The organism is Streptomyces sp. NPDC059002 (genome assembly GCF_042740435.1).
In the GTDB taxonomy this organism is placed as follows: Bacteria; Actinomycetota; Actinomycetes; order Streptomycetales; family Streptomycetaceae; genus Streptomyces.
Genome location: NZ_JBHYJI010000063.1, coordinates 1 through 56623, shown reverse-complemented (window position 1 = coordinate 56623; position 56623 = coordinate 1). Strand labels below are relative to the sequence as shown.

The following is a 56623-nucleotide window of genomic DNA, read 5'->3' as shown; positions in this document are numbered from 1 at the left end:
CCCGTAAGGGGCGCGGGGAACTGCGCGACAAGCCACGATGTGCCCGCGGCCGGGCGACGAGCGCAACCCGGCCGGGCAGGAGAGCGGCTCCCCCGCCCGGCCAGGAGGGTGGCTAAACGTCCGCCGCGCGGGCCCGCAGCGCCCTCTCCACCCCCGCACGGGACTCCGTGACCAACCGCTGAAGGGCCGCGGACGGCTCCGCGGAGGCGAGCCACGCGTCCGTGGCGTCCAGGGTCGCCTGGGACACCTGGAGCGACGGGTAGAGCCCGGTGGCGATCTGCTGCGCCATCTCGTGGGAACGGGAGTCCCACGCACCCTTGACCGCGGCGAAGAACTTCTCGGTGTAGGGGGCGAGAAGCTCCCGCTGGTCGGTCTGGACGAAGCCGCCGATCACGGCTTCCTGGATGGCGTTGGGGAGCGTGTCGGACTCCACGACGGAGGCCCAGGCGGCCGCCTTCGCCTCCTCGGTGGGCCGCGCCGCCCGCGCGTACGCCGCGTGCCGCTCGCCCGCCGCGGTCTTGTCGCGTGCGAGTTCCGCGTCGATGCCGGCCTCGTCGAGGCGTCCGGTCGCCGCGAGCCGTGCGACGAAGGCCCAGCGCAGTTCCGTGTCGACGGCGAGGCCTTCGATGGACTCGGTGCCGTCCAACAGGGCTTCGAGGAGGGCGAGTTCGGCGTCCGTGCGGGCCGTCGCCGCGAACGCCCGTGCCCACGCGAGCTGGTGGTCGCTGCCCGGCTCCGCGGCCCGCAGGTGCTCCAGGGTGGCCTCGGTCCAGCGGGCGAGCGCGGCGTCCCGGCCCGCCGGTGCCGCGTACAGGTCGAGGGCCAGCTTCACCTGGCGGTGCAGGGACTGCACGACGCCGATGTCGGATTCCTTGGCGATGCCGGAGAGGACGAGGGAGAGGTAGTCGCGCGTCGGGAGTTCCGCGTCGCGCGTCATGTCCCACGCCGAAGCCCAGGACAGGGCCCGCGGCAGCGACGCCTCGAAGTCGCCGATGTGCTCGGTGACGAAGGCGAGGGACTCGCTGTCGAGGCGGACCTTGGCGTACGACAGGTCGTCGTCGTTGAGCAGGATGACCGCGGGGCGGCGCTTGCCCACCAGGGCGTCCACGGCGGTCAGTTCGCCGTCGACGTCCAGCTCGACGCGGTCGGTGCGCAGCAGCTTGCCGGACTCGTCGTCCAGGTCGTAGAGGCCGATCGCGATCCGGTGCGGCCGCAGCGTCCCACGCGGCGGAGCCGCATCATCGGACACAGCGCCCTTCGCGCCCTCGGGCAGCGCGGGGGCCTCCTGCTTGACGGCGAAGGACGTGATGACGCCCTGCGTGTCGACGTCCACGACGGGGCGCAGGACGTTGATGCCCGCGGTCTCCAGCCACTTCTTCGACCAGGTCTTCAGGTCGCGGCCGCTGGTCTCCTCCAGGGCGCCGAGCAGGTCGGACAGGCGCGTGTTGCCGAACGCGTGGCGCTTGAAGTACGCCTGCACGCCCTGGAAGAACTCGTCCTCGCCGACGTAGGCGACGAGCTGCTTCAGTACGCTCGCCCCCTTCGCGTACGTGATGCCGTCGAAGTTGACCAGGACGTCGTCCAGGTCACGGATGTCCGCCATGATCGGGTGCGTGGAGGGCAGCTGGTCCTGGCGGTAGGCCCACGTCTTCATGGAGTTGGCGAAGGTGGTCCACGAGTGCGGCCACTTCGACTCCGGCGCGTACGCCTGGCAGGCGGCCTCGGCGTAGGTGGCGAACGACTCGTTCAGCCACAGGTCGTTCCACCACTCCATGGTGACCAGGTCGCCGAACCACATGTGGGCCAGCTCGTGCAGGATCGTGGCGGCGCGCACCTCGTAGGCGGCGTCGGTCACCTTGGAGCGGAACACGTACTGGTCGCGGATGGTGACCGCGCCCGCGTTCTCCATCGCGCCCGCGTTGAACTCGGGGACGAAGAGCTGGTCGTACTTCGGGAAGGGGTACGCGTAGTCGAACTTCTCCTGGAACCAGTCGAAGCCCTGCCGGGTGACCTCGAAGATCGCGTCCGAGTCGAGGAATTCGGCGAGCGAGGGGCGGCAGTAGATGCCGAGCGGCACGGACTGGCCGTTCGGGCCCTCGTACGACGAGTGCACCGAGTGGTAGGGGCCGACGATCAGGGCCGTGACGTACGTCGACATGCGCTGCGTCGGCTCGAAGTGCCAGACGTCGTCCTTCGGCTCCGGCGTCGGCGAGTTGGAGATCACCGTCCAGCCGCTCGGCGCCTTCACGGTGAACTGGAAGGTGGCCTTGAGGTCCGGCTGCTCGAAGGAGGCGAAGACGCGGCGCGCGTCCGGCACCTCGAACTGCGTGTACAGGTACGCCTGCTGGTCGACCGGGTCGACGAAGCGGTGCAGGCCCTCACCGGTGTTGGTGTAGTCGCAGTCGGCGACGACCTTCAGCTCGTTGGGGCCCGCCTCCAGGTGCCTCAGCGCGATGCGCGAGTCGCGGAACACCGCGGCCACGTCGAGCGCGTGGCCGTTCAGGACGACCTCGTGGACCGCGGGGGCCACCAGGTCGATGAAGGTCTCGGCGTTCGCCTCCGCGGAGTCGAAGCGCACCGTGGTCACGGACCGGTAGGTGCCGCCCTCCTGCGCGCCGGAGAGGTCGAGTTCGATCTCGTACGAGTCAACGGTGAGCAGCTTTGCCCGCTGCTGTGCCTCTTCGCGGGTCAGATTGGTGCCGGGCACGCGGTCATCTCCTCGGGTACGACTTGTGGCGTTTCCGGCCATCCTTCCATGCGGTCCCGCGCGGCCGCCCGCCCCATTGTCCTCCCGCTGTCGTGCGGTTACGCTCCGCGCGTCGACTCATGCCCCACGACCGCCGCGACCGACCGCGCGACGGCCGTGCCGACGCCCGGGGGGAACCGGAATGCTGGGGACGAACGGGCCGCGGCGCGGCCGGCCGCGGGACCGGGCGGTGCGGCGGCCGTGATCGACGTACTGGTGGCCGGAGCCGGCATCGGCGGGCTCACCACGGCCCTCAGCCTGCACGCGGCGGGCATCGGCGTCCGCGTGGTCGACGCCGTCGAGCAGCTGCGGCCCGTCGGCGTGGGCATCAACCTGCTGCCGTACGCGGTGCGCGAGCTCACGGAGCTGGGGCTCGGCGCGGAGCTGGCCGCGACCGCCGTCGCGCCCGACGAGATGGTCCACTTCGACCGGCACGGCAACCGCATCTGGGGCGAACCGCGCGGCCTCGCGCTCGGCTACCACTGGCCGCAGTACTCGATCCACCGCGGCGCCCTCCAACTGCTGCTGCTCGACGCGGTCCGCGACCGGCTCGGCGACAACGCGGTGCGCACCGGCACCGCGTTCGTGCGCATGGCCGAGCGGGAGGGCTCCGCGCTGCGGGTCGTCCTGCGGGACATGGCGCGGGCCAGGGAGTACTCGGTGCGGGTGCGGGCCCTGGTGGGGGCGGACGGGCTGCACTCGGTGGTGCGGGCCCTGCTGCACCCCGGTGAGCGGCCGCCGGTGTGGAACGGCATCCGGATGTGGCGCGGCACCGCCGACTGGCATCCCGTCCTCGGCGGGCGGACCGTCGCGGTGGCCGGATCCAACGCCGCCGCGAAACTCGTCTTCTACCCCATCTCGCGGCACGCGGAGGAACGCGGCCGCGCGCTGCTCAACTGGGTGGCGGAGGTGCGGTTCCCGGTGGAGCACCACCTGGGGCTCACCGGGCCCGCCGACTGGAACCGCTCGGGGCGGCTCTCGGACGTCCTGCCGCACTACGCGGGGTGGCGCATCGGCGACCTGGACGTCCCCGCGCTGCTCGCCGCGACCCGGCACATCCTGGAGTACCCCATGGTCGACAGGGACCCGCTGCCCTTCTGGGGCCGGGGCCCGGTGACCCTGCTCGGCGACGCCGCGCACCCGATGTACCCGGTGGGGTCGAACGGCGGCTCCCAGGCGATCCTCGACGCCCGCGTCCTGGCCCGCTGCCTCGCGCACGCCTCGCCCGACCGGGAGGGCGGCCTGCGGGCGTACGAGTCGGTGCGCCGCGAGTCGGTGAACGCGGTGGTCCTCGCCAACCGCGACATGCCCGCGGACCGCGTCCTGCAGACCGTCGCCGAGCGGGCCCCCGACGGCTTCACGCACGTCGAGGACGTCCTGACCGCGGACGAACTGGCCGCCATCGACGCGGCGTACCGCAGCACGACCGGCATGGACGTCGCCGAGCTGAACGCGCGGGGGTCGTGGGGAGTGGGGTGAACTCCCGGGGAGGGGCGAACTCCCGGGATGGGGTGAACTCCCGGGGTGCGGTGAACTCCCCGTCCGAATCCCGCCAGCGACCGCCCCGCGCACGCGCGAGGCTCGGCTCATGAACACCACGTACACGCCCCGCCCCATCGCCCCCGACACCCTTGAGCAGCTCCGCGTCACCGACGACGCGGGCCGCCCGTGCGTCCCGTACGTCGACGCGGAGGGCGGCTCCCCGCTGCGCTGCTGTCTGCGTCCCGTCGCGCCCGGCGAGCGCATCGCCCTCGTCTCGTACGCCCCGCTGCGCCGCTGGGCCGCCGAGACCGGCGCGGCCCCCGGCGCCTACGACGAGCAGGGGCCCGTCTTCATCCACGCCGACCCCTGCGCGGGCCCGGCGGCGGAGCGCGACGGCTACCCCTTCGCCAGGGCGGGGGCCCTGCGGACGCTGCGCCGCTACGACACCGAAGGGCACATCGTCGGCGGCCGGCTCCTGGAGATCCCCGAGGACGCGGAGCAGGGCTTCGACGGGGCGCTCGCCGAGGCGTTCGCCGACCCGGAGGTCGCCCTCGTGCACGTCCGCGCGGTCGAGTACGGCTGCTTCCACTTCGAGGTGCGCAGGGACACCTGATCACTCGGCGCCGGGGGTGACACCGGCGACCGCCCGCGCGAACTCCCGCACCCGCGCCGTCTCCCCGTCCCGGTGCCACACCATGCCGAGGACCGAGTCGGGCAGCCCGTCGACCGGCACGAAGACCACGTCCTTGCGGCCGTGGTACTCCGCCGTCGGACGGCACAGCAGCATCGCGCCCCGGTCCGCGGCGACCATCGTCAGGCCCTCCTGGAGCGTGCGGACCGAGGGCGCGGGGACGCCGGAGGGCGCGTGCGCCTCGCGCCAGTACGCGGGGGCGGGCGCGGTCGCCGCGATCAGCGGGGTCCCGGTCAGCTCCGCCGCCGTGAGCGAGGACCGCCCCGCGAAGGCGTGCCGCACCGAGACGGCCACGGTTTGCCGCTCGCTGGAGAAGACGGGCCCGAGCACCAGATCCGGCTCGGCGACGGGCAGCAGCACGATCGCCGCGTCCACGTCGCCATGCCGCACCGCGCCGAACGGATCGGCGAAGGGGACCTCCACGATCTCCGTCACACAGGCCGGATGCCGCTCCTGGAAGGCGGCGATCGCCCCCATGAGCCGGGCGTCGGCGGTCCCCTGGAAACCGAGCCGCAAGGTGCCGTCGACGCCCCGCGCGGCCGCCCGCGCCCGCTGCACCGTCGCCGCCAACTCGTCGTAGGAGGGCCGCAGTTCGGCCAGGAAGCGCTCACCGAGCGTGGTCAGCCGTACCCGGCGGCTGGTACGTTCCACGAGCCGGGCGCCGATGCGCTGCTCCAGGGCGGCGAGCAGCTGACTGACCCGGCTCTGCGAGACGTAGAGCCGTTCGCCCGCCCGCCCGAAGTGCAGCTCCTCGGCAAGCACGAGGAAGCACTCCAGCTCCCGGATCTCCAGTCCGCTCATGGTGCGCTGTTCCCTCTTGCCGTCATCGATCAGTCCAGCTCATACAAGGATGAGATCTTCCATGTTGTTCCCCGCACGGTCGCGGCGGAGGGTGGACGTCATGTCACAGAGCACTCAGAGCATCCAACTCCCCGCTGCCCAGGGCGAGTTGAAACGGCCGGGCGTCCTGCTCCCCGTCATCGCGGTCGCCACCGCCACCTTCTCCGTCGTCACCACGGAGATGCTCCCCGTCGGACTCCTCACCTCGATCGGCTCGGGCCTGCACGTCTCGGACGGCTCCGCGGGCCTCGCCGTCACCGTGCCGGGCCTGGTCGCGGCGCTCGCCGCGCTGCTGCTCCCGGTCGCCGTGCGCCGCGCGGACCGGCGCACCGTCCTGTGCACGCTGATGGCGCTGCTCGCCGCCGCCAACCTGGCCTCCGCGCTCGCGCCCTCCTTCGCCGTCCTGCTCGTCGCGCGCGTCCTGGTGGGCGTGTGCATCGGCGGCGTCTGGGCGATAGCCGCCGGACTCGGTGTCCGCCTCGTCGGCGCGAAGGCCGCGGGACGGGCCACCGCGGTGATCTTCAGCGGCATCGCGGTGGCGTCCGTGCTCGGCGTGCCCGCGGGCACGCTCCTGGGCGAACTGGCGGGCTGGCGCTGGGGGTTCGCGGCCCTCGCGGTGCTCGCGCTCGGCGTCGCGGGGCTGCTCGCCGCGGTCCTGCCCCGGCTGCCCGCCCACGAGGGGATCAGGCTCGGCGTGTTCGCGGGACTGCTGCGGATCGCCCGGCTGCGCACCGGCCTGATAGCCGTCACCCTCCTGGTCACCGGACACTTCGCCGCGTACACCTACGTACGCCCCGTCCTGGAACGCGTGCCCGGCATCGGCGCGGGCCTGATCAGCGGGCTGCTCCTCGCCTACGGCACCGCGGGCATCGTCGGCAACTTCGCGGGCGGCGCCGTCGCGGCCCGCGACCCGCGCAGGGCCCTGCTCGCGATCAGCGCGGCACTCACCGCCGTGGTGTTCCTGATGGTCCCCGCGGGCGGCTCGCTCGCCGCGTCGGTGGCGCTGCTCGTGGCCTGGGGCCTGGCCTACGGCGGGGTCTCGGTCTCCTCCCAGAACTGGGTGATGGACGCGGCCCCGCACGCCCGCGAGTCGGCGTCGGCGCTCTTCGCGGGCGTGTTCAACGTGGCGATCGCGCTCGGCGCCTTCGTCGGCGGCCGGGTCGCGGACGGGCACGGGGCGGGCGGCGTGCTCTGGCTCGGCGGGGCGCTCGCGCTGCTCTCGCTGCTCGTCGTGGCCTGCGTGCGGTCCGTGGGGCACGCGAAGGGGACGGCCACCGCGGAGCAGTGACCGTCCCCTGGGGCGTACGACGTGGACGTACGGCCCCCGCGTACGACGGGAGCGTCAGCCCTTGAGCTCCGCGGCGACCAGCTCCGCGATCTGGACGGCGTTCAGCGCGGCGCCCTTGCGGAGGTTGTCGTCGGAGATGAAGAACGCGAGGCCGTTCTCGACGGTCTCGTCGTTCCGGATGCGGCCCACGAACGAGTCGTCCTTGCCCGCGGCGACCAGCGGCGTCGGGACGTCCGTGACGACGACGCCCTCGGCCGAGGAGAGGATCTCGGTGGCCCGCGCGGGGCTCAGCGGACGCGCGAAGCGGGCGTTGACCTGGAGGGAGTGGCCGGTGAAGACCGGGACGCGCACACAGGTGCCGGAGACCTTGAGCTCGGGGATCTCCAGGATCTTGCGGGACTCGTGGCGGAGCTTCTGCTCCTCGTCGGTCTCGTTCAGGCCGTCGTCGACGACGGAGCCCGCCATCGGGAGGACGTTGTACGCGATGGGCGCGACGTACTTGTCCGGCTCGGGGAACTCGACCGCGGAACCGTCGTGGGTGAGCTTCGGGGCGTCCTCGCCGACCTTCTTGACCTGCTCGAAGAGCTCGTCCACACCGGCGAGGCCGGAGCCGGAGACCGCCTGGTAGGTGGCGACGACCAGGGCTTCGAGGCCCGCCTCGGCGTGCAGCGGCTTGAGGACCGGCATCGCGGCCATCGTGGTGCAGTTCGGGTTGGCGATGATGCCCTTGGGGCGGTTCTTGATCGCGTGCGGGTTCACCTCGGAGACGACGAGGGGGACCTCGGGGTCGCGGCGCCAGGCCGAGGAGTTGTCGATCACGACGGCGCCCTGCGACGCGACCTTCTCGGCGAGGGCCTTGGAGGTGGCGCCACCGGCGGAGAAGAGCACGATGTCCAGGCCCGTGTAGTCGGCCGTGGACGCGTCCTCGACGGTCACGCCGTCCACGACCGTCCCGGCGCTGCGGGCGGAGGCGAACAGGCGCAGCTGGTCGGCGGGGCCAAGGGAATTAAATGCCGCCCGCTCGGCGAGGATCTTGCGCATGACCGTGCCGACCTGACCGGTGGCTCCGACGATTCCGACCTTCACAGGTACTTCCTCCGTATGTGCGTGCGGCCCGGTGACCCCGGCCTGGGCTTGCTCCATGATGCGTCTGTCCAGGGCCGCGTTGTCCAATCCATTGTCCGAGGTGCGGGACGCCACATTCGTCCGAACGTTTCGGGCGGCCCCGGCGTCGTAGGGGAAACGCGGGGGCGAAGGGGGTGCCCCCTGCTCCTTAAGAGCTTGGGGGAGGGCGGATTGCTGCGCAGAAAGACGCGCCGCGCGCAGGCGGGGACCGGGGGAGCGGACCCGCTGGACGCGGCCCAGGAGGACCGGGTGCGGGCCGTGCTCGCGCTCGGCGGCGTGCCGCACGCGGACCTGCCGGACGGGGTGCAGCAGGTCAGGCTGAAGCTCCTGGAGCGGGCCGCCGACGGGCGCGAGGCCCCGCGCGACGTGTCCGCCTGGGCCGCCGTCGTCGCCTCCAACCTGGCCATGGACTGGCACCGGGCCCGGCGCAGGCAGGAGCGGCTCGGCGAGCGCCTCGCGGTGCTGTGGCGGGAGTCCACCGACGAGGACGGGGCTGAGGCGCGGGCCACCTCGCTCGCCGTCGCCCAGGGCCTCGGCGAGCTGCCGGACGCCCAGCGCCAGGTGGTGGTCCTGCGCTTCTACGCGGATCTGCCGGTGCGGGCGATCGCGGACGAGCTGGGCATACCGGAGGGCACGGTCAAGAGCAGGCTGCACACGGCGGTACGTCTCCTGCGGGCGCGGCTGCACGAAGGGGAGGTGGTGTGACGTGCCCGGTCAGGACGGGGACTTCGACGCGCTGATGCTTGCCATCACGGACGAGCCGGTGCCGGAGGAGGCGCTGTGCGACCCCGACTTCGCCGCGGCCGTGGCGGACGTGACGTTGCTGCGGGAGCGGCTCGGCGCCGTGGGCGACGCGCTGGCGGCCGCGCCCGCGCCACCGGAGGAACGGGCCGCCGTCCCGCTGCGGGCCCCGCGCCCGGCGGGCGGGCGCCGTCGCGGCGTCGTCCTCGGCGCGCTCGCCGCGACGGTGGCGGCGCTCGTGGTCGGCGGCCTCGGCTGGCTCGCGGTGGACGCCGGGCAGGGCATGGGCGGCGACGCGGACTCGGCGAAGGGGGCCGCGTCCGACAAGCAGGGCGATGCGGGCGGCGGGGCGGCCGATCTGACCCCGGAGGGTTTCGTCGCGTGCTCGCGGCTGATCGTGGAGGGCACGGTCACGGCGGTCGATCCGGTGCCGGGCGACGTGCAGGACCGCATCACGCTCGACGTGACGCGCTATCTGAAGCCGGGGTCCGGGGCGCGGACGGTCAGGTTCCCCATGGACCGCGACGTGGACCCGCGCCTGAAGAAGGGCGACGACGTCCTGATCAGCATCCCCAAGGACGCGGCGGAGCCGGACAACTGGGCCACGGGCAAGAAGGACAGGGACCGCCTGCGCGCGATGATCCTCAAGGCCATCCCGAGGTCGGAGAAGATCCGGTGCGACGGGGGACCTGGCCCGGGGGACTGAGCCGGGGCGGACGGCGAAAAGCGCTGGACAGCGAAGAGCGCCGGACAGGCTCGACCGAGCCCGTCCGGCGCTTGAGGACACCGTTACGGAGTGACCTTCTCCACCTTCACGCTGCCGCTGCCCGCGACCGTGCCGCGCGCGTTCAGCAGGGACACCTCGCCGAACAGCTCACGGCCCGCGGCGGCCGGGGCCTTCGCCTCGACCTTGGCGTCGACCTTCGCGGACTCGCCGTTGCCGAGCTTCACCTGCTTCGACTCGTCGACGGTGACCTGGCCGAGCGCGCCCGAGAAGAACACGTCGCGGTAGTCGTACGCGGTCGACCCGGTCGGCACCGAGTAGCCCGCCACCTCGATCGTGTACGTGCCGGCGGCCGGCTTGATCAGGCTGACCGACTCCTCCGAGTCGCCCTCCGCCGACGAGCCGACGACCACGCCGTCCTTCTTCACGGCGAGGTCCAGGTCGGCCGCGACGTCCGCGGGGGAGCCGATGGCGACGTCGAGCCGCTCGGCGCCCTCGGGGACGACGACCTCGGTGGTCTGCGTCTCACCCTGCTTGATGGTGGGCCGCGCCGACTTGGCCGAGCCGAGCGGGCCGCCCTTCAGCTTCCCGTCGACGGCCGCGAAGTTGTTCGTGACGTTCCAGGAGACGGGGGCGGGGGTGCCGACCTTCGCCTCGGGGACCGTCTGCACGGCCGGGTCGAAGGCGACGCCGAGCGCGGCGACCTTCAGCTCGTACGGGTTGTCGAGCAGCGGCGACGTACGGCGCGACTCGACCTCGATCTCCCAGACACCGGCCTGCGGCTCCGCGTACGCACGCAGGTCCGGGCGGCAGGTGTTGGCGGGGTTCTCGTAGTTCGGGTAGCAGACGGTCGACGAGGTGGAGTCGACCGGGACGCCGTACGGGTGCACCGCGATGAAGCGGGTCTGGCTCTTGCCCTGGAGGCCGCCGAGGGCGACTTCGAGGGACTTGGCGCCCTTGGGGACCGTCACGAAGTACGACCGCGTGCTGTTGCGCTGCGTCGAGTCCGCCGCGGTGAAGGTGTACGACGGCTTGGCCAGCGGCGCCGAGACGACGACCGTCGACATGATCTGCTGGTCGACGCCCTCGGTGCGCTCGTCGTCGACGGTGAGGATCGCGCTGTGCAGGCCTGCCGACTTGGCCTTCGCCTGCACCTTGACGGTGACCGGCTTGTTCAGCGGCAGCGTCACGTCGCCGTCACTGCCCTTGCCGAGCAGCTTGAACGTGCCCTCGTGGTTGTTGACCAGGTCGAGCTCGTGGCGGATGCCGCGGTCCGGGCCCGAGGTGCGGGTGATCGTCACGTCGTACGTCCGCTGCTGGCCGGTCTTCAGGCCGCCCTCACGGTCGTAGATGCCGGTGCCGGGCTTCTTCAGCTCCTGCTCGAGCGCGGTGTCGACCGGGGCCTTCACCGTGTACGTGTGCGCCTTCGCGTCGTCCTCGATGGCGTCCCAGGCGTCGACCACGTTGATCAGGCCGGTGCCCTGCGCGTACGCCTGCTCGCCGCGGATGCGGTGCGCGGTCGAGGTCAGCGCGGTGCGCAGCTTGGCCGGGGTGAGGTCGACCTTCGCCCGCTTCGCGGCGGAGAGCAGCAGCGCCGAGGCGCCCGCGGCCTGCGGGGACGCCATCGACGTGCCCTGCAGCATCGAGTAACCGGCGGGCAGCTTGTAGCCCGCCTCGGCGACCGGGGCGCCCGGCAGCCAGGTCTGGGTGGTGTTGATGGCCGAGCCCGGCGCCGAGATGATCGGCGCGAAGCCGCCGTCCTCACGCGGGCCGCGCGAGGAGAACGGCATCATCGCGTACGAACGGTCCACCTGGGAGCCGTAGTTGGCGGCCCAGGTCTCCTTGGAGATGGCGGCGCCGACCGAGATGACGTGGTCGGCGAGGCCGGGGTCGCCGATGGTGTTCGCGCCGGGGCCGCTGTTGCCCGCGGAGATCACCAGCTGGACGCCGTACTCGTCGATGAGGCGCTTGTAGAGCTCGGCGCGCGCGTTGTTGCCGTCGTTCAGGGCCGGGAGGCCGCCGATCGACATGTTCACGATGTCGACGCCGCGCTTGGTGACGAGGTCGATCATGCCCTCGGTGAGCGCGACGTTCGTGCAGCCGCCGGTCCAGGTGCAGGCGCGCGAGGAGACCAGCTTGGCGCCGGGCGCCGCCCCGTTCATCCTGCCGCCGAACAGGCCGTTGGCCGCGGTGATGCCCGCGACGTGCGTGCCGTGCTCGGACTCGATGACGCCGATGTTGACGAAGTCGGCCTTCTTGCCGACCCAGTCGCCGCCGTACGGGTCGGTCGGCACGTCCTTGCGGATCTCGACGACGAAGGGGACGCGCTCGACGACGTCGGTGTCCGGGTTGTCCTTGCCGAAGTAGGCGACCTGGTGGTCCTCCTTGTACGGCTTGAGGACCTCGTCGTCGGTGAAGTCGTTGTTGTCGTTCAGGTCGACGCGGACGGTGCCCGCTGCCGGGTCGTAGAGCACGCCCCAGCTGTCGGTGGTGTCGCCGTCGCGGTTGATGTCGCCCTTGGCGTCGCCGCCGGTGGTGGCCGACTCACGGAAGCGGTTGACCTGGAAGGAGCCCGCGGGGGCCTGCCACGTCTTGCCGTCCCAGGTGAAGACGGGGCCGGTGACGGGGTTGGTCATGCGGCGCCAGGTGCCGTCCGCGTCCACGATCGGGTCGGTCGCGGTCACCCAGTCGGTGATCTTGCGCTCGCCGGTGGTGGTCTTCTGGAGCGCCGGGTGCCCGAGGTCGATGCCGGAGTCCAGGATGCCGATGGTGATGCCGCGGCCGTCCGCCTTCGGGTGCTTCTTCACGAAGTCGACGGCGCCCGTCTCGGCGGACGGGTTGTACGGGTTCTTCGCCGGGGTGTTCTTGTCCGGGCCCGGGTACGTGCCCCTGGCCCCGGGCTGCGCGCCCTTGGCGCGGTCGGCGGCGGGCGTCGGGTCGTCGAGCTCGATCTCGTGGCGCAGATCGATGCCGTGCACGGACGACAACTTGGCCGCCGACTTGATCGCGGCGTCGGCCTTGGCCGTCGGCACGGTCGCGCGGACATAGCCGAGCTTGTCGTCGGTGCGGCCCACCGAGCCGCCCTTGACGCCGTCGAGCTGGTCGGCGACCTGCTCGGTGGCGCCGGGCGCGGTGGCCACCATCAGGGTGACGGTCTTCTCGCCGTCCGCCTTGGCGTCGGCGAGCAGTGCGGCGTCGGCCGAACCGAGCTTGGCGCCGGTCGACTTGGGGGCGGCGGCGCTGTCGGCGGGGCCGCCGCCGTCCGCCGCGAAGGCGAGGGGGACGGCCCCGGTCGCGCAGAGCGCGGCGGTGAGACCGACGGCTATCGCGAGACGGGGCGCGCGTCTGGCGCTGGATCTGGAACTGGGCATCGGCATCCCTGTGCGTGAAGGTCGGGAAGGAGGGTCGGTCGGTCCGTGCTCCCGGAAGTTCCGGAATTCGGGGCCGGATGACCGCTCAGCCTTACGCAAGTGACAGCTGTTTGGGGAGAGTTGTCCGAGCTGTGATCGGGGCATGACGCAATTCCGCCATGCGCCATGGCGGACAAGGCGGTGTATAGGGGGACTTGGGCCGGGAACTGTTCCCGGCCCTGTCACGTCTCGCGCGAGCGCGCGTAGTGCCGCGACGCCTTCGCGCGGTTGCCGCAGGCGGCCATCGAGCACCAGCGGCGCGTGCCGTTGCGCGAGGTGTCGAAGAAGTGCAGCACGCACGCCTCGTGGGCGCAGCCGCGGATCCGGTCGGGCGCGGTGGCCAGCAGATGCAGATAGTCGCGCGCCGCGAGCCAGCCGGGACCCCACGCCGGATCCTCGAACTCGGGCTCCTCGCCGGGCCCTTCGCCGGTCAGCCGCGCGCGGATCCGGCCGTGCGCGAGGACCTCGTCGACGCGTGCGGTGCCCGCCGGGTCGCCGGGCGCGTCCACGGCGGCGGCGAGCGCGTCGCGGGCGCGCAGGACGTTCTCCAGGGTCGGCCCGTCGGCGGCGAAGCGCGCGCCGAGCCCGTTCGCCGCGAGCCAGACCGCGAGCCCCTCGGTGTCCGTGAGCAGGTCCTGGCGTGCGCCGTCGTGCATCCAGACGGTGTTGAGCAGATCGAGGGAGAGCGGCTCGCCGACGAGCGGGCGGGGATCGTGCGGGGCCTGGGCGGCGGGCATGGGGGCTCCCTTCGGTGCGATGCCGACTAACCGGTCAAGGGTACGTGACCGGTTGACGCGCGCGACACCTAACCCCTAACCTCCATTTCAACGGTTAGTGAGTCCGCGGGCCAATCCTCCGCAGACCAATTCCGCAGACCAAGGGGAGAGTCATGACCACGTCCACCGCTCCGCGCACCGGCCACATCGGCCTCAACGTCACCGACCTGGAACGCTCGCTCGCCTTCTACCGCGACGTCATCGGCTACGGCGTCATCGGCGAGGGCAAGGAAGAGGGCCGCCGCTTCGCCTTCCTCGGAGAGGGCGGCCGCCCCGTGCTCACGCTCTGGCAGCAGGCCGACACCGCGTACTCCGCGGGCAACGCGGGCCTGCACCACCTCGCGATCGAGGTCGACACGGTCGAACGGGTCAAGGAGTACGAGAGCGCACTGCGGGCGTACGGCGTGGAGTTCGCGTACGAGGGCGTCGTACCGCACGGCGAGGGCGCGGCGTCCGGCGGCATCTTCTTCCACGACCCGGACGGCATGCGCCTGGAGATCTACGCCCCGTCCGGCGCGGAGTCGTCGACGCCCCCGGTCGAGTCGGCCCCGACCTGCGGCTTCTTCTAGGGGCGCCCCGCAAGGGGCGCGGGGAACTGCGCGACAAGCCACAACGAACCCGCAGACAGGAGCTCACCGATGACGTCGCAAGCCGCAGTGCAGACCCCGTACCGCCAGGGCTCCCGCGCCATACAGGACAAACTCGGCGTACGTGAACTCGCCGACCACGTAGGCCGCTCCATGGCTCAAGGCCTACGGCCAGTCAGCGCCGCCTTCCTGGAGATCCAGCCCATGCTGGTGCTGGCCGGCGCCGATGAGGCGGGCGCCGTCTGGGCCTCCCCGCTCACCGGCGCCCCCGGCTTCGTACGGGCCACGGGCCCCCGCCAGATCTCGGTCGCGGGCGGGGTGCCCGCGGCCGACCCCCTCGCCACGGCCCTGGCCCGCGAGGGGACCCCCGTCGGCTCCATCGCCCTGGACCCCCGCACCCGGCGCCGTATGCGCCTGAACGGCACGTCGAGGCCCACGCCCCGCGGCCTGGCCATCGAGGCCGACCAGGTCTTCTCCAACTGCCCCAAGTACATCCAGAAAAGGGAGCTGCACGAGGGGCGGCGCCCGGAGACCCCCGGAGAGCCCCGGCGCGGCACGCGGCTCACGGACGGGCAGCGCGCGTTCATCGGCGCGGCCGACACGTTCTTCCTCGCCACGGCCCACGCGCACGGCGCCGACGCGAGCCACCGGGGCGGCGACCCCGGCTTCGTCCGCGTCACCTCGCCGTACGCACTGGAGTGGGACGACTTCCCGGGCAACTCCATGTTCCTGTCCCTGGGCAACCTCGCCGAGAACCCCCGGGCGGGCCTCCTCTTCCTGGACTGGACGACGGGCACGACCCTCCAGCTCACCGGCACGGCCGGGACGGCCTACGCCCCCGACGGCTCCCGCACGGTCCACTTCACCCTCACCGAGGCGACCGAGACCCCGCACGCGAGCCCCTGGCGGTGGTCCGCAGGTTCCTCCCCGAAACCCCAGCGGAGCGCCTAGCGTCACCCGTGTGCACAAAGAGCTACGGGTGGCGGCCTACGCCGTATGCGTACGCGACCGGCAGGTCCTCCTGGCCCGCTGGGTCGCAGCCGATGGCAGCAAACGCTGGACGCTGCCCGGTGGCGGCATGGACCACGGCGAGGACCCCTACGACACCGTGATCCGCGAGGCCGACGAGGAGACCGGATATGTGATCGAGCCGGTCACGCTCCTCGGCATCGACTCGCTGCGCCGCCGCTACCCCCGCAGGCTCGGCGCCGTCGCCGACTTCCACGGGCTGCGCATCGTGTACGAGGGCCGGATCACCGGCGGCGAACTGCGCCACGAGACCGAGGGATCCACGGACCTCGCCGCCTGGCACCCCCTGGAGTCCGTGCCGGACCTCGACCGCGTCGGGCTCGTCGACATCGGCCTGGAGCTGTGGCGCGCCCGCCCGGCCGACGGGCACGGCCGCGCCGCGGGGACGTCGCACTGAGTGGCCGTACCGCCTTCCCTTCCCCGAAAGGTGAACGTGGAGTGACCGGCTCCTCTCCGCCCGGAGAGGGCCTCATGACCGCACAGGGTGCCGGATGATCCACGTACGGTGATCGGCGCTGCACGTTGCGGTCTCGTTCACGCGCAGGTCACCCCCGCTGCCAACGATCCAGTACGAGCGGGGAGTTCGCAGGCCGCACGCAGGCCCGGGCCCCCCGCGACCACTGCCGACGCGTTCGCACTCGGGGAGACCGCGCCATGCCGCGCACACGCTCTGTCGCCACCGTAACCGCCACGGTCATAGCCGGCGCCGCCACCGCGACGGCCGACGCCGCCTCCGCCGTGGCCGACGCCGCGGCCCGGCTCGACCGCCGCGCGTTCCTGGCCGCCACCGGGGCGGTCACCCTCTCCGCGGGCATCGGCTACGCGCTCGGCCCCGGCGCGGGCTCGGGCAACGCCGCCCCCGCGGGGCACGCCACCGTGCCCCGCTCCCGGCAGGCGCCCGCCGCGCCCCTCATGCCCTACAAGGGCGGCACCACCCTGCTCACCGCGGCCGCGGCGCGCGGCACCTCCGGCTACCGGCGGCTCGGCGACGGGCCCGCCTGGGGCCGCGTGGTCCGCGGCGACCTGGCGGCCGCGAAGTCCGGGCGCGCGGGGCGGCGGACCGCGCTCGCCGCGTTCGTCCAGTTCACCGACCTGCATCTGGTCGACGTCCAACACCCTTTGCGGTACGAGTACTTGCGCGCGCAGACCGCGAGCGCCTGGCGGCCGCAGGAGACCCTCTCGGTGGCCGGCGCCGTCTCCCTCGTCGAGCGGGTCAACGCGCTGCGCGGCGCACCCGCCACCGGTGCGCCCCTGCACTGCGTCGTCACCACCGGCGACAACACCGACAACAACTCCCGTACCGAACTCGACTGGTTCCTCAAGGTGATGAACGGCGGCCGCATCACCCCCAACACCGGCGACCCGCGCCACTACGAAGGCGTCCAGGACAGCGGCCTCCCGCTCTACTGGCACCCGGACGACGCCCTGCGCGACGCCGACAAACGCCTCGGCTTCCCGCGCCTGCACGGCTTCCTCGACGCCGCGATACGCGAGGTCAACAGCCCCGGACTCGGCCTGCCCTGGTACTCCACGGTCGGCAACCACGACGCGCTGCCCGGCGGCTGCTGGGCGCCCAAGGACTCGTACTTCACCGAATTCGCCGTCGGCGGGCGCAAGTTGATGTCCCTGGACGAGCCGCGCGGCGCCGCCCTGTGGAAAGCCGTCAAGAAGGGCCGCGACCCCAAGGGCGACCACTTCAAGGAGCTGCTCAAGAGCGAGGCGCGGCGCATGCGGTCCATCACACCCGACGAGTCCCGGGCACCCTTCACCCCCGGCGAGTACGTCCAGGCGCACCTGGCCCCCGCCCACGCGGGCCCCGGCCCCTTCGGCCACGGCTACACCCAGGAGAACCTCGCCTCCGCCACCCAGTACTACTCCTTCCGCATCAGCGACGACGTGCTCGGCATCAGCCTGGACACCACCGACCCCGGCGGCCACTACGAAGGCTCCCTCGGCACCGCCCAACTGCGCTGGCTGGAAAGGGAACTGGCGGCCAACGAACGGCGCGGCGGCGGACCCTCGTACGTCGTCGTCTTCAGCCACCACACCAGCAGGACCATGCGGAATCTCCGGCACGACCCCGCGAGGCCCGGCGAGGCCCGGCACGGCGGCGACGAGATCGTCTCGCTGCTCGGCCGCCACCGCTCCGTACTCGCCTGGGTCAACGGCCACAGCCACAAGAACCAGATCACCCCGCACCACACCCCGCGCGGTTCCTTCTGGGAGGTCTCCACGGCCTCGCACATCGACTTCCCGCAGCTCGCCAGGGTGGTGGAGATCAGCGACAACCACGACGGCACGGTCTCCCTGTTCACCACGCTCATCGAATCCGCCGCCCCGCACCGCACGGATTTCGCCGACCTCTCGCAGACCGGACTCGCCGCGCTCTACCGGGAACTCTCCTTCAACGCGCCTGGTGCGAAGCCCGCGCTGGGCGGCGAAGCGGGCGACCGGAACACGGAACTGATCCTTCGCAAGGGCTGAGACGCCCCACCACGCCCCGGCGATCGGCCGAAATCCGCTCAACCCTCGCATCGCTGGCAACCTTCGCACCGGGGCGTCAAGTCCCCTCTGTCGACCGCGAACGATGACGGAGGGGACACGACATGACGGTGCGCAGCAGGCTGGTGAGTGCGGCCACGGTGCTGACCGTGACGACGCTGGCGGCGGGGGCCCTCGCGGCTCCGGCCCTCGCGGACTCGCCGGGCGACCGGCACGAGGCCACCCGGCAGGCACTCGACGGCCTGATCAAGGAGGGGGTGCCCGGCGTCACCGCCCAGGCGAGGGACGGGCACGGGCCCTGGGACGCCGCCGCGGGCGTCGGCGACATGCGGCGCGGCACCCCGCGCGGCGAGCACGACCGCTTCCGCGTCGGCAGCATCACCAAGACGTTCGTGGCGACGGTGCTGCTGCAACTGCAGGGCGAGGGCCGCATCGACCTCGACGACCCGGTCGGGAAGTGGCTGCCGGGCGTCGTCGAGGGACACGGTCACGACGGGGACCGCATCACGGTCCGGCAGCTCCTCAACCACACCAGCGGGATCTTCGACTACGCCGGGGACGAGGAGTTCGGGCAGAAGGTGTTCACCAAGGGCTTCTTCAAGCACCGCTACGACACCTGGACGCCCGAGCACCTGGTGAAGCTCGCCATGCGCCACAAGCCGACCTTCGAGCCCGGCACGGACTGGAGCTACTCCAACACCAACTACATCCTCGCCGGGATGATCATCCAGAAGGTCACGGGCAACACGTACGCCGACGAGATCGACCGGCGCGTCATCGAACCGCTCCACCTGAAGTCCACCCTCGTCCCCGGCACCCGCGCCACCGTGCCCGGGCCCAGCTCGCGCGGCTACGGAAAGCTGCCCGGCGACCCCGAGGCCAAGGTCTACGACCTGACCGAACTCAACCCGTCCATGGGCGGCTCGGCGGGCGAGATCATCTCCGACTCGGCGGACCTGAACCGCTTCTACTCGGCACTCCTCGGCGGCCGCCTGCTGCCCAAGGAGCAGCTCGCCGAGATGAAGACGGTGGTCCCCACGGGCGGCAGGGGCGGCGGGTACGGGCTCGGCATCTCCGTGATGAAACTGCCCTGCAAGGGGAAGATCTGGGGTCACGACGGGGGCATCCACGGCTCGTCGTCCCTGGCGGTGACGACCCCGGACGGCCGCCACTCGCTGGCGCTCAACATGAACGGCGACTGGGTGGGCGATCTCGACCCGGTGGTGAAGGCGGAGTTCTGCGGCAAGTAGCGGCAGGTGGCAGTCAGCAGCGGGGAACAGCGGGAACAGCGGGAACAGCGGGAACAGCGGGGATCCGAGAGGAAGTACGAAGTACATGGACATGCGCAGATGCCTGACGGGTACGGCCGCGGTGCTGACCGTGACGGCACTGGCGGCGGGAGCCCTCGCCGCCCCGGCCCTCGCGGCCCCGCCGGGGGACCGGCACGAAGCCACCCAGCGGGCGTTCGACGGGGCCGTCAAGCAGGGAGTGCCCGGCGTCACCGGTGAGGCGAGGGACAAGTACGGGACGTGGCGCGGCGCTTCGGGCCTCGGCGACCTGGAGCGGGGGACGCCGCGCGGTGAGCGGGACCACTTCCGCGTCGCCAGCGTCACCAAGACGTTCGTGGCGACGGTGCTGCTGCAGTTGCAGGCCGAGGACCGGATCGACCTCGACGACCCGGTCGGGAAGTGGCTGCCGGGCGTCGTCGAGGGACACGGTCACGACGGGGACCGCATCACGGTCCGGCAGCTCCTCAACCACACCAGCGGGATCTTCGACGTGGTGGCGGACGAGGAGTACCAACGGAAGGTGTACTCACCGGAGTTCCTCAAACACCGCTACGACACGTGGACGCCGCGGCAACTGGTCAGGATGGCCATGCGCAACAAGCCCTACTTCGCACCGGGCGAGGGCTGGCGGTACTCCAACACCAACTACATCCTCGCCGGAATGATCATCAAGAAGGTCACGGGCAACGGATACGGCGACGAGATCAAGCGGCGCGTCATCGAACCGCTCCACCTGAAGTCCACCCGGGTCCCCACGACCGACCCCACGCTGCCGCGCCCGCACAGCAGGGCGTACTCGAAGCTGGGCGGGGAACCGAAGGACACGACGTACGACGTCACGGAGTTCAACCCCACCGTGGCGGGCTCATCGGGCGGGATGATCTCCGACGCCGCCGACCTGAACCACTTCTACACGGCCCTGCTCCGCGGCAAGCTCCTGCCGCCCGAGCAGCTCGCCGAGATGAAGACCGGCGTCCCCACGGACGAGAGCCACCCGCCGGGGTCGCGCTACGGACTCGGCCTGGAGAGCCTCAAGTTGCCCTGCGGCGGGGTGATCTGGGGCCACGGCGGCGACTTCCACGGCACCACGACCTTCGCGGCGGCCACCCCGGACGGCAGCCATGCGCTGGCGTACAACTTCAACGCGGACTGGGCGGGGGAACACGGCCCGATCATGACGGCGGAATTCTGCGGCACATGACGCGCGAGGGACGCGCATGCCGCCGGACCTGATGGCATGCGAAGGGGCGGAACCCTATCCTCCGGGGTTCCGCCCCTTCACTCCCCTCCTGCGCATGCGGTCCTGCGCCCGCGCTATCTGGGCAGCACCACCACATACGCCGCGGGATCCCGGTCGGTCGACGCCATCAGCGCCGTCCGCACGATCGCGGCCTGCTGCTCCATCGCGTCCCTCAGCTTCTTCGGGGTGATGTGGACGACGGTGATGCCGAGCCGCTCCAGGTGCTCGCGCTTGCGGACGTACTCGGACCACAGGGCGTCCTCGTCCTGGCGCGGCGCCCGCGTGTCCAGCTCCACGGCGACGGCCTGGTCGGGCCAGTAGGCGTCCACGCCGCCGAGGTGCGGGCCGCCGGGCAGCCGCAGGTCGACGTTCCACAGCGGGTCGGGGAGGCCGTACTCGGCGACCATCCGGTACAGCCGGTCCTCGGCGATGGCGCGTCCTTCCGCGAGCAGGGAATCCACGGCGTCCACGACGTGGGGCCGGGTGAGGAGCCGCGCGTGGTTCAACTCCCGCACGATCGCGGCCGGTTCGCAGTGCCCGCCGCGCACCGCCTCGGTGAGCAGCCGCCGCACGGCACCCGCCTCGGCGAGCTGCGCCACCGCGTCGGCGAGCGCGCGCGGCACGGGGGCCACCGGAACTCCCGTGATCTGCTGGGGAGTCGGCATCGCGTGGCTGCGCACGAGCCGGGTGAACCCGATGGAGCGCAGCCGCCGGGTGCGGGGCACCAGGACGTCGATGCGGTCCAGGGAGAGCAGCGGGGGAGCGGACGAGAAACGGTGCAGGGCGAGCGCCGCGAGACCCGTGATCATCGCGTCGGCGTACGCGGCGTGCGGCTCGCCCGCGCCGGGCTGGGCGGGCACGGCCCTGGTCGTACGGGCCGGCGGGCGTCCCGCGTACAACAGGGCGCCGTGCAGCCGCTCTTCGCTGGTGGGCGGGCCCGGGTGCAGCAGGCAGACCCCCGGGAGGAGCTGCTGCCACGGGCCGCCGGGGCGGCAGTGGGTGCCGGCGTCGGCGGAGGAGATGCCGTGCTCGCTGAGCTGGGCGGTGCTCATGACGCGGAGCTGGTTGTCGGCGAGGTGCTGGAGGGGGAGGGGCGAGAGCGGGGTGTTGTGGTTCATGAACCGGTCGTTCCCGCGGCCGGTCGTCCCCCTAACCGCTGTTACACGCCCGTCGACAAACCCGGACAAGCTCGCCCTAAAGCACGGGCGTTCGACTGCCGATGACACGCAGCCCACGGCGGCGCCTCGACACCGCCCACTCCCACCCGCACCACAGGACCAGCCCCACCCACGGATCCCCCGGCACCGAACGGCACGCCAGCCCCACCGCTCCGCGGCGGACACTCCACCCACCCACCCGATTGCCCCGCATCGAGCGGCGCGCCTGCCCGCACCGTCCGACCTGCCCCACCGCTCCGCGGCGGACGTCTCCCGCCCACCCGCCCGATTGCCCCGCACCGAGCAGCGGCCTGCCCCACCGCTCCGCGGCGGACACCCCACCCGCCCACCCGATTACCCGGCACCGAGCGGCGCGCCTGCCGGCACCGTCCGACCTGCCCCACCGCTCCGCGGCGGACGTCTCCCACCTGCCCGCCCGATTGCTCCCCACCGAGCAGTGGCTGGCTCCAGTCGTGCGTCGCCGGGTAAACGGGTGGGCGGGTGGGGGATATCCGCCGCGAAGCGGCGGGTCAGTCCCGCGACGGTCGGAGGGCGTGATGCCTCCGGGGCCGAAGGGGCGGGCCGGTCCGGCGACGGCCGGCGGGCGCGATGCCTTCGGGGCCGGAGCGCGGGTCAGTTGGGTGATGGCCGGGGGAGCCGCGTATCTGCCGGGCTGAAGAGGCGGGGCAGTTCCGCAACGGGCGAGGGGAAGCGCGACGCCCCCCGGGCCGAAGCGGTGGCCCAGGGGAACCCGCGAGCGCCGGGGCCGAAGCCGCGGTCCCGTGCAGGGCGGCGGCCCGGGGGCACAGCGCGCCCCCGGGGCACCGTCAAACCCCGTTCAAGCTAAGCCGCAGCGCCATCGCAGGACTGTGCCCGCAGGGCGCGGGACAGGTCGTCGCGGGCCTCGAGGACGAGGCGGCGGAGGGCGGGGGCGGCGGATTCGTGGGTGGTGAGCCAGGCGTCGGCGGCGGAGAGGGTCGCCGCGTCGCCGACCAGGTGGGGGAAGAGGCCCTTGACCACGTCCATGCCGATCTGGATGGACCGCTCGGCCCAGACCCGCTCGATGGCGTCGAAGTACTTGGCGACGTACGGCGCGGCCAGCTCCCGCTGGGAGGGCTGGGCGAATCCGGCGATCGTCGCCTCGACCAGCGCGTTGGAGAGTGCGTCCGACTCCACGACGGAGGCCCACGCCTGGGCCTTGACCGCGGCGGACGGCCGCGAGGCCAGGCACCGGACCTGGTGCCGCTTGCCGGACGCCGTGTCGTCACGGGCCAGTTCGGTGGCGAGGGTCTTCTCGTCGGCGGCGCCGTGCGCGGCCAGCGGGCCGAGGAACGCCCAGCGCAGCTCCTGGTCGACGTCGAGCCCGTCGATCTTGGCCGTGCCGTCCAACAGGCCCTGCAGCAGCTGGAGATCAGCCTCCGACGACGCCACGGCGGCGAAGAACCGCGCCCACGTCAGCTGGTGCTGGCTGCCCGGCTCGGCGATGCGCAGCTCCCGCAGCGCGCCCTCGGCGAGCGCCCGCCCGCCCTCGTCGCGCCACTGCGGCGCGGCGTAGTGCGTGAGGGCGGAGTTGGCCCACGCGTGCAGCATCTGCAGCACGCCGATGTCGCTCTCGCGCCCGGCGAAGCGGAGCACCAGATCGATGAAGTCCCGCGCGGGCATCAGCGCGTCGCGCGTGAGGCTCCACAGGGCGGACCAGCACAGCGCGCGGGCGAGCGGGTCGGAGATGTCGCCGAGGTGGTCCCGGAGCGTGGCGAGGGAGTTCTCGTCGAAGCGGATCTTGCAGTAGGTCAGGTCGTCGTCGTTGACCAGGACCAGCTCGGGGGCTTCCTCACCGGCCAGTTCGGCCACCACGGAGCGGGGTCCCTCGACGTCGGTCTCGGCGCGCGCGTACCGCTCGAGGGCCCCGCCAGCCGTCCGGCGGTACAGGCCCACCGCGACGCGGTGCGGCCGTAGTTCGGGGTGCGACTCGGCGGCCTCCTGGAGCACGGAGAGCTCGGTGATGCGGCCCTCCGCGTTCAGGATGACCTGCGGGGTCAGGGAGTTGACGCCCGCGGTCTGCAGCCAGGACCGCGACCAGGAGGCCATGTCGCGCCCGGAGGTCTCCTCCAGGACGGAGAGCAGGTCGCCGAGGACGGTGTTGCCGTACGCGTGGCGCTTGAAGTAGCGCCGGGCGCCTTCGAGGAACGCGTCGCGCCCGACGTAGGCGACGAGCTGTTTCAGGACGCTCGCGCCCTTCGCGTACGTGATCCCGTCGAAGTTGAGCTTGGCGTCCTCCAGGTCGCGGATGTCGGCCGTGACCGGGTGGGTGGAGGGCAGCTGGTCGGCGCGGTAGGCCCATGCCTTGCGGTTGTTGGCGAAGGTGATCCAGCCGTTGGTGAAGCGGGTCGCCTCGACCATGGAGAAGGAGCCCATGAAGTCGGCGAAGGACTCCTTGAGCCACAGGTCGTCCCACCAGCGCATGGTGACGAGGTCGCCGAACCACATGTGGGCCATCTCGTGGAGGATCACGTTGGCCCGGCGTTCGTACGACGCAGCGGTCACCTTGCCGCGGAAGATGAACTCCTCGCGGAAGGTCACCAGGCCCGGGTTCTCCATCGCGCCGAGGTTGTACTCAGGCACGAACGCCTGGTCGTACTTCCCGAAGGGGTACGGGTAGTCGAAGTTGTCGTGGAAGAAGTCCAGGCCCTGCTTGGTGACCAGGAAGACGTCGTCGGCGTCGAAGTGCGGGGCGAGGCCCTTGCGGCACATCGCGCCGAGCGGGATCTCCAGGCGGGTGCCGTCATCGAGGACGCGCTCGTAGGAGTCCGTGACGTAGTGGTAGGGCCCGGCCACGATCGCCGTGATGTACGTCGAGATGGGCTTGGTCTCGGCGAACTTCCAGACGCCGTCGGTGAGTTCGCCGACGCCGTTGGACCAGGCGGTCCATCCCTCGGGGGCCTGCACCTCGAAGCGGTAGGGCGCCTTCAGGTCGGGCTGCTCGAAGTTGGCGAAGACGCGGCGCGCGTCAGCGGGCTCGTACTGCGTGTAGAGATAGACCTCGCCGTCCTCCGGGTCGACGAAGCGGTGCATGCCTTCACCGGTGCGGCTGTAGGCGCACTGGGCGTCCACCACCAGTTCGTTCTCCTCGGCGAGGTCCTCCAGCGCGATCCGGGTGCCGTCGAAGACTTCGGAGGGGTCCAGGTCCTTGCCGTTGAGCGAGACCGCGGTGACGCTCGGCGCGACCAGGTCCGCGAAGGTCGCGGCGCCCGGCTCGGCGGAGCGGAAGCGGATCGTCGTCACCGACCGGAACGTGCGCGGCTCCTGACCGCTCTCGCCCACCGCCGAGCGCAGGTCCAGAAAGACCTCGTAGCCGTCGACGGACAGCAGCGCGGCCCTCTCGTGGGCCTCGTCGCGGGACAGATTCTCACCGGGCACGGGCGGCACTCCCTTGTGACTCGCATGACTCGTACGAATGTCTACGATCCTCGCATGTGCCGTCCGCGGCCGACATCCGGGAATGCCCTGGTGCGCCCCCGACGTTTTCCTGGCCAGATGCGAACGGATTCCCTAGGGAGAGACATGTCCGAGAACGGCAGCAAGACCCCCGTCGACTTCTGGTTCGACCCGCTGTGCCCCTGGGCGTGGATGACCTCGCGCTGGATGCTCGAGGTGGAGAAGGTCCGCGATGTCGAGGTCCGCTGGCATGTGATGAGCCTTGGCGTGCTGAACGAGAACAAGCTCGACGAGCTGCCCGAGGAGTACCGCGAGAACATGCGCCCCGGCGGCAAGTCCTGGGGTCCGGTCCGCGTCGCGATCGCCGCGCAGCAGCTGCACGGGGACGAGGTCCTCGGCGAGCTGTACACCGCGCTCGGCACCCGCATCCACAACCGCGGTCAGGGCGTGAACGACGAGAGCATCGCCGGCGCCCTCGCGGACGTGGGCCTGCCGGCCGACCTCATCCAGTACGCGGGCAAGGACACCTACGACACCGAGCTGCGCGCCTCCCACAAGGAGGGCATCGACAAGGTCGGCCAGGACGTCGGCACGCCCGTCATCGCGGTGCCCGGCGCCGACGGCGAGCAGATCGCCTTCTTCGGCCCGGTCGTCACCCCCGCCCCCAAGGGCGAGGCCGCGGCGAAGCTGTGGGACGGCACGCTGCTGGTGGCGGCCACGCCGGGCTTCTACGAGATCAAGCGGACGCGGACCGAGGGTCCCAACTTCGAGTGACCCCGCGGTTCCGCTGAACCCCCACACCGGTGGGGGGCGCCGCATCGGCCACTGCCCGTGTCGGCGCATACCGAAAGGCCCCCGTGAGTCACGTCCTCACGGGGGCCTTTCCTTTATCCGCCTGCCTCGGTGAAGGTTGAGAAGACGATCACGAGGCGGGGCGTCGATCGGCTGTCACCGGGGGAGCGGACGACAGCCGTGGCTCACGGGGCCAGCAGGAGGCTGTTGACGCGCTGCTTGGCGGCCTCGTACCGCTTCGCGACGTCCTGCCAGTTGACGACCTGCCACATGGCCTCGATGAAGTCGACCTTCTGGTTCTTGTACTGCAGGTAGAAGGCGTGCTCCCAGGCGTCGAAGACCAGGATCGGCGTCGAGCCCTGGCCGATGTTGCCCTGGTGGTCGTAGACCTGCTCGACGATGAGGCGGTTGCTGAGCGGCTCGTAGGCGAGCACGCCCCAGCCGGAACCCTGCGTGGTCGCCGAGGCCTTGGTCAGCTGGGCCTTGAACTTGGCGAAGGAGCCGAAGGACTCGGTGATCGCGTCCGCCAGCTCGCCGACGCCGTCGGCGGCCAGCGGCTCGCCGCCGCCACCGTCCTTGGGGCTGTTCATGTTGTGCCAGTAGATGCTGTGCAGGATGTGGCCGGAGAGGTGGAAGGCCAGGTTCTTCTCCAGGCCGTTGATGGCGCCCCACGTCTCCTTGTCGCGCGCCTCCTCCAGCTGCTCAAGAGTGTCGTTCGCGCCCTTCACGTACGCCGCGTGGTGCTTGTCGTGGTGCAGCTCGATGATCTGCGGGTTGATGACGGGTTCGAGCGCCGCGTAGTCGTACGGAAGTTCAGGAAGCGTGTAAATGGCCATGGTCCGAGCCCTCCGGCTGCTGCTCTGCTGTGGTGCGCTGCGTTGCTCCGCTTATTGCAACTTGTTCGCAAGTGCAGGCTAGCAGCAGCAAGTCTACGAAGTTGATCAGCCCTTTGTCCTAGGTCCGCGCGGGAATATCCACGAACACGAAGGAGCCCCGGACCAATTGGTCCGGGGCTCCCGCGCGTTCTGGTGAGAGGCGGAGGCTAGGAGACCGCCTGCTTCTCGGCCATCTTCTGCCGCACGATGCCGACCACGGCGAGCGCCAGCGTCAGCGCGCCGGTGGCGAGGAGTTGCTTGCGGGTGTCCGGCTGTTCCGTCATCAAGTAGAAGACGTACGCCATCGCGGCCAGCGCCACCCAGGTCAGGAAGGGGTACGCCCACATCTTCACGACGAGCTTCTCCGGCTCCTCCCGCTCCATCCTGCGGCGCAGGATCAGCTGCGAGGCGGCGATGAAGATCCAGACGACCAGGATCATCGCGCCGATCATGTTGAGCAGCCAGGGGAAGACGTCGTCGGGGCGCCAGTAGCTGAGCAGCACGCAGACGAAGCCGAAGACCGAGGAGGCGAGCACCGCGAGGCGCGGCACGCCGCCGGAGACCTTGCCGAGCGCCTTGGGGCCGAGGCCCCGGTCGATCAGCGAGTACGACATGCGCGACGCCCCGTAGATGTTGGCGTTCATCGCGGAGAGCAGGGCGATCAGGACGATGACGTTCATGATCTCGCCGGCGCCGGGGATGCCGAGGTGGTCGAGCGTGGCGACGTAGGGGCCCTTGGCGACGACTTCCTCGTTGTCCCAGGGGAGCAGCGTGACGACGACGAGCATCGAGCCGACGTAGAAGAGGGCGATGCGCCACATCGCGGTGCGCACGGCCTTGGCGACGGACTGGACCGGGTTCTCGGACTCGGCGGCGGCGATCGTGACGGTCTCCAGACCGCCGTACGCGAAGACGGAGGCGAGGAGGCCGATGATCAGGCCGTCCGTGCCGTTCGGCATGAAGCCGCCCTCGCCGGTGAGGTTGTCCAGGCCGGGGGCGGAGGTGTCCGAGCCGGGCAGGATGCCGAGGATCGCGAGGACGCCGATGCCGAGGAAGAGCGTGATGGCGCCGACCTTGAGGGCGGCGAACCAGAACTCGAATTCGCCGAAGTTCTTCACGGCGGTCAGGTTCGCGCCGCAGAACACCAGCATGAAGAGGGCGACCCAGGCCCACTCGGGGCTGTCCGGGAACCAGCCCACCATGATCTTCGCGGCGCCGATGCCTTCGAGGCCGACGGCGACGCAGAGCAGGAACCAGAAGCCCCAGCCCGCGGTGAAGCCCGCCCAGGGGCCGATGGCCCGCTCGGCGTGCACGGAGAAGGATCCTGAGGCCGGGTTCGCGGCCGACATCTCGCCCAGCATGCGCATCACGAGCATGACGAGCGCGCCGGATATCGCGTAGGCGAGGACGATCGAGGGTCCGGCGGCGGCGATGCCCGCCCCGGAGCCCACGAAGAGGCCCGCTCCGATCACGCCACCGAGGGCGATCATGGAGAGATGCCGCTGCTTGAGGCCGTGCACGAGCGGGGAGTCGGCCTTGGGTGTGTCGGGTGCTGCGTCCTGCGGGGTGGACGTCCGAGACATGGGCGTGCCCTGTTCAGTAGCTGAGACGGGGGAGCGAGCGGCCCACAGTCTGAAGTCCGCCACCGCTGACAGGGAACAGCTGACCGCTATACGGACACGACGCTCACACGTTGTGAAGAAATGGGCACGTCAAGTTCACATGCTCTTCACGCGTGCCTGGCGCCACTCCCGCACGCCCGCGACCACCAGGACGAGCCCCGTGGCCCCCGCCGACCACAGCAGCTGCGGCCGCGCCCCGTCGTCCGTCACCATCAGCCCGAGCACGGCGGCCATCGCGGCCAGCGCCGCCCACGTCAGATACGGGAACGCCCACATCCGCAGCACCAGACGTTCCGGCGCCTCCCGCTCGATGCGCCGGCGAAGGCGCAGCTGCGAGATGGCGATCAGTGCCCAGACGAACAGGAGCACCGCGCCGACCGAGTTGAGCATGTAGAGGAAGACGGAGTCGGGCCACTTCAGATTGAGCACGACCGACACGAAGCCGAAGGCCACGGACGCGAGCACCGCGCGGCGCGGCACACCGCCGCCCGACACCTTGAGCAGGGACTTGGGGGCCTCGCCGCGCTCGGCGAGCGAGAAGACCATCCGCGACGAGCCGTAGAGGTTGGCGTTCAGCGCCGAGAGCAGCGCCACGAACACCACGATGTTCATGATCGTCCCGGCGGACGGCACCCCGACCGAGTCGAGCACGGTGACGTACGGACTGATGCCGGCCCGCTGCGCCGTCCACGGCAGCACCGTCACGATGACCAGCATCGAGCCGACGTAGAAGAAGAGGATGCGGTAGACGGCGCTGCGCACCGCGCGGGCGACCGAGCGCACCGGGTCGTCGGACTCGGCGGCCGCGATCGTGACGACCTCCAGGCCGCCGAAGGCGAAGACGACGGCGAGCACGCCCGAGGTCACGCCCTCCCAGCCGTGCGGCAGGAAGCCGCCGTGGCCGGTGAGGTTGGTGAGGCCGACGGGGTCCGTGTCCGGCAGCACCCCGAAGATCGCGAGCAGTCCGAGTACGAGGAACGCGACGATCGCGAAGACCTTCAGGGCCGCGAACCAGAACTCGAACTCGCCGAAGTTCTTCACCGAGGCGAGGTTGGCGGCGGTGAAGACCACCATGAAGATCAGCACCCAGGCCCACTGGGGCACCGCGGGCGCCCACCCGTTGGCGATCTGGGCGGCGCCGGTCGCCTCCACGGCCAGCACGACCACCAGCAGGAACCAGTAGAGCCAGCCGACGCTGAACCCGGCCCAGCGGCCCAGCGCGCGCTCCGCGTGCACGGAGAAGGACCCCGACGCGGGCATCGCGGCCGACATCTCGCCGAGCATCCGCATCACGCACATCGCGAGCGCGCCCGCGATCAGATACGACACGACGATGCCGGGACCCGCGACGGCGATCCCGGCGCCCGAGCCGACGAAGAGCCCGGCTCCGATGACACCGCCGAGCCCGAGCATGGTGAGGTGCCGCTGCTTGAGGCCGCCGGCGAGCGGTTCGTTCTCTTCCCCGAGGGGCGTGGCCGTGGCGGCCGCGACGGTTCCGGGCTCGTGCATGGTGCTCAGTGCTGCTCTCGGGATCAGCAAAGCTCCGGCGGAGCTTTGGCAGGAACCTACAGTCTCCCCGGGCGGCCGCCCCTGGTGCAAAACGAGGCACCCACCCGCCCACCTCCGTGACGAGCGTCACGCCGCCCCAGGTGTAATCGATGCCCTTTGTGTGGAGCCCACCAAGCCGCCGCGCCCGGGTTGTCGCCCGGAGACCGTGTCGCGCCGCACCCGCCTGGGATAGCGTCGACAGGTCCCAACCTGCCCTAGTCCCCCGCGGAGTCCCGATGAGCATCGCCGCCGCCACCACCCGCCCCGGCCAGGTCCTCGCCGACCTGCTCCCGTCGTCCCGCGTGAAGGACGCCGTCCTCGTGCTGGGCGGCGCCGCGCTCACCGGGATCGCCGCCCAGATCGCGGTGCCCGTGCCGGGCTCCCCGGTGCCGGTGACCGGGCAGACCTTCGCCGCGCTGCTCGTGGGCACCTCGCTCGGCGCCCGCAGGGGCTTCCTGTCGCTCGCGCTGTACGCCCTGGTGGGCATGGCGGGCATGCCGTGGTTCGCGGAGGGCGGCTCCGGCGCGGCCGCGCCGTCCCTCGGCTATGTCCTCGGCATGCTGCTCGCGGCGACGGTGGCCGGCGCCCTCGCCCGCCGCGGCGGCGACCGCTCCGTGCTGCGTACGGCGGGCACGATGGTGCTCGGCTCCGCGATCATCTACGCGGTCGGCGTCCCCTACCTGGCCGCGGCCACCGGCATGTCGCTGACCCAGGCCGTCGCCGCCGGGCTCACGCCCTTCCTGATCGGCGACGCCCTGAAGGCCGCGCTCGCGATGGGCGCGCTGCCCGCGGCGTGGAAGTTCCTCGACCGCTGAGTCGTCGGGCGTCCGTGCTCAACTGACGTCGTAGTTCCGCCTGAAGAGGTTCGCCGGGTCGTACGTGGCCTTCAACTCGGCGAGCCTCTTGCGCGTTTCCGGGTCGTAGAGCCCCTCGGTGCGGTCGCCGCCGCCGAACGCGAAGTTCAGCGAGCGCCCCACGGTCTGCGGCGCCACGCGCCCGAACGCCTGCGCGTGCACGGCCCGTGCGGCCGCGACGCCCGCGGGGTCGGTGCCGTCCAGCGGCGACAGGATCCGGATCAGCCAGCCCGCGTCGCGGTGGGGCACGGCGTTGTCCGCGGGCTTCGCGAGCGCGCCGCCCAGGTGGTTGATCTGCACGATGTGCATCGAGGCCGCCTCGGGCCCGGTCAGGGCGAGGAGTTCACCGGCCGCCGCGACGTCGAGCCCGCTCAGGAGCACGCTGTCCCCGTAGTACGCGTGCGGGAAGTCGGGGTCGCTGTGAATGGTGTGGCTCTCGGCGTACGGCATCTCCCGCAGTGTGTCCGACACCGCGGGCGCGAGGTTCCGCAGCGGCGCCACCAGGCGCTCGCCCTCGGCGGCCGGACCGGTGAACGCGACCCGGACCGAGACGAGATGACGGCCCCGCAGGTGCGGCGGGAGCTGCGGCATGTCCGGGTAGACGAGGACCGCGAAGGATGAGGTCAGCTCGTCGGGCAGGGTCCGCGTCCACGCCTCGTAGCCGCGCAGCAGCTCGGCAGGGTCCGTCGCGCTCCCGTCGAAGGCGATCGCCCCGCCGTACAGCCTGGCCACCGGCACCAGGCCGATCTCAAGATCCGTGACCACGCCGAGGTTGGCGCCGCCGCCGAGCAGGCCCCAGAACAGCTCGGGGTCGCCGTCCGCCGTGACATGGCGCAGCACGCCGTCCGCCGTGACGACGTCGAGGGAGCGGACGTGGTCGGCCGCGTACCCGAACTCCCGGCCCAGGATGCCGAGTCCACCGCCCAGCGTGTACGACACGGCGCCCACGCTCGGCGCCGAGCCGTTCAGCGGGGCGAGCCCGTGCGGCGCCGCGGCCTCGACGACCTGGCCCCACCTGGCGCCCGCGCCGACCGTGACGATGCGCGCCGCCGCGTCGATCCGCACGGAGTCCATCCGCCGGGTACTGACGAGGACCCCGCCCTCCGAGGCGCCCGGCAGGCCGTGCCCGGTGGCCTGTACGCCGATGGGCAGGGCGTGTTCGGCGGCGTACGACACGGCGGCGACGACGTCGTCGGTGTGCCCGGCGCCGAACACGATCGCGGGCCGCGTCGCGAAACCGGTCTGGAATCCGGCGAGTTCCTCGTCGTATCCGGCGTCGCCCGGCCGGAACACGAGTCGCTGTGCGGTGAAGTCCACGGGATGCCTCCGTTGAGCTGCGGTGCCTGACGCGGCGGAGCATTCCGCAATAACCTGACACCCGCCGTCAACTTTTCCGGGACCGGCCGCGGACACGGCGGAGCCCCCGCGGTGAGATCCGCGGGGGCTCCGTACAAGAAGGCTCCGTACAAGAAGGGCTGTGAGGGTCAGGCCCCGACCTGGCCCTTGGCCTCCTCGGCCTGGCCCTTGTTCTCGTCCCGGGGCCGGATCTTCTCCCTGACCAGGGAGAACACGACGACGAACGCGGCCGCGAGGAGCGACAGGAGCACCTGCTTGCGCCCGGCCTCGTCGGTGAGCATGTAGACGAGCACGAACGAGATCATCGCGATCGTGACCCACGTCAGATACGGGAAGAGCCACATCTTCACGACGAGCTTCTCCGGCTCCTCGCGGAGGATGATCCCGCGCATCCGCAGCTGCGTGAACGAGATGATCAGCCAGACGAAGAGGGCCACCGCGCCCGAGGAGTTGAGCAGGAAGTCGAAGACGGTGTCCTTCCACTGGTAGTTGAACCAGACGGCGACGAAACCGAAGACGACGGAGCCGAGGATCGCGGCCTGCGGCACGCCCCGCGCGTTGGTGCGCGCGAAGGCCTTGGGGGCGTCGCCGCGCTGGCCGAGCGAGAAGGCCATGCGGGATGCGGTGTAGAGCCCGGAGTTGAGGCAGGAGAGCACGGCCGTGAGGACGATGACGTTCATGACCTGACCGGCGTGCGGGATGCCGATCGAGTTCAGCGCGGCGACGTAACTGCCGTCCTCGGTGATCGACTTGTCGTTCCACGGCAGGAGCGTGATGACGACGAAGATCGAGCCCAGGTAGAAGACGCCGATGCGCCAGATCACGCTGTTGGTCGCCTTGGTGACGGCGCGCTGCGGGTCCTCGGACTCACCGGCGGCCAGCGTGACGATCTCGCTGCCCATGAAGGAGAAGACGACCATGAGCACACCGGTGAGGATGGCGCCCGCGCCCTTGGGCATGAAGCCGCCCGCGTCGGTGAGGTGCGCGAATCCGTGGCCGGGGTTGTCGGAGCCGGGCAGCACGCCGAAGACGGCGAGCAGGCCGATGACCACGAATCCGCCGATGGCGACGACCTTGATCCCGGCGAACCAGAACTCGAACTCGCCGTAGGAGCCCACCGATACGAGGTTCGTCGCGGTGAGCACGACCATCACGATCAGCGCCCAGCCCCACTGCGGTACGGCGGGTATCCAGCCGTTGAGGATCACGGCGCCCGCGGTGGCCTCCACCGCGAGCACGACGACCCAGAAGAACCAGTAGAGCCAGCCGATGGAGAAGCCGGCCCAGCGGCCGAGCGCCTGGTCCGCGTAGGTGGAGAAGGAGCCGGACGCGGGCCGTGCGGCGGCCATCTCGCCGAGCATCCGCATCACGAGGACGACCATCGTGCCCACGAGGGCGTACGAGATGAGGATCGCAGGCCCGGCGGCGGCGATGCCGGAGCTGGAGCCGACGAAGAGTCCGGCGCCGATCACGCCGCCGATGGCAATCATGGAGAGGTGGCGGTTCTTGAGACCCGCCTTCAGGCCGTCACCGGTGTCACCACTGTGGCCAGACTGCGGATCCCCAGGAGATGCGGGGGTGCTGTCTGCCTTCGCAAGGGAGGGTTGCGAGGTCATGGACGAATCCTTAAGTTCTCGGGTCTCGAGCCCCCGCATTCAAACTCAGGGGTGAACGGGACGGAAGTCCTGAATCCGGATCGTTGTATTCCGAGCGATGGCCTGGACCAAGGCAGTTGTCTGCAAGATCAACGTCCTGCCCGGTCGCGGCTACCCACGCCACGACATGCCACACTCGGACCCATGCGCGTGTACCTCGGCTCGGATCATGCCGGCTACGAACTCAAGAACCACCTGGTCGAATGGCTCAAGAGCCACGGCCACGAGCCCGTCGACTGCGGGCCCCACATCTATGACGCCCAGGACGACTACCCGCCGTTCTGCCTGCGCGCCGCGGAGCGGACCGCCGCGGACCCGGAGGCCCTCGGCATCGTCATCGGCGGCTCCGGCAACGGCGAGCAGATCGCCGCGAACAAGGTCAAGGGCGTCCGTGCGGCGCTCGCCTGGAGCGAGCAGACCGCTGCGCTCGGCCGCGAGCACAACAACGCCAACGTCATCTCGGTCGGCGGCCGCATGCACACCCAGGAAGAGGCGACGAAGTTCGTCGAGATCTTCCTGAACACGCCGTACTCGGGTGAGGAGCGTCACACTCGGCGGATCGACATGCTGTCGGCGTACGAGGAGACGGGCGAGCTGCCCCCCATCCCCGCGCACCACCCCCAGCCGTAGCCGAAGTGCCACGGGGCTCCGCCCCGGACCCCGCTCCTCAAACGCCGGAGGGGCTGAACTCTCAGCCCCTCCGCACTCACCCCCGGAGGGACCCCGTGCCGGAGGGGCACACGATTCACCGGCTCGCGGCCGACCACCGGGAACGGTTCCAGGGCGGCCCGGTCCGGGCGAGCAGCCCGCAGGGCAAGTTCAGTGACAGCGCCGCGCTCGTCGACGGCAGGCCGCTGGAAACCGCAGAGGCCCACGGCAAGCACCTGTTCCTGGGATTCGGCGCGGACGGTGCCGACTGGATCCACATCCACCTCGGCCTCTTCGGCAAGTACGCCCTCGGCGCGTGCCCCGCCCCGCCCCCCACGGACACCGTCCGCCTGCGTCTCGCGAACGACGCGTACTACTCGGACCTGCGCGGCCCGACGACCTGCGCCCTCATCACGTACGACGAGAAGCGGGCGATACACGACCGGCTCGGCCCCGACCCGCTGAGGGACGGGGACGACCCGGACAAGGCGTACCGCCGGATCTCCCGCAGCCGGACGACCGTCGCCGCGCTCCTGATGGACCAGAAGGTCATCGCGGGCGTCGGCAACGTCTACCGGGCCGAGGTCCTCTTCCGGCACGGCATCGACCCGTACACCCCGGGCAAGGACCTCACCGAGCGCCAGTGGGCCGCGATCTGGACGGACCTGGTGGAGCTGATGCGCGAGGGCGTCCGCCTCAACCGCATCGACACGGTCAGGCCCGAGCACACCCCCGAGGAGATGGGCCGCCCGCCGCGCGTCGACGACCACGGCGGCGAGGTGTACGTCTACCGCAGGGCGAACCTGCCCTGCCACATCTGTGGCGGCGAGATCCGCACCGCCGACCTCGCCGCCCGCAACCTCTTCTGGTGCCCGACCTGCCAGCGTCCCGGCTAAGCGCTCCGCGGGAAGTGCGGTCCACATCTGCGGGTGCGTCGTGGCTGGTCGCGCAGTTCCCCGCGCCCCTTCGGGGCGCACCCGGCCGCACCGGACTTCCACAAGGCCGCTTAGAACCCGTGCGGCAGCCAGGGTGCTGCCGGGGATCCGAAGGCCAGTGACGCCTCGGCCAGCGCGCCCTCACGCAGTTCCCGCACCCGGCCCGCGGCCGCGAGTGAGGCGAGGGACACGCCGCCGAGGTAGGCCGCGCCCAGTTCCCGTACGGACAGGGTGAGATCGGCCGGGTCCTGGGTGCGCTCGCACGACGCGCCCTTGGTGTCGCCGGTGAGCCGCCAACGCCCCTCGTTCCAGGGGCAGAAGGCGTCCTCGACCTCGAACACGACGTCCACGGGTGCCTGGTACGTGCGCGCCTCCAGCGCCGCGCCCAGCTCCACAAGACGTACGTGCAGCGAGTCCCGCACCGTGACGCCGCAGCGGCGCACGTCCGTGACGAGCTGCAGCAGCGGGTCGTCCACCGGGCGGTTGTGCGCGACGACCGACGACGTCAGGTCGATGTCGAAGAGGAACTGCCACAGCGCCGCGCACGCCGCCGGGTCCGCGGCCTCCAGGTCGCGCAGGTGGACCGTGCCCTTGGGGCCCTGCCAGTCCCATTCGGGCTTCACCGAGAACCGCACGTACCCGACGAGCTCTCCCGCGCGCTCGGCCACCACGCACTGCAGCGGCGACGCGCCGCTGCGCTCGGACTGCGGGTCGAGCAGGCCGTGCCGCTCCCAGCCCGGCTGCCGGGCGAGCAGCCCGGGGCGCCCGCTCACCAGGCGCGCGTACAGCTCCTCGCACGCCTCGTGGACATCGGCGGGCTGCGCGTACCGCAGGCGTACGTCGGCCGTGCCCGCCGGGGCGGCGAGCCGCACCCGGGTCGTGTCGATGGTGGCCTTCAGCATGTGCGTGGCCGCGCCGTACCCGAACCGGCCGTAGATGACCGGCTCCGACGCCGTGAGCACGGCGAGGCACTCGCCTCCGGCGCGCACGTCGTCCAGCTGCTTGCGCATCATCGAGGTCAGGATCCCGCGCCGCCGGTGCGTGGCCGCGACGCTGACCATGGTCACGCCCGCCGCGTCCACCAGGGCGCCGCCCGGCACGGAGAGCCGGAAGCTGAACGCCCCCGCCGTCCCCACGCACGCGCCCCCGTCCCACACGCCGAACGAGCGGTCGAACTCGGTCAGCTCGCGCCAGAGCCGCTGCTCCTCGGGCGACTCGGCGACGCCGCCGAACGCGACATCAAGCGCCCCGTACCAGGTGTCCCAGTCGGCCTCGTCGAGCATCCGTACGTCTGTCGTCATATGCCATGAGTACCAGGGCGATACGCACCGGTGCGACAGGATTTCCGCGGTCCGGCAGGCCCGTCCCCACCGGTGCTCGGCATGCCCCTGACGGGGGACAAGTGGGACCTCCCGTGCGAAGTGCCCGGCCCGCTGGATAGGGTCCACGAGCAATGGCAGTACGAGGAGCACGGCGCGAGCGAGGCGAGCGCCGCGCGGAAGCCGACACGTTCACGGCCCGGATGAAGAAGCGGCTGCACCGGGCCCGCATCGGGCTGCGCAAATCCGGGGTCGACTACTTCCGCGGCGACGGCTCCGACTGGATCGCCCTGGCCGGTCTGCTCCTGACCATCCCGGTGATCACCTGCTGCACGATCGTCAACAACGTGTGGTTCTCGCCCGCCGCGCTCGTCCTGCCGATCGTCGCGGGCGGCCTGCTCCTTCGCCCCGCCAGCCTGCTCGGCCTGTACGCGGCGTCGGCGGCGGCCCTCATCGTGGAGTCCGTGCAGCTCGGCCCGTACGGGGAGGGGCCGTCCCGGGTCACACCGGGCGTGGTCCTCGTGGTCGCCGCCTGCGGCTTCTTCGGCCTCGTCATCGCCCAGTTCCGCAGCCGGGTCGGCGTGCCCTGGCGCGGCGGCGGCACCATGCTCTTCGACCTGCGCGAACGCATCCGCGTGCAGAGCAAGCTGCCGAAGCTGCCGCGCGGCTGGCACCGCGAGATGGCGCTGCGGCCGGCCGGCGGCCAGTCCTTCTCCGGCGACTTCGTGGTCGCGGCCCGCACCAACGGCGGCCGCACCCTGGAGGTCGTCCTCACCGACGTCTCCGGCAAGGGCATGGACGCCGGGTCGCGCGCGCTGCTCCTGTCCGGCGCCTTCGGCGGCCTGCTCGGCTCGCTGCCCCCGCACGCCTTCCTGCCCGCCGCCAACGGCTATCTGCTCCGCCAGGACTGGGACGAGGGCTTCGCGACCTCCATCCATCTGGTCCTCGACCTGGAGACCGGCGACTACGAACTCTTCTCGGCGGGCCACCCGCCGGGCCTCCAGCTCAGCGCGGGCAGCGGCCGCTGGGAGGAGAAGGCGGGCCAGGGACCGCTCCTCGGCGTGTACGACGGGGCGCAGTTCGACCCGGTCAAGGGCATGCTCCGCCCCGGCGACGTCCTGATGCTCTTCACGGACGGCCTGGTGGAGACCTCCGACCGGGACATCGCCGAGGGCATGGACCGCCTCACGGGCGAGGCCGACCGGTATGTGGCGGGCGGGTTCCACGGCGCCGCCTGGCACCTCATCGAGGCGGTCGCGAAGGACGTGAACGACGACAGGGCGCTGCTGCTGATCTGCCGGGAGGCGTGAACGGATGAGTTCCTTACGCACGTTGTTCAGCGGGGACGTCCATGTCTCCTACAGCCAGCTGTACGTGGTGAGTGATCCCGACGGCTGGGGGGACACCCCGTACGACCCGCGCGCGGGGCAGACGACGGGCCTGTGCGGCGCGGCCGTGCCCGGCTACCTCTTCCTGACGACCGGGCTGCACACGGGGCCCGTCGGCTGCACCGTCGAACTGCACGACACGGAGCCCGCACTCGACGAGAGCTGGGAGGAGATCGCCGAGGTCTCCTTCCGGCCCGTGTCCGACGGCGTGACGCTCGAACTGTGGGGCGGCGACGGCAGTTTCCCGCTCGGCCTCGGCATGGACGACTTCCGGGTCCGGCACAGCGTCAGCGGCATGGACGAGGCCCGCGAGCGCGAGCTGGAATGCCTGGACGGCCTGGTCATCGAGCGGCATCTGCTCCAGTTCTGGCCCGCGCCGCCCGCCCGCGACCGGCTGATCAAGCAGACCAGCCGCAGCGCCGCGTACTGGCACGGGGTGGCCAGGAAGCAGCCGAAGCCCCCGACGCCCGAGCAGCTGGCCGAGAGGGAGCGCCTCGCCCGTGAGCAGGAGCGGCGGGCCATGGAGGAGCGGCATCTGCGCTGGCTGAAGGACGAGTGGGGCGGGCAGCTGCCCAGCGCGCGCCTCCTCAGGGTCGGCGGCAATGTGGCGGGCATCAAGGAGCTGGCCCCCGAACTCGCCCACGCGATCGACCGGTTGGCCCCCGACCGGCAGCGCGCGATCGCCCGCTGGGCCATGCGTCGCGCCTATGAGGAGGCCGGGCTCGCGGACGTCGAGTGGATCGCCCCGGCCCTCGACGCGGCAGAGCGCGGGCAGCCGCTGCCCGCGCCCTTCGACGTACAAGAAGCCGTGTGGGACCGGTTGTACGGAGACCCGCACGTGCCGGACACGGATGTCGCGTCGACCGACGGCCGCATCCCGAACATGCGTCAGCAGTGCATGGCGGTCCCCGCCCTCTTCGGGGCGGTCGAGGACGACCCCCTGCAGGCCGCCCTCGACGCGCTGTACGCGGCAGCGGTCACCTTCGGCCCCGACTACGGCACGCTGTTCGCCGAGACCCGCTCGGCCTTCCCCGGCGAACTCGGCCCGTCCGCCACCGCGTAGTCGCGGCCGCCCGGCAGGATCCGCGCCAGCCACTCCGACCGTCCGGCGGCCAGCGGCCCGAGGACCGCGAGCAGCAGCACGTACCCCGCGATGAAGGGCGAGAGCCGCTCGTCGAGGCCCGCGCCCGCCGCCATCGTGGCGAGGATCAGCGCGAACTCGCCGCGGGCGAGCAGCGTCGTGGAGATGTTCGCGGCGGGGCCCGCCCCGAAGCCGTACACGCGTGCCGCGCCGAGGCCCGCGAGGACGTTCATCAGGAGCGTCACCGCGACCGCGGCGAGCACCGGCCACAGCACCACCGGCAGGTCACCGGGGTCGATGGAGAGCCCGAAGGCGAAGAAGAAGATCGCGCCGAACGCGTCCCGCAGCGGGTGCACCAGGGTGCGGATGCGGTCGCCGGACGCCGTGCTGCCGAGCATCAGGCCGACCATGAACGCGCCGATGGCGTCGGCGACGCCGAACCACTCCGAGATCCCGGCGACGAAGACGGCCGCGCCGAGGAAGGAGATGACGAGCAGTTCGTCGTCCTTGATGGCGAAGAGACGGCCGGTGACGCGCGTGCCGAAGCGGGCCGCGAGTGCGAGCAGGATCAGGAACCCGAAGGCCTTGCCGCCGTCCATCACGGCGGCGGAGAGGCTGTCGGCGCCGGACAGGATCGGCTGCAGCGCCGCGAGGTACAGCGCGAGGAAGATGTCCTCGACGACGATGATGCCGAGGATGGGCTTGGTCTCAGGGTTGCCGAGCCTGCCGGTGTCGACGAGGACCTTCGTGACGATCGCCGATGACGAGATGCCGAGCACTCCGGCGAGGACCAGGGCCTCGGAGGTGCCCCAGCCGAGCGCGAATCCGAAGCCCAGGCCGGCGCCGACGTTCAGGGCGAGGTAGGTGCCTCCGGCGAGGGCCATCTTGCGGCCGCCCGTCTTGAGGTCGTCCATGTGGAACTCGAGGCCCAGGTAGAAGAGCAGCAGGACCAGGCCGAGCGCCGAGAGCATTTCCAGGTCGTGGGGGTCGGAGACCAGGACCACGCCGGGGGTGTGCGGGCCGAGGAGGATCCCGGCCAGGATGAAGAGCGGGATGGTGGGGAGTCCGATGCGGCCGCCGAGGCGGGCGAGGACGGCGGCGGCGAGGAAGGCGCCACCCATGGCTATCAGGGTGTCTGCGTGTCCGATGGGCTCGCTCCTTTGAGTCAAGGGGGCGTAAAGAACGCGTCAATAGTTAGCTTACCAAAAGGTTTCGGGGTGAAGGGTCGGACCGCATGGTGGGGTTTGCCCTACCTGGCATTGGCCGGGAGCCTTCATGGTCCACAGCACCCCCTTCTCCGTACGTTCAAGGAGTCGAATTCGTACGGAGAGGTGGACAGGACCATGGGGCTGCGGCGCAAGAAGAACCGGGTCGTCGAGGAGGACGTGCGCGTCCTCGGCGCGGCGGCGACCGGTGACTGGGCCGTCGAACTGCGCGGCGTGCGCCGTCAGTACGGCCGGGGCGCCGGCGCGGTGCACGCCCTCGCGGGCATCGACCTCGCCCTGCCGCGCGGCAGCTTCACCGCCGTCATGGGCCCCTCCGGATCCGGCAAGTCCACCTTCCTGCAGTGCGCGGCGGGCCTCGACCGGCCCAGCGACGGCACCGTCCGCCTCGGCGGCACCGAGATCACCGGCATGAGCGAGAACAAGCTCACCGCGCTGCGCCGCACCCGGCTCGGCTTCGTCTTCCAGGCGTTCAACCTGCTGCCCTCGCTGACCGTCGAGCAGAACGTCGTCCTGCCGATGCGCCTCGCGGGCCACCGCCCCGACCGCCGCAAGGCCGCCGAGATGCTCACCCGCGTCGGCCTCGGCGACAAGGCCCGCCGCCGTCCGGGACAGCTCTCCGGCGGCCAGCAGCAGCGCGTCGCCATCGCCCGCGCCCTGGTCACCGAGCCCGACGTGATCTTCGCCGACGAGCCGACGGGCGCCCTGGACACCACCACGGCCACCGAGATCCTCGGCCTGCTGCGCTCCGCCGTCGACGGGATGGGCGCCACCGTCGTCATGGTCACCCACGACCCGGCGGCCGCCGCCTACGCGGACCGCGTCCTCTTCCTCGCCGACGGCTCCATCGTCGACCGCCTCGACCGTGCGTCGGCCCAGCAGATCGCGGCCCGCATGACCACCCTGACGGCCCCGGCCCACGCGGGAGCGGCAGCGTAATGGCGTACACACCCAATGGCCTTGCCCGCGCGGCCGTCCGCTTCAAGCCCGCCGCGTTCGCCGGCACCTTCGTCGCGCTGATGATGGCCTCGCTGATCGTGGCCGCGTGCGGCATCCTCCTGGAGACCGGGGTACGCGCCTCGGTCCCGCCCACCCGCTATGCGAACGCCCCCGTGGTGGCCGCCGCCGACCAGTCGGCCCACTTCGTCACCGGCAGCGGCGACGGCAGGTCCGAGACGACCACCCCGCTGCCCGACCGCGCCCGCATCGACAACTCCCTGGTGGCCAAGGCCGGTTCGGTGCCCGGCGCGCGCACCGCCGTCGCCGACGTCACCTTCCCCGTGCGCTCCGGCGACAAGGACGTCACCGCGCACGGCTGGGGCTCCACCGCCTTCACCGGCGAGCAGCTGACCGCGGGCCGCGCCCCGCAGCCCGGCGAGGTCGTCCTCGCCGCGCCCGGCGCCTCCGTCGGCGAACGCACCACGCTCACCACGCCCGAAGGACCGCGCGACTTCCGCGTGTCCGGCACCGTGAAGGCCGGACAGGGCGCGGCCACCGCCTGGTTCGCCGACTCCGAGGCCGTCCGCGTCTCCGGCCACCCCGGCAGGATCGACGCCATCGCGGTGCTGCCCAAGAAGGGCGTCCCGGCCGACACCCTCAAGTCCCAGGTCGCGCACGCCCTCGGCAAGAAGGCCGACGTGCACACCGGCGACGACCGCAGCGCCGCTGAGGGCTCCGAACTCGCCTACGCCAAGGAACTGCTCACCGGCCTCGGCGGCTCCTTCGGCGGCATCGCCGCGATGACCGCCGTCTTCACCGCGGCCGGGACCGTCGCCCTCTCGGTCGGCCAGCGCGCCCGCGAGTACGCACTCCTGCGCGCCATCGGCACCACCCCGCGCCAGATCCGCCGCACCATCGCCACCGAGACCCTGCTCGTCGCCCCGCTCGCCGGAGCGGTCGGCGTCCTGCCCGGAATCGCCCTGGCCACCTGGTGGTTCGGGCAGCTGAAGGAGAAGGGCGCGATCCCCGAGGCCGTCGACCTGTCCGTCTCGTACATCCCGCTCCTCGTCGCCGTCGGCTGCGCCGTCCTCACCGCGCTCGGCGCCGGATACATGGCGGCCCGCCGCCCCTCCCGCATCAAGCCGGGCCAGGCGCTCAGCGAGGCCTCCGTGGAGCGGGTGCCGCTCGGCTGGATCCGCACGCCGCTGGGCATCGCCGCCGCGGTCGGCGGCGCGATCTTCGCGGGCTTCGCCGCGAGCAACACCGGCGAGGACGCGGCGAACGCGGCGCTCGGCGTCGTCATGCTCTTCATGCTCGCCGTGGCCCTGCTCGGCCCGCTGGTGGCCCGCGGCTGCGCCGCCCTGTTCGGACTCCCGCTGCGCGGCGCGGGCGCCGCCGCCTCGCTCGCGGCCGCCAACTCCCGTACGAACGCCCGCCGCCTGGCCTCCGCGATCACCCCGATCGTGCTCGCCATGGCCTTCTCCTCCGTCCTCGTCTTCATGCACACCAGCGAGGAGCGGGTCGCAGAGGACCAGCAGCGCGCGGGCATCACGGCGGACCACATCATCACGGCGGACGGGGGCCTCGCCCCCGGCGCGGTGACCGAGGCGGCCGGCACGAAGGGCGTCACCTCGGCCGTCGGCCTCCTCAAGACCTCCCTCCTCGTCCCGGTGGGATCCGGCGGCGACCGCTGGCTGGAGTCGGCGTCGACGCAGGGCGTCACGGGGACGGCGGCCGCCCTCGCCAAGGTCCAGGACCTGAAGCTCGAAACCGGCACCCTGACGCTCACCAAGGGCGAGATCGCACTCGACGCGTCCCTCGCCCGCAGCGCCCACGTCGGCGTCGGCGACCGCATCGACGTCCGCCTGCCCGACGGCACCAAGGCCTCGCCGAAGATCACGGCGACGTACGGAAGGGGCCTCGGCCTCTCCCAGGTCACCATGCCCGCCGCCGACTTGAAGCAGCACGTCACCTCGTCCTTCGCCACCGAGATCTGGGCCAAGGGCGGCTCCGCCCAGGCGCTCTCCGGCCTCGGCGCCCTCAAGGACCGCGAGGGCTACGCCACGGCCCAGTCCATGGACGACGAGCTCAACGCCTGGGCCAACACCACGATGGCGGCCGTCCTCGGCGGCTTCGCGGCCATCGCCGCGGTCAACACCCTCGTGATGACGGTCCTCGACCGCCGCCGCGAACTCGGCACGCTGCGCCTCATCGGCTCCACGCGCCGCCAGGTGATGCGCATGATCCGCTGGGAGGCCCTGCTCGTCACCGTCGCGGGCATCGCCATCGGCTCGGCCATCGCCTTCGCCACACTCGTCCCCATGATGAACGGCCTCACCGGCGAATCCCCGTACGTCCCCCCGCTGCTGTACGCCTCGTTCGCGGGAGCGGTCCTGGCCTTGGGCCTGGCATCGACAACGCTTCCGGCGCGGGCGGCGCTGAAGTCGGTCTGACGATAATCTCCGTATGAACCCCAGCCCCAGCCCCAGCCCCAGCCCCAACCTCGGCCCGCCCCTGCCGCTCGCCGAAGTGGAAGCCCTGGCCCGCAAGGCCCACGCCGCCCAGACGGACAAGGCGGGCCGCCCCTACACCGAACACCTCCAGGCGGTGGCCGACGGAGTCAGAGAGCGGGGCGGCGACGAGGACCAGATCGCCGCCGCCTGGCTGCACGACTCCGTGGAGGACGACGCCCTGACGGAACAGTGGCTCAGGGACGCCCCGTTGACCCCGCGTACGAAGGCCATCGTCCTCGCCCTCACCAAGCGCACGGACGAGCCCAAGGAGTCGTACGCGCAGCGGATCCTCGCCACACCGGGTGCCCGCCTGGTCAAGGAGGCGGACCTGGCCCACAACGCGGACCCGGCCCGCCTCGCCGTCCTCGACGAACCGACAAGGGCGCGCCTGACGGTGAAGTACGCCGTCATGCGCGCCCTGTTGGGGATCGGGTAGACCCCGTTACGAGGACTTGGCCCGTTCGCGGGCGAGTTGCGCCGCGTCCCGTTTGAAGGCCCACTCCATCTTGGGCTCCATCGCGAAGCGGAACATCCGCTGCACGGGGGGAGTGCACAGGAGCGTCACCACGGTCGCGGCGACCACCGTCACGAAGATCTCGCCGAGCGGCTTGTGCAGCCACTCGTAGTCGTCGAACCAGCCCCAGAACCGGGACCCCTTGGCGAGGAAGCCGTGCAGCAGGTAGCCGTACAGCGTGCCCGCGCCGAGGATCGTGAACCACATCTTGCGGCGCGGCACCCATGCGAAGAAGCACGCGGTGAGGATGACGGAGCAGCCGAAGAGCGCCAGCGTCATCATGACGCCGATCCACCAGGGGAAGCCCAGCTCCTGCGCGCTGTCCCTGCGGTAGAACCACACGGACGACATCCGGGGAGCCGCCCAGTAGGCGAGCAGCACGGCGCACGCGAAGACCGGCACGGACAGGATCCGCACCTCGCGGCGGCGCACCAGCTGGAAGTGCTCGGGCTTCATGCAGAGGCCGAGCACGAAGAACGGCAGGAACTGCAGGACGCGTTGCAGGTCGAGGTCGTCGCCGATGTCCGGCGAGATCACGGCGAGCGTCGCCATGGCGAGGGCGAGCGGCACGGGCCAGCGCACCAGCTTCCACAGCGGCACGGTGAGCCGCCACACGAAGAGTGCGACCAGGAACCAGGTGAGGTACCAGGGGTCGAGCAGGCTGATGGGCTGCGTCGGATCGTCGTCCGCCCACCGCTTGAAGAAGGTGTACGCCACTTCGAAGATGACGTACGGCACGGCGACACCGGTCACGAGCCGCTTGAGGCGGTCGGGCCGCATGTCGAAACTGCGGGAGAAGTAGCCGGAGATGACGATGAACGCCGGCATGTGGAAGGTGTAGACGGTCATGTACAGCGCCTCGGCGGCGCGGCTGTGATCCGTCAGGGGTTCCCACGAGTGGGCCATCGCCACGAGGACGATCGCCAGGTACTTGGCGTTGTCGAAGAACGCGTCGCGCTGCTTGGCGGGCTTCGACGCGGCGTGGGCGGTGCTGTGGCCGGTCGGGGTGGGGGGAGCGGTCGTCGCGGCCTGCGGGGTCGGGTGGGCGCGGGGAGAGGGGACTCCGGCCGCCGGCACCTGGGCCGGGGGGAGCGGCGCCCGATGGCGTCCGTGCGGGTGCACCGAGTTCGTCACAGGCCCTCCCACCAAGAGCTCGGTGAGACGATCCGGGACCGCACTGCGCCTGCGGGGGTGGTGGCAGCGTGGAACATCTGAGGCACCCTAGCGTCGCGGCAGTGTTTTCGTAAAACCCTCGTCACTTCTCTCAACTCAGTCCTTGCGGTGAATCCCGCTTATCGGGTCCGGGTACCCGTGAATCGGCCCGAGTCGACAAAGAGATGTGGTCGCATTGTGTCCAGTACGTCACAACTCATCCGGTTTAAATGGTGCATACCACCCGCGGGCGACTCTGGTGAAATGTCCGGTTGGTCGGAGGATTCGGGATCAGGGATGTGCCCACGGCAACAATTCGAATTTCCTGCGAACGTACTGTGTGGCGATGGAAACGATCAAGCCGAAAATGAGGTGACCACAGGCCACTGAATTACCGCGCGGCAACACGCTGTTCATGCGCCCCTTGCGTGCCCCCGGGCGCCCGCCCCGCAAAGCGTTGGCCGACGATGTGTCACCGGCCGCATACCGGGGCCGTGTTGGTGGCACGATGGTCCTGTGCGGGGGTGTGCGGGGTCGTACCCCCCGGGCCGGGAGAGCGACCGACCTAGGGTGTGATCAGTGTGGCCATTTCGCTGTCAGTGGTACTGCTGTTGGCGATCATCCTTGTGGTGCTGATCCGCGGGGGATCCCTCAAGACAGGGCCCGCGATCGCCGCGGTGCTCTTCGGCTTCTTCCTTGCCTCCACAGGCATGGCCCCCTCGATAAACCGTTTCCTGAACGAACTCGCGGAGACCATCAACTCGATCAGCTTCTGAGCCTCTTCGGGACCCCTTCGAGGTGGGCGTTCCGCAAGCGGCGTACGCTGCTGGGAACTTGAGAGCGAGAGCGGGAACCACGGGGGACGGGGGCGTACGGCATGGTTCTGCGCGACTCCGACCCGGACATGATCGGCGGATATCCGATCGAGGACCGGCTCGGCGCGGGCGGCATGGGCGTCGTCTATCTCGCCCGGTCCGCCTCCGGACGCCGCCTCGCGGTGAAGGTCGTGCACGGGCAGTACGCCGACGACCCGGAATTCCGCACCCGCTTCCGGCGCGAGGTGGCCGCCGCCCGTCAGGTCAGCGGCGCGTTCACCGCCTCCGTCGTGGACGCCGACGCGGACGCCGCCAACCCGTGGATGGCCACGGTCTACATCCCCGGCGAGAACCTCGGCTCCCACATCCGCCGCGCGGGCCCGCTGCCCGCCGACCGCCTGCACGAGCTCGCCGCGGGTCTCGCCGAGGCGCTGCGCGACATCCACCGCGTCGGCGTGGTCCACCGCGATCTGAAACCGGCCAACGTGATGCTCGCGGACGACGGCCCCCGCGTCATCGACTTCGGCGTCTCCCGCGCCGCGGAGGCCCTCGGCGCCGACGCCCTCACCCAGACCGGCCGCGTCATGGGCACCCCGCCCTACATGTCCCCGGAACAGCTCACCAACCCGCGCGACGTCGGCCCCGCCTCCGACGTCTTCTCGCTCGGCGCGGTCCTCGCGTACGCGGCGACGGGCCGCGGCCCCTTCGACAGCGACAGCCCCTACGAGACGGCCACCCGCGTCGTCGAGGGCGAGCCCGAACTGGACGGCGTCCCCGCCCGGTTGCGCCCCCTCCTGGAACAGTGCCTGGACAAGCACCCCAAGTCCCGGCCCACTCCGGACGAGTTCCTCGCGCTGCTCAAGGGGGAGCCGGTGCCGCCGAGGACCGAACCGGAGCCCGCTCCCGAACCGAAGGCCCCGCACCCGCGCCGCCGCAGGCTCCTGATCGCCGCGTCGGTCGGCGGGGTGCTGCTCGCGGTGCTCGGGGCGGGCCTGGTCGTACGGCTCGCCCAGGGCGAAGGCCCGGTGGCCAGTGACCTGCCCGCCGGGTGGCACCAGTGGCAGGCCAAGGACACCTCGCGCAAGGGGGACGAGCCGTCGGGGCCTTTCGTGAACTGCGCCGCCGTCAGCCAGGGGCTGCTGTGCGCGGGGGACGAGGTCAAGGCCGCGCGCTTCTCGCTGGCCACGGGGAAGAACGAGTGGAGCCTGCCCGCCGACCCCGTCCGCGACAACTTCGGCAACTCGGACGGCGAGATCATCGGGACCTCGGGCAACCGGGTCTTCGTCTACGCCAACAACGAGACGACCAAGGGCAAGGGCGCGGACGAGGAGGCCACATCGCACTACGCGATCCAGGCCCTCGACGCGCGCACCGGCGACACGCTCTGGTCCGAACCGGTCCAGAGCGGCGAGTTCGCCTCGGCGCCGGACACCTCCCCGGACACGGGCACCATCGCGGTGACGGACGGGGGCGTCCTGACCACCTACGGCGCGGACGCGTCCTCGTACGCCCTGCTCCGCCCCGAGGACGGCAAGCCCCGCTGGAAGCACCGGTTCGCCAAGTCCGGGGAGTGCGCGCTGCGCGAGGCGGCGGGCAAGGGCTATCTGGTCTGCGTCACGGAGAAGTCCGGCACCCGTGTCGCCAGGCTTTCCCTGTCCACCGGGAAACCGGTGTGGTTCGTCACCGTGCCCGGCGACCTCGCCCTCATCGGCCAGGCCGACGGGCGTCTGCTGTTCATGGACTCCACCCCGGCCGCGTACCGCAAGATCATCACGTACGAGCCGCAGCGGGACCAGGTGCGTACGGTCACGCTGGCCAAGCCCCAGAGCGCCATGGCGTCGGTCACGCTCAGCAGGGGCACCCTCTACTTCACCCACAGCAACGGCACCGTCCGCGCCGTGGATCCCCGCACGGGACGCCAGTCCTGGAGCCGCAACTCCAGCATCGAGCTCCCCGGCCGCCCCCTGGCCTCCGCCACCCACGTCTACGTGGCGTCCCCCAGCGGGCGGCTCGCGGCCCTCGACCGGAACACGGGCGAGATCGCCTGGACCCGCTCGGGCCGGGGCGCCTCCGGCATGGGCCCGGACTCCGGCGCCCCCCTGACCCTCGTAGGGGACGCCCTGTACGTCCCCTACGGCGTGCGTTCCGTCTACACGGTGGACGTCCGCCACCCGTGAACCGCCCGAACCGTCACGCCTGTTGGAGCGCCCGCAGCGAGGCCACCAGCCGGTCCACCTCCTCCGACGTGTTGTAGAGCGACAGCGAGGCCCGCGCCGCCGACTCCAGGCCGTAGTGCGCGAGCGCGGGCTGCGCGCAGTGGTGGCCCGCGCGCACCGCGATGCCGTCGCGGTCCAGCCAGTCGGCGACCGTCGCCGGATCGTGGCCCGCGAGCGTGAAGGTCAGCACCGCGATCCGGTCGGGCGCCGCGCCCAGCAGGGAGAGCCCCGGCACGGTGGCCATGGCCTGCTCCGCATACGCCATGAGCGCGTTCTCGTACGCCGTGATGGCGTCCCGGTCGAAGGACGTCAGCCAGTTCAGCGCGGCGAGCAGGCCGACCACGCCGGAGATGTGCCCGGTGCCGGCCTCCAGGAGGTGCGGCGGCGGCGCGAACGTCGTCCGGTCGAACGAGACGGAGTCGATCATGTTGCCGCCGCCCTGCCACGGCTTCATCGCCGCCATGACCTCCGGCCGCGCGTACAGGGCGCCGATGCCCGTGGGCGCGAACAGCTTGTGCCCGGAGAAGGCGTAGAAGTCCGCGCCCAAGTCCTGCACGTCGACCGGGAGATGGGCGACCGCCTGCGCGCCGTCCACGAGCACCTTGGCGTCGTAGCGGTGGGCGAGGGCGGCCATCTCCTTGACCGGCGGGACGGTGCCGAGGACGTTCGACGCGTGGCTGATCGCGACGAGCCGGGTCCGGTAGGAGAGCAGATCGGCGTACGCGTCCTGGTCGATCTGCCCGGCCGCGTCCAGCGGGACGGGGACCACCCGGGCGCGGGTCTCCTTGGCGATCAGCTGCCAGGGGACGATGTCCGAGTGGTGTTCGAGCACCGGCACCAGGATGTCGTCCCCCGGCCCGAGATTCGCCCGCCCCCAGCTCTGGGCGACCAGGTTGATCGCCTCGGTGGTGCCGCGCACGAAGGCGATGGTCTCCGGCGCCTCGGCCCCCAGGAACGAGGCCACCGCGGCCCGCCCCGCCTCGTACATCTCCGTCGCCTCACGGGCCATGGTGTGGGCGCCGCGGTGGATGTTGGAGTTGGCGGCGCTGTAGTAGGCGGTGAGCGCCTCGATCACCTGGCGCGGCTTCTGCGTGGTGGCGGCGTTGTCGAGCCAGACGAGCGGGTGCCCGTTCACCGTGCGGTGCAGGATCGGGAAGTCCAGGCGGGCCGCCTCGGGGGAGAAGGCACCGGGCGGCGATGCCGCGGTGACGACGGGCGAGGAGGCGGGCAGCGAGGGGGCGGCGACGTCCCCGAGGTCCTGCCCGGGAGTCCGAACGTCAGGAGTAGTCATGGTACTTGGCCACCTCGACGTTCTGGAGGACGGCGATGGCGTCCTCCACCAGGACCGCGGTGTTGAAGTACGCCGTCATCAGGTACGACGTGATGCCCTTGTTGTCGACGCCCATGTTCCGCATCGACAGGCCCGGCTCGACCTCGTCGGAGACCTCCGCGGGCCGCAGCCCGACCACGCCCTGCTCGGCCTCGCCCATCCGCATCAGCAGGATCTCGGTGGTGCCCGTGTGCGCGCCCCCGCCGTTGGTGAAGCCCACCTTGTCGGACGGCAGCAGCGGCACTCCGCGCCAGGTGAGCAGCGGGCTGCCGAACCTGTTGTCGGTCACCGGGGGTACGCCCCGGCGCGTACATTCCCTGCCGAACGCGGCGATCGCCTTCGGGTGCGCGAGGAAGTAGCCGGGCTGCTTCCAGACCTTGGCGAGCAGCTCGTCCAGGTCGTCGGGCGTGGGCGCACCGGTGCGGGCCTGCACGCGCTGACCGGGGGAGACGTTGTGGAACAGGCCGAACTCGGGGTGGTTCAGAAGCGCGGACTCCTGCCGCTCGCGCAGCGCCGCGATGGTCAGGTTCGCCTGCGCGCGCGTCTGGTCGATGGGCCCGTTGTAGAGGTCGGCGACGCGGGTGTGCACGCGCAGGACGGTCTGCGCGAGCGTCATGTGGTACTCGCGGGGCGCGTCCTCGTAGTCGACGTACGTCCCCGGCAGATCGGGCTCCCCGACGTGCCCCGCCGAGAGGTCCACCGGCACCTCGGAGCCCGGCATCGTGGCGTCGCTCTCGTTGTACGCCGTCAGCTGTGTGTTCAGCGCCTCATCACGGCCCGCGATCGTCGCGAGCACGCCCCGCTCGACACAGAGCGCCGTGCCCCGCGTGACCGCCTGCACGCGGTACGGCATGGGCTCGGACCTGCTCCACGCCCCCAGGTCGAAGAACTGCCCGTCCCCGACCACCTCGAGCAGCGCGTCCTCCCCGTAGCGCCCGGTCACCCGCTTCTCGGCCCGGCCCTGCACGATGACCCAGAGCCGGTCCGCGCTGTCGCCCTCCTGCGCGAGGACCTGCCCCGCCTCGAAGGGCGTCTCGGTGAAGGCGCCGGCCAGCTCGGCGAGCGTGGCGTCGTCGGCCTCGCGCAGGTACGGCACCTCGCGTAAGTCACCGGGGACCACGCGGGGGCTGCCGTTCTCGTCGTACGTGCTGATGCGGTCGTCACCGAGCACATAGGTGCGGCGGCGGTTCACGCGGTACACGCCGGACTCCAGGTCCACCCAGGGCAGCGCGCGCAGCAGGTACCGGGGTGTGATGCCGCGCATCTGCGGCACGGTCTTGGTGGCGGTCGCCAGTTGCCGTGCGGCATCCGGGCCGAGAGACAGTCGATCAGTCATCGGAACCTCCCTGAAGACGGGTGAAGGGGACCGATCGTCCGGTCGGTACAACCCGGATCACAAGGGGCCTTTCGCCGCCCTTGGAATAGGCCAGGCGCAAAACCGCCGCCGCCCGGACGGGCCCCGCCCCCCTGAGCGGCGGGGCAACCGATCGGCCTCCGGCCGCAACCGCCCCCGCCTGCCGTTTTCCGACCCGATATGCCCCTGAGGGCGAGCTATGCGGTGCTGAAAGATGCCGTTATGGTCCGCCCCGTGACGGCCGCCGCGAACCGTCCTGGAACGCGAAGAACCCCAGACCCTGAGGGCCTGGGGTTCTCTCGAAGAGCGGGCGACGGGAATCGAACCCGCGTAGCTAGTTTGGAAGACTAGGGCTCTACCATTGAGCTACGCCCGCACGGTTCGCGCCACGGCCGGGGCCGCGGTACGACAGGCATCGTAGCGGGTCCGGGGGCCTTGTCGCACACCCCCTTCGCGCTCCCTCTCCACAGTCCCCGTTTAACCGGGAGCCGCACTGCCTGCGGGCATGTACCCTACGTGTCGCACCGACGGGGTGTGGCGCAGCTTGGTAGCGCGTCCGCTTTGGGAGCGGAAGGCCGTGGGTTCAAATCCCGCCACCCCGACCACCTTGCTCGTCTCCATGTTTCTCTCCACAAGATCGCATTGTGGGTCGACTCCCGCTTGCCGTTACTATGCAAGCTGTGTGCCCGTGTGTCTCTCAACCGGGCAGAAACCCAGAAGTCAGCCCCCAAGGAGACCGAACCGTGAAGAGCGCCGTGGAGACCCTGAACCCGACCCGGGTTCGGCTCACTGTCGAGGTGCCCTTCGAGGAGCTCAAGGACAGCCTCGACGCGGCCTACAAGAAGATCAACCAGCAGGTCACGGTGAAGGGCTTCCGCAAGGGCAAGATCCCGGCCCGGGTCATCGACCAGCGGTTCGGTCGCGGCGCCGTCCTCGAAGAGGCCGTCAACGACGCGCTCCCGAAGTTCTACACCGAGGCCGTGAACGAGGCCGAGCTCAACGTCCTGGGCCAGCCCGAGGTGGACATCACCGAGCTGAAGGACAACGAGACCCTCAACTTCACCGCTGAGGTCGACGTCCGCCCGGCCATCGAGATCCCGGACTACTCCGGCATCGAGGTCGAGGTCGACGCCATCGAGGTCAGCGACGAGGACGTCGACAAGGCCGTCGAGGAGCTGCGCGAGCGCTTCGCCTCCACGTCCCCGGTCGAGCGTGCCGCCGAGGACGGCGACGTCGTGACGATCGACCTGGAGGCCAAGGTCGAGGGCGAGGTCCTGGAGGACGGCGTCGCGTCCGGCGTCTCCTACACGATCGGCTCCGGCGAGCTCCTCGAGGGCATCGACGAGGCCGTGAAGGGCCTGGAGGCCGGTGGCGAGGCCACCTTCACCTCCGAGCTCAAGGGCGGCTCGGCGGCCGGCAAGGAGTCCGAGGTCACCGTCAAGGTCACCCAGGTCGCCAAGCGTGAACTGCCGGAGCTGGACGACGACTTCGCGCAGCTCGCCTCCGAGTTCGACACCCTCGACGAGCTCAAGGCCGACAGCCGCAAGCGCCTCGAGAACATGAAGCAGTACGACCAGGCGACGCAGGCCCAGGAGCGCGTCCTGGAGAAGCTGCTCGAGCTGGTCGAGGTCCCCGTCCCCGAGAAGCTCCTCGCGGACGAGATCCAGACCCGCACGCACAACCTCGAGCACCACCAGCTCGGCCAGATGGGCCTCGACCTGGACAAGTACCTGGAGATCCAGGGCAAGTCCCGCGAGGAGTTCGACGCCGAGACCAAGGAGCAGGCCGAGAAGGGCATCAAGACGCAGTTCGTGCTCGACGAGCTCGTCAACAAGGAGAAGCTGAACGTGAACCAGGAGGAGCTCACCGAGCACCTCATGCGTCGCGCGCAGTCCTCCGGCATGTCCCCCGACCAGTTCGCCCAGGCCGTCGTCGAGGGCGGCCAGGTCCCGATGCTGGTCGGCGAGGTCGCCCGCGGCAAGGCCCTTGCGGTCGTCGTCGAGGCGGCCACGGTCAAGGACACGAACGGTGAGGTCGTGGACCTCGAGGACGAGGACGAGGCCGAGGTCGCTGCCGCTGAGGGTGAGCAGACCGAGGCCGCCGCCCCGGCCGAGGAGAAGACCGAGGCCTGAGTCGCCTCGCTCTGACGCTTCACACGACGGGCCCCTGGGACGTGTTCCCAGGGGCCCGTCGTGCCCCGTCAGGGGCGCGGGGAACTGCGCGAGCAACCAGGTGCGAGCCGCGCAGCTCCCCGCGCCCCTGACGGGGCACAACCTGCGCTCACAGCGAACAGTCAGCCCTCCGGGATTCCCGGAGGGACCCCGCGCGTTAGGGTCCATGAATACGAGGGCAGGGGAGTCCCCGAAGCCGCCCCGGAGCGGCGAGCACGCGGGGCCCCAGGCCTTAGCTGAAGACGTGAGACGGCCCGGCGCCGTCGTAAGACGAGCAGGTGGATACGTGACGAATCTGATGCCCTCCGCCGCCGGCGACCCCTCCATCGGTGGTGGCCTCGGCGACCAGGTCTACAACCGGCTGCTCGGCGAGCGGATCATCTTCCTCGGCCAGCCGGTCGACGACGACATTGCCAACAAGATCACCGCACAGCTGCTGCTCCTTGCCGCCGAGCCGGACAAGGACATCTTCCTGTACATCAACAGCCCCGGCGGCTCGATCACGGCCGGCATGGCGGTGTACGACACCATGCAGTACATCAAGAACGACGTGGTGACGATCGCGATGGGCATGGCCGCCTCCATGGGCCAGTTCCTGCTCAGCGCCGGCACCCCCGGCAAGCGCTTCGCGCTGCCGAACGCCGAGATCCTGATCCACCAGCCCTCCGCGGGCCTCGCGGGCTCCGCATCGGACATCAAGATCCACGCCGAGCGGCTGCTGCACACCAAGAAGCGGATGGCCGAGCTCACGGCCCACCACACCGGTCAGACCGTCGAGCAGATCACCCGCGACTCGGACCGCGACCGCTGGTTCGACCCGCAGGAGGCCAAGGAGTACGGCCTCATCGACGACATCATGTCCAGCGCCGCCGGCATGCCGGGCGGGGGCGGCACGGGAGCCTGAGGCACCCCCTCAGCGCCCGCAAGCCGACACCTCAGCCCACGCTCCTCAGGAGACCAAGAGAGATGAACAACTTCCCCGGCAGCGGCCTCTACGAGCGCCCCCAGGCCCAGTACGGCCAGGCCGCGCAGGCCGAGTTCACCGGCGCCCGCGCCGAGTCCCGCTACGTCATCCCGCGCTTCGTCGAGCGCACCTCGCAGGGCGTGCGCGAGTACGACCCGTACGCGAAGCTCTTCGAGGAGCGCGTGATCTTCCTCGGCGTGCAGATCGACGACGCCTCCGCCAACGACGTCATGGCGCAGCTCCTGTGCCTGGAGTCGATGGACCCGGACCGCGACATCTCGATCTACATCAACAGCCCGGGCGGCTCCTTCACCGCGCTCACGGCGATCTACGACACGATGCAGTTCGTGAAGCCCGACGTGCAGACCGTCTGCATGGGCCAGGCCGCGTCCGCCGCCGCCGTGCTCCTCGCGGCCGGTACGCCGGGCAAGCGCATGGCGCTCCCGAACGCCCGCGTCCTGATCCACCAGCCCTACAGCGAGACCGGCCGCGGCCAGGTCTCCGACCTGGAGATCGCCGCCAACGAGATCCTCCGGATGCGTTCGCAGCTGGAGGAGATGCTGGCCAAGCACTCCACGACGCCGATCGAGAAGATCCGCGACGACATCGAGCGCGACAAGATCCTCACGGCCGAGGACGCGCTCGCGTACGGCCTGGTCGACCAGATCATCTCCACCCGGAAGATGAACAATTCCTCGGTCGTCTGACGCAGCGCTGTAGCATCTGCCGCTCCTTGGCACGGTTTGCGCACGACCCACGTCGAAGCGAACCGTGCCAAGGGGGGCCCGAACGGGGGGCCCGGCAAGGTACCGTCAGAGAGAGGCACCAGGAGCCGCTGAACGTGGCGTCTCCCAGGCGAAGGGGAAGCACCTCGTGGCACGCATCGGTGACGGCGGCGATCTGCTCAAGTGCTCGTTCTGCGGAAAGAGTCAGAAGCAGGTCAAGAAGCTCATCGCAGGCCCCGGTGTGTACATCTGCGATGAGTGCATCGACCTCTGTAACGAGATCATCGAGGAAGAGCTCGCGGAGACGAGCGAGGTGCGCTGGGAGGAACTCCCCAAGCCTCGCGAGATCTACGAATTCCTTGAGGGCTACGTCGTGGGCCAGGAGCCCGCGAAGAAGGCCCTCTCGGTAGCGGTGTACAACCACTACAAGCGGGTCCAGGCCGGAGAGAACGGCGGCGCGCAGGGCCGTGACGACGCGATCGAACTCGCCAAGTCCAACATCCTGTTGCTCGGCCCGACCGGCTCCGGCAAGACGCTCCTCGCGCAGACGCTCGCGCGCATGCTGAACGTCCCGTTCGCCATCGCGGACGCGACGGCGCTGACGGAGGCCGGCTATGTCGGCGAGGACGTCGAGAACATCCTGCTCAAGCTGATCCAGGCGGCCGACTACGACGTCAAGAAGGCCGAGACCGGGATCATCTACATCGACGAGATCGACAAGGTCGCCCGCAAGAGCGAGAACCCGTCGATCACGCGCGACGTCTCGGGTGAAGGTGTCCAGCAGGCCCTCCTCAAGATCCTTGAGGGCACCACGGCCTCGGTCCCGCCGCAGGGCGGCCGCAAGCACCCGCACCAGGAGTTCATCCAGATCGACACGACGAACGTGCTCTTCATCGTGGGCGGCGCCTTCGCCGGCCTGGAGAAGATCATCGAGTCGCGGGCGGGCGCCAAGGGCATCGGCTTCGGCGCCACCATCCGCTCGAAGCGCGAGATGGAGGAGAAGGACCAGTTCGAGGACATCATGCCGGAGGACCTGGTGAAGTTCGGGATGATCCCCGAGTTCATCGGCCGCCTCCCCGTGATCACCTCGGTCCACAACCTCGACCGCGAGGCGCTCCTCCAGATCCTGGTCGAGCCGCGCAACGCGCTGGTGAAGCAGTACCAGCGCCTCTTCGAACTCGACGGCGTGGAGCTGGACTTCGAGCGCGAGGCCCTGGAGGCCATCGCGGACCAGGCGATCCTGCGCCAGACCGGCGCGCGCGGCCTGCGCGCCATCATGGAGGAGGTCCTCCAGTCGGTGATGTACGAGGTGCCGTCCCGCAAGGACGTCGCCCGTGTCGTCATCACCGCGGACGTCGTCCGCTCGAACGTGAACCCGACGCTGGTACCGCGCGAGGTGCGGGGCCCGGGCTCGGGCGAGCAGAAGTCCGCCTAGTCGGCGGCCGGTTGAGCAGTACGCAGAAGGGGGGGGGCCCCGGGGGGTGGGCGGGGGGGGGCCCGGGCCCAGTCAGAGTAGAAAAAAAACGGTCCACCAGAAGTTACACAACAATGGATGGGGGGGTGGTGAGTGGG

Annotated in this window: 43 protein-coding genes and 2 tRNA genes; 27 read left to right on the top strand and 18 right to left on the bottom strand. The window is 71.2% G+C overall.

The genetic code is table 11. The annotated features are described in order from the left end of the window. Positions 1 to 112: 112 nt before the first annotated feature. Positions 113 to 2707 carry an aminopeptidase N gene (gene pepN / locus ACFWZ2_RS36255; protein WP_384553143.1) on the bottom strand — a complete coding sequence of 865 codons (2595 nt, stop codon included), beginning with the start codon at positions 2705 to 2707 and terminating at the stop codon, positions 113 to 115. Positions 2708 to 2950: 243 nt separating this feature from the next. Here pepN (ACFWZ2_RS36255) and ACFWZ2_RS36250 point away from each other — a divergent pair, with 243 nt between their 5' ends. Further along, the gene (locus tag ACFWZ2_RS36250; RefSeq protein ID WP_384553151.1) at positions 2951 to 4225 is read left to right on the top strand and encodes a flavin-dependent oxidoreductase; all 1275 of its coding nucleotides are present in this window, start codon (positions 2951 to 2953) and stop codon (positions 4223 to 4225) included. 109 nt (positions 4226 to 4334) lie between these two features. Then, positions 4335 to 4841 carry a DUF1203 domain-containing protein gene (locus ACFWZ2_RS36245; protein ID WP_384553141.1) on the top strand — a complete coding sequence of 169 codons (507 nt, stop codon included), beginning with the start codon at positions 4335 to 4337 and terminating at the stop codon, positions 4839 to 4841. Here the strand turns inward: ACFWZ2_RS36245 and ACFWZ2_RS36240 are convergent, their stop codons facing one another. Next, entirely contained in the window at positions 4842 to 5720 is an 879-nt protein-coding gene (locus ACFWZ2_RS36240; RefSeq protein ID WP_384553139.1) for a LysR family transcriptional regulator, read from the bottom strand. It lies immediately after the preceding gene. Positions 5721 to 5820: 100 nt separating this feature from the next. On the opposite strand from ACFWZ2_RS36240, the gene ACFWZ2_RS36235 reads away from it, so the two are divergent. Then, entirely contained in the window at positions 5821 to 7047 is a 1227-nt protein-coding gene (locus ACFWZ2_RS36235) for an MFS transporter (protein WP_384553137.1), read from the top strand. Positions 7048 to 7101: 54 nt separating this feature from the next. Here the strand turns inward: ACFWZ2_RS36235 and ACFWZ2_RS36230 are convergent, their stop codons facing one another. Beyond that, on the bottom strand, positions 7102 to 8133 hold the full coding sequence (locus ACFWZ2_RS36230) for an aspartate-semialdehyde dehydrogenase (protein WP_384553135.1): 1032 nt from the start codon (positions 8131 to 8133) through the stop codon (positions 7102 to 7104). Positions 8134 to 8343: 210 nt separating this feature from the next. Between ACFWZ2_RS36230 and ACFWZ2_RS36225 the strand changes: the two genes are divergently transcribed. Next, the gene (locus tag ACFWZ2_RS36225; RefSeq protein WP_384553133.1) at positions 8344 to 8877 is read left to right on the top strand and encodes an RNA polymerase sigma factor; all 534 of its coding nucleotides are present in this window, start codon (positions 8344 to 8346) and stop codon (positions 8875 to 8877) included. 1 nt (position 8878) lies between these two features. Then, the gene (locus ACFWZ2_RS36220) at positions 8879 to 9619 is read left to right on the top strand and encodes a hypothetical protein (RefSeq protein WP_384553131.1); all 741 of its coding nucleotides are present in this window, start codon (positions 8879 to 8881) and stop codon (positions 9617 to 9619) included. Positions 9620 to 9702: 83 nt separating this feature from the next. Here ACFWZ2_RS36220 and ACFWZ2_RS36215 read toward each other — a convergent pair whose 3' ends face one another. Together ACFWZ2_RS36215 and ACFWZ2_RS36210 are read right to left on the bottom strand one after the other, a co-directional pair. Further along, on the bottom strand, positions 9703 to 13008 hold the full coding sequence (locus ACFWZ2_RS36215) for a S8 family serine peptidase (protein WP_384553129.1): 3306 nt from the start codon (positions 13006 to 13008) through the stop codon (positions 9703 to 9705). A gap of 221 nt (positions 13009 to 13229) precedes the next feature. Then, on the bottom strand, positions 13230 to 13784 hold the full coding sequence (locus ACFWZ2_RS36210) for a CGNR zinc finger domain-containing protein (protein ID WP_384553127.1): 555 nt from the start codon (positions 13782 to 13784) through the stop codon (positions 13230 to 13232). A gap of 152 nt (positions 13785 to 13936) precedes the next feature. On the opposite strand from ACFWZ2_RS36210, the gene ACFWZ2_RS36205 reads away from it, so the two are divergent. From ACFWZ2_RS36205 to ACFWZ2_RS36180, 6 genes are all read left to right on the top strand, one after another. After that, positions 13937 to 14392 (top strand): VOC family protein, encoded by a 456-nt coding sequence (locus ACFWZ2_RS36205; RefSeq protein ID WP_384553125.1) that lies wholly within the window; start codon positions 13937 to 13939, stop codon positions 14390 to 14392. Positions 14393 to 14461: 69 nt separating this feature from the next. Further along, entirely contained in the window at positions 14462 to 15361 is a 900-nt protein-coding gene (locus ACFWZ2_RS36200; protein WP_384553123.1) for a pyridoxamine 5'-phosphate oxidase family protein, read from the top strand. 10 nt (positions 15362 to 15371) lie between these two features. Beyond that, positions 15372 to 15836: an NUDIX hydrolase gene (locus tag ACFWZ2_RS36195; protein WP_384553121.1), complete on the top strand. Its 465-nt coding sequence runs from the start codon at positions 15372 to 15374 to the stop codon at positions 15834 to 15836. Positions 15837 to 16093: 257 nt separating this feature from the next. Further along, on the top strand, positions 16094 to 17923 hold the full coding sequence (locus ACFWZ2_RS36190; protein ID WP_384553119.1) for a TIGR03767 family metallophosphoesterase: 1830 nt from the start codon (positions 16094 to 16096) through the stop codon (positions 17921 to 17923). Between the two features lie 122 nt (positions 17924 to 18045). Then, positions 18046 to 19191 (top strand): serine hydrolase domain-containing protein, encoded by a 1146-nt coding sequence (locus tag ACFWZ2_RS36185; RefSeq protein WP_384553118.1) that lies wholly within the window; start codon positions 18046 to 18048, stop codon positions 19189 to 19191. Positions 19192 to 19282: 91 nt separating this feature from the next. Continuing rightward, positions 19283 to 20431: a serine hydrolase domain-containing protein gene (locus ACFWZ2_RS36180; protein WP_384553149.1), complete on the top strand. Its 1149-nt coding sequence runs from the start codon at positions 19283 to 19285 to the stop codon at positions 20429 to 20431. A gap of 113 nt (positions 20432 to 20544) precedes the next feature. Here ACFWZ2_RS36180 and ACFWZ2_RS36175 read toward each other — a convergent pair whose 3' ends face one another. Continuing rightward, entirely contained in the window at positions 20545 to 21588 is a 1044-nt protein-coding gene (locus ACFWZ2_RS36175; RefSeq protein ID WP_384553116.1) for a hypothetical protein, read from the bottom strand. Between the two features lie 882 nt (positions 21589 to 22470). Then, positions 22471 to 25044, bottom strand: coding sequence for an aminopeptidase N (gene pepN, locus ACFWZ2_RS36170; protein ID WP_384553114.1), 2574 nt, complete (start codon positions 25042 to 25044; stop codon positions 22471 to 22473). A gap of 144 nt (positions 25045 to 25188) precedes the next feature. On the opposite strand from pepN (ACFWZ2_RS36170), the gene ACFWZ2_RS36165 reads away from it, so the two are divergent. Beyond that, positions 25189 to 25836 carry a DsbA family protein gene (locus ACFWZ2_RS36165; protein WP_384553112.1) on the top strand — a complete coding sequence of 216 codons (648 nt, stop codon included), beginning with the start codon at positions 25189 to 25191 and terminating at the stop codon, positions 25834 to 25836. A 203-nt stretch (positions 25837 to 26039) separates the two neighbouring features. Here the strand turns inward: ACFWZ2_RS36165 and ACFWZ2_RS36160 are convergent, their stop codons facing one another. The 3 genes from ACFWZ2_RS36160 to ACFWZ2_RS36150 form a co-directional block, all read right to left on the bottom strand. After that, positions 26040 to 26690: a superoxide dismutase gene (locus ACFWZ2_RS36160; protein ID WP_384553110.1), complete on the bottom strand. Its 651-nt coding sequence runs from the start codon at positions 26688 to 26690 to the stop codon at positions 26040 to 26042. Positions 26691 to 26896: 206 nt separating this feature from the next. Beyond that, entirely contained in the window at positions 26897 to 28312 is a 1416-nt protein-coding gene (locus ACFWZ2_RS36155) for an amino acid permease (RefSeq protein WP_384553109.1), read from the bottom strand. A gap of 135 nt (positions 28313 to 28447) precedes the next feature. Continuing rightward, the gene (locus ACFWZ2_RS36150; protein ID WP_384553107.1) at positions 28448 to 29860 is read right to left on the bottom strand and encodes an amino acid permease; all 1413 of its coding nucleotides are present in this window, start codon (positions 29858 to 29860) and stop codon (positions 28448 to 28450) included. Positions 29861 to 30135: 275 nt separating this feature from the next. On the opposite strand from ACFWZ2_RS36150, the gene ACFWZ2_RS36145 reads away from it, so the two are divergent. Then, a complete protein-coding gene (locus ACFWZ2_RS36145) occupies positions 30136 to 30714 on the top strand; it encodes a biotin transporter BioY (RefSeq protein ID WP_384553105.1) in 579 nt (192 codons plus the stop codon). A gap of 18 nt (positions 30715 to 30732) precedes the next feature. On the opposite strand, the gene ACFWZ2_RS36140 is transcribed toward ACFWZ2_RS36145, so the two are convergent. Further along, positions 30733 to 32070, bottom strand: a complete 1338-nt coding sequence (locus ACFWZ2_RS36140; protein ID WP_384553103.1) for an FAD-binding oxidoreductase — start codon at positions 32068 to 32070, stop codon at positions 30733 to 30735. 167 nt (positions 32071 to 32237) lie between these two features. Beyond that, a complete protein-coding gene (locus tag ACFWZ2_RS36135; protein ID WP_384553102.1) occupies positions 32238 to 33725 on the bottom strand; it encodes an amino acid permease in 1488 nt (495 codons plus the stop codon). Between the two features lie 183 nt (positions 33726 to 33908). Here ACFWZ2_RS36135 and ACFWZ2_RS36130 point away from each other — a divergent pair, with 183 nt between their 5' ends. Next, positions 33909 to 34394, top strand: coding sequence for a ribose-5-phosphate isomerase (locus tag ACFWZ2_RS36130; RefSeq protein WP_384553100.1), 486 nt, complete (start codon positions 33909 to 33911; stop codon positions 34392 to 34394). A gap of 95 nt (positions 34395 to 34489) precedes the next feature. Then, complete coding sequence (locus ACFWZ2_RS36125; protein WP_384553098.1) at positions 34490 to 35308, top strand: Fpg/Nei family DNA glycosylase; 819 nt, start codon at positions 34490 to 34492, stop codon at positions 35306 to 35308. Between the two features lie 110 nt (positions 35309 to 35418). On the opposite strand, the gene ACFWZ2_RS36120 is transcribed toward ACFWZ2_RS36125, so the two are convergent. Continuing rightward, on the bottom strand, positions 35419 to 36648 hold the full coding sequence (locus tag ACFWZ2_RS36120) for a GNAT family N-acetyltransferase (protein ID WP_384553096.1): 1230 nt from the start codon (positions 36646 to 36648) through the stop codon (positions 35419 to 35421). 152 nt (positions 36649 to 36800) lie between these two features. On the opposite strand from ACFWZ2_RS36120, the gene ACFWZ2_RS36115 reads away from it, so the two are divergent. After that, positions 36801 to 37976: a PP2C family protein-serine/threonine phosphatase gene (locus ACFWZ2_RS36115; RefSeq protein ID WP_384553094.1), complete on the top strand. Its 1176-nt coding sequence runs from the start codon at positions 36801 to 36803 to the stop codon at positions 37974 to 37976. 4 nt (positions 37977 to 37980) lie between these two features. Next, the gene (locus ACFWZ2_RS36110; RefSeq protein ID WP_384553093.1) at positions 37981 to 39117 is read left to right on the top strand and encodes a hypothetical protein; all 1137 of its coding nucleotides are present in this window, start codon (positions 37981 to 37983) and stop codon (positions 39115 to 39117) included. Here ACFWZ2_RS36110 and ACFWZ2_RS36105 read toward each other — a convergent pair. After that, on the bottom strand, positions 39048 to 40256 hold the full coding sequence (locus ACFWZ2_RS36105) for a cation:proton antiporter (RefSeq protein WP_384553091.1): 1209 nt from the start codon (positions 40254 to 40256) through the stop codon (positions 39048 to 39050). The genes ACFWZ2_RS36110 and ACFWZ2_RS36105 overlap by 70 nt on opposite strands. A 222-nt stretch (positions 40257 to 40478) precedes the next feature. Here ACFWZ2_RS36105 and ACFWZ2_RS36100 point away from each other — a divergent pair, with 222 nt between their 5' ends. From ACFWZ2_RS36100 to ACFWZ2_RS36090, 3 genes are read left to right on the top strand one after another with little or no spacing between them, the layout of a single operon-like run. Then, positions 40479 to 41297 (top strand): ABC transporter ATP-binding protein, encoded by an 819-nt coding sequence (locus ACFWZ2_RS36100; protein WP_384553147.1) that lies wholly within the window; start codon positions 40479 to 40481, stop codon positions 41295 to 41297. Then, complete coding sequence (locus ACFWZ2_RS36095; RefSeq protein WP_384553089.1) at positions 41297 to 43750, top strand: FtsX-like permease family protein; 2454 nt, start codon at positions 41297 to 41299, stop codon at positions 43748 to 43750. The genes ACFWZ2_RS36100 and ACFWZ2_RS36095 overlap by 1 nt, the downstream gene beginning before the upstream one ends. Positions 43751 to 43763: 13 nt before the next feature. Beyond that, complete coding sequence (locus tag ACFWZ2_RS36090) at positions 43764 to 44246, top strand: HD domain-containing protein (RefSeq protein WP_384553087.1); 483 nt, start codon at positions 43764 to 43766, stop codon at positions 44244 to 44246. Positions 44247 to 44252: 6 nt separating this feature from the next. On the opposite strand, the gene ACFWZ2_RS36085 is transcribed toward ACFWZ2_RS36090, so the two are convergent. Next, positions 44253 to 45458, bottom strand: coding sequence for an acyltransferase family protein (locus ACFWZ2_RS36085; protein ID WP_384553085.1), 1206 nt, complete (start codon positions 45456 to 45458; stop codon positions 44253 to 44255). A gap of 599 nt (positions 45459 to 46057) precedes the next feature. On the opposite strand from ACFWZ2_RS36085, the gene ACFWZ2_RS36080 reads away from it, so the two are divergent. Both ACFWZ2_RS36080 and ACFWZ2_RS36075 read left to right on the top strand, forming a co-directional pair. Beyond that, the gene (locus ACFWZ2_RS36080) at positions 46058 to 46252 is read left to right on the top strand and encodes a hypothetical protein (protein ID WP_384553083.1); all 195 of its coding nucleotides are present in this window, start codon (positions 46058 to 46060) and stop codon (positions 46250 to 46252) included. Between the two features lie 101 nt (positions 46253 to 46353). Beyond that, the gene (locus tag ACFWZ2_RS36075; protein WP_384553082.1) at positions 46354 to 48468 is read left to right on the top strand and encodes a serine/threonine-protein kinase; all 2115 of its coding nucleotides are present in this window, start codon (positions 46354 to 46356) and stop codon (positions 48466 to 48468) included. Between the two features lie 13 nt (positions 48469 to 48481). Here the strand turns inward: ACFWZ2_RS36075 and ACFWZ2_RS36070 are convergent, their stop codons facing one another. The 3 genes from ACFWZ2_RS36070 to ACFWZ2_RS36060 all read right to left on the bottom strand — a co-directional run bounded on the left by ACFWZ2_RS36070 (position 48482) and on the right by ACFWZ2_RS36060 (position 51567). Beyond that, entirely contained in the window at positions 48482 to 49798 is a 1317-nt protein-coding gene (locus tag ACFWZ2_RS36070) for a SufS family cysteine desulfurase (RefSeq protein ID WP_384553080.1), read from the bottom strand. Further along, positions 49785 to 51173, bottom strand: a complete 1389-nt coding sequence (locus tag ACFWZ2_RS36065) for a family 2B encapsulin nanocompartment shell protein (protein WP_384553078.1) — start codon at positions 51171 to 51173, stop codon at positions 49785 to 49787. The genes ACFWZ2_RS36070 and ACFWZ2_RS36065 overlap by 14 nt, the downstream gene beginning before the upstream one ends. Before the next feature lie 323 nt (positions 51174 to 51496). After that, positions 51497 to 51567: transfer RNA gene (locus tag ACFWZ2_RS36060), tRNA-Gly, on the bottom strand. Positions 51568 to 51719: 152 nt separating this feature from the next. On the opposite strand from ACFWZ2_RS36060, the gene ACFWZ2_RS36055 reads away from it, so the two are divergent. The 5 genes from ACFWZ2_RS36055 (at position 51720) to clpX (ending at position 56486) form a co-directional block, all read left to right on the top strand. Continuing rightward, positions 51720 to 51796 (top strand) — tRNA-Pro (locus ACFWZ2_RS36055). Positions 51797 to 51934: 138 nt separating this feature from the next. Further along, complete coding sequence (gene tig, locus ACFWZ2_RS36050; RefSeq protein WP_384553076.1) at positions 51935 to 53323, top strand: trigger factor; 1389 nt, start codon at positions 51935 to 51937, stop codon at positions 53321 to 53323. A 337-nt stretch (positions 53324 to 53660) separates the two neighbouring features. Continuing rightward, complete coding sequence (locus tag ACFWZ2_RS36045; RefSeq protein WP_384553145.1) at positions 53661 to 54266, top strand: ATP-dependent Clp protease proteolytic subunit; 606 nt, start codon at positions 53661 to 53663, stop codon at positions 54264 to 54266. A 62-nt stretch (positions 54267 to 54328) separates the two neighbouring features. After that, complete coding sequence (locus ACFWZ2_RS36040; RefSeq protein ID WP_384553074.1) at positions 54329 to 55033, top strand: ATP-dependent Clp protease proteolytic subunit; 705 nt, start codon at positions 54329 to 54331, stop codon at positions 55031 to 55033. Between the two features lie 166 nt (positions 55034 to 55199). Then, on the top strand, positions 55200 to 56486 hold the full coding sequence (gene clpX / locus ACFWZ2_RS36035) for an ATP-dependent Clp protease ATP-binding subunit ClpX (RefSeq protein ID WP_384553072.1): 1287 nt from the start codon (positions 55200 to 55202) through the stop codon (positions 56484 to 56486). Positions 56487 to 56623 lie beyond the last annotated feature (137 nt).

Excerpts from the sequence above, each read along its gene's own strand:
- ACFWZ2_RS36215 (WP_384553129.1), bottom strand. The coding sequence starts at position 13,008 with ATGCCCAGTTCCAGATCCAGCGCCAGACGCGCGCCCCGTCTCGCGATA.
- ACFWZ2_RS36175 (WP_384553116.1), bottom strand. The coding sequence starts at position 21,588 with ATGAACCACAACACCCCGCTCTCGCCCCTCCCCCTCCAGCACCTCGCC.
- ACFWZ2_RS36210 (WP_384553127.1), bottom strand. The coding sequence starts at position 13,784 with ATGCCCGCCGCCCAGGCCCCGCACGATCCCCGCCCGCTCGTCGGCGAG.
- ACFWZ2_RS36235 (WP_384553137.1), top strand. The coding sequence starts at position 5,821 with ATGTCACAGAGCACTCAGAGCATCCAACTCCCCGCTGCCCAGGGCGAG.
- ACFWZ2_RS36205 (WP_384553125.1), top strand. The coding sequence starts at position 13,937 with ATGACCACGTCCACCGCTCCGCGCACCGGCCACATCGGCCTCAACGTC.
- ACFWZ2_RS36245 (WP_384553141.1), top strand. The coding sequence starts at position 4,335 with ATGAACACCACGTACACGCCCCGCCCCATCGCCCCCGACACCCTTGAG.
- ACFWZ2_RS36190 (WP_384553119.1), top strand. The coding sequence starts at position 16,094 with ATGCCGCGCACACGCTCTGTCGCCACCGTAACCGCCACGGTCATAGCC.
- ACFWZ2_RS36240 (WP_384553139.1), bottom strand. The coding sequence starts at position 5,720 with ATGAGCGGACTGGAGATCCGGGAGCTGGAGTGCTTCCTCGTGCTTGCC.
- ACFWZ2_RS36095 (WP_384553089.1), top strand. The coding sequence starts at position 41,297 with ATGGCGTACACACCCAATGGCCTTGCCCGCGCGGCCGTCCGCTTCAAG.
- ACFWZ2_RS36130 (WP_384553100.1), top strand. The coding sequence starts at position 33,909 with ATGCGCGTGTACCTCGGCTCGGATCATGCCGGCTACGAACTCAAGAAC.
- ACFWZ2_RS36090 (WP_384553087.1), top strand. The coding sequence starts at position 43,764 with ATGAACCCCAGCCCCAGCCCCAGCCCCAGCCCCAACCTCGGCCCGCCC.
- ACFWZ2_RS36150 (WP_384553107.1), bottom strand. The coding sequence starts at position 29,860 with ATGCACGAGCCCGGAACCGTCGCGGCCGCCACGGCCACGCCCCTCGGG.
- ACFWZ2_RS36115 (WP_384553094.1), top strand. The coding sequence starts at position 36,801 with ATGGCAGTACGAGGAGCACGGCGCGAGCGAGGCGAGCGCCGCGCGGAA.
- ACFWZ2_RS36185 (WP_384553118.1), top strand. The coding sequence starts at position 18,046 with ATGACGGTGCGCAGCAGGCTGGTGAGTGCGGCCACGGTGCTGACCGTG.
- ACFWZ2_RS36100 (WP_384553147.1), top strand. The coding sequence starts at position 40,479 with ATGGGGCTGCGGCGCAAGAAGAACCGGGTCGTCGAGGAGGACGTGCGC.
- ACFWZ2_RS36065 (WP_384553078.1), bottom strand. The coding sequence starts at position 51,173 with ATGACTGATCGACTGTCTCTCGGCCCGGATGCCGCACGGCAACTGGCG.
- ACFWZ2_RS36135 (WP_384553102.1), bottom strand. The coding sequence starts at position 33,725 with ATGACCTCGCAACCCTCCCTTGCGAAGGCAGACAGCACCCCCGCATCT.
- ACFWZ2_RS36200 (WP_384553123.1), top strand. The coding sequence starts at position 14,462 with ATGACGTCGCAAGCCGCAGTGCAGACCCCGTACCGCCAGGGCTCCCGC.
- ACFWZ2_RS36045 (WP_384553145.1), top strand. The coding sequence starts at position 53,661 with ATGCCCTCCGCCGCCGGCGACCCCTCCATCGGTGGTGGCCTCGGCGAC.
- ACFWZ2_RS36110 (WP_384553093.1), top strand. The coding sequence starts at position 37,981 with ATGAGTTCCTTACGCACGTTGTTCAGCGGGGACGTCCATGTCTCCTAC.
- ACFWZ2_RS36145 (WP_384553105.1), top strand. The coding sequence starts at position 30,136 with ATGAGCATCGCCGCCGCCACCACCCGCCCCGGCCAGGTCCTCGCCGAC.
- ACFWZ2_RS36120 (WP_384553096.1), bottom strand. The coding sequence starts at position 36,648 with ATGACGACAGACGTACGGATGCTCGACGAGGCCGACTGGGACACCTGG.
- ACFWZ2_RS36075 (WP_384553082.1), top strand. The coding sequence starts at position 46,354 with ATGGTTCTGCGCGACTCCGACCCGGACATGATCGGCGGATATCCGATC.
- ACFWZ2_RS36040 (WP_384553074.1), top strand. The coding sequence starts at position 54,329 with ATGAACAACTTCCCCGGCAGCGGCCTCTACGAGCGCCCCCAGGCCCAG.
- ACFWZ2_RS36180 (WP_384553149.1), top strand. The coding sequence starts at position 19,283 with ATGCGCAGATGCCTGACGGGTACGGCCGCGGTGCTGACCGTGACGGCA.
- ACFWZ2_RS36155 (WP_384553109.1), bottom strand. The coding sequence starts at position 28,312 with ATGTCTCGGACGTCCACCCCGCAGGACGCAGCACCCGACACACCCAAG.
- ACFWZ2_RS36105 (WP_384553091.1), bottom strand. The coding sequence starts at position 40,256 with ATGGGTGGCGCCTTCCTCGCCGCCGCCGTCCTCGCCCGCCTCGGCGGC.
- ACFWZ2_RS36165 (WP_384553112.1), top strand. The coding sequence starts at position 25,189 with ATGTCCGAGAACGGCAGCAAGACCCCCGTCGACTTCTGGTTCGACCCG.
- ACFWZ2_RS36070 (WP_384553080.1), bottom strand. The coding sequence starts at position 49,798 with ATGACTACTCCTGACGTTCGGACTCCCGGGCAGGACCTCGGGGACGTC.
- ACFWZ2_RS36160 (WP_384553110.1), bottom strand. The coding sequence starts at position 26,690 with ATGGCCATTTACACGCTTCCTGAACTTCCGTACGACTACGCGGCGCTC.